47 protein-coding genes and 1 pseudogene (1 of these 48 running past the window's edge) are annotated in these 57,671 nt (G+C 72.0%); 22 read left to right on the top strand and 26 right to left on the bottom strand.

Going from position 1 to position 57,671, the window contains the following annotated elements; translation table 11 throughout:
- The 5 genes and pseudogenes from RM555_RS08560 to RM555_RS08580 form a co-directional block, all read left to right on the top strand.
- A pseudogene (locus tag RM555_RS08560) lies at positions 1 to 214 on the top strand (IS5/IS1182 family transposase); the annotation flags it as partial.
- A gap of 137 nt (positions 215 to 351) precedes the next feature.
- Positions 352 to 1,320 (top strand): GlxA family transcriptional regulator, encoded by a 969-nt coding sequence (locus tag RM555_RS08565; RefSeq protein WP_311411223.1) that lies wholly within the window; start codon positions 352 to 354, stop codon positions 1,318 to 1,320.
- A gap of 7 nt (positions 1,321 to 1,327) precedes the next feature.
- A complete protein-coding gene (locus RM555_RS08570; protein ID WP_311411224.1) occupies positions 1,328 to 2,092 on the top strand; it encodes an HD domain-containing protein in 765 nt (254 codons plus the stop codon).
- A 91-nt stretch (positions 2,093 to 2,183) separates the two neighbouring features.
- Positions 2,184 to 3,164, top strand: a complete 981-nt coding sequence (locus RM555_RS08575; RefSeq protein WP_311411225.1) for a DUF2804 domain-containing protein — start codon at positions 2,184 to 2,186, stop codon at positions 3,162 to 3,164.
- Between the two features lie 67 nt (positions 3,165 to 3,231).
- Positions 3,232 to 4,455, top strand: a complete 1,224-nt coding sequence (locus RM555_RS08580; protein ID WP_311411226.1) for a MalY/PatB family protein — start codon at positions 3,232 to 3,234, stop codon at positions 4,453 to 4,455.
- A gap of 100 nt (positions 4,456 to 4,555) precedes the next feature.
- On the opposite strand, the gene RM555_RS08585 is transcribed toward RM555_RS08580, so the two are convergent.
- Positions 4,556 to 5,698 carry a hypothetical protein gene (locus tag RM555_RS08585; protein ID WP_311411227.1) on the bottom strand — a complete coding sequence of 381 codons (1,143 nt, stop codon included), beginning with the start codon at positions 5,696 to 5,698 and terminating at the stop codon, positions 4,556 to 4,558.
- Between the two features lie 94 nt (positions 5,699 to 5,792).
- The gene (locus RM555_RS08590) at positions 5,793 to 6,815 is read right to left on the bottom strand and encodes a carboxypeptidase-like regulatory domain-containing protein (RefSeq protein WP_311411228.1); all 1,023 of its coding nucleotides are present in this window, start codon (positions 6,813 to 6,815) and stop codon (positions 5,793 to 5,795) included.
- A gap of 291 nt (positions 6,816 to 7,106) precedes the next feature.
- Here RM555_RS08590 and RM555_RS08595 point away from each other — a divergent pair, with 291 nt between their 5' ends.
- The 3 genes from RM555_RS08595 (at position 7,107) to RM555_RS08605 (ending at position 9,120) form a co-directional block, all read left to right on the top strand.
- Complete coding sequence (locus tag RM555_RS08595) at positions 7,107 to 8,426, top strand: M23 family metallopeptidase (protein ID WP_311411229.1); 1,320 nt, start codon at positions 7,107 to 7,109, stop codon at positions 8,424 to 8,426.
- Between the two features lie 62 nt (positions 8,427 to 8,488).
- Complete coding sequence (locus tag RM555_RS08600) at positions 8,489 to 8,707, top strand: hypothetical protein (RefSeq protein WP_132234107.1); 219 nt, start codon at positions 8,489 to 8,491, stop codon at positions 8,705 to 8,707.
- 215 nt (positions 8,708 to 8,922) lie between these two features.
- Positions 8,923 to 9,120 carry a hypothetical protein gene (locus RM555_RS08605; RefSeq protein ID WP_311411230.1) on the top strand — a complete coding sequence of 66 codons (198 nt, stop codon included), beginning with the start codon at positions 8,923 to 8,925 and terminating at the stop codon, positions 9,118 to 9,120.
- Between the two features lie 136 nt (positions 9,121 to 9,256).
- Here the strand turns inward: RM555_RS08605 and RM555_RS08610 are convergent, their stop codons facing one another.
- From RM555_RS08610 to RM555_RS08695, 18 genes are all read right to left on the bottom strand, one after another.
- Positions 9,257 to 10,159, bottom strand: a complete 903-nt coding sequence (locus tag RM555_RS08610; protein WP_311411231.1) for a hypothetical protein — start codon at positions 10,157 to 10,159, stop codon at positions 9,257 to 9,259.
- 139 nt (positions 10,160 to 10,298) lie between these two features.
- Positions 10,299 to 11,339 carry a trypsin-like serine peptidase gene (locus tag RM555_RS08615; protein ID WP_311411232.1) on the bottom strand — a complete coding sequence of 347 codons (1,041 nt, stop codon included), beginning with the start codon at positions 11,337 to 11,339 and terminating at the stop codon, positions 10,299 to 10,301.
- Positions 11,340 to 11,512: 173 nt separating this feature from the next.
- Positions 11,513 to 13,546, bottom strand: coding sequence for a hypothetical protein (locus RM555_RS08620; protein WP_311411233.1), 2,034 nt, complete (start codon positions 13,544 to 13,546; stop codon positions 11,513 to 11,515).
- A gap of 480 nt (positions 13,547 to 14,026) precedes the next feature.
- On the bottom strand, positions 14,027 to 14,707 hold the full coding sequence (locus RM555_RS08625; protein ID WP_151452684.1) for a CmcI family methyltransferase: 681 nt from the start codon (positions 14,705 to 14,707) through the stop codon (positions 14,027 to 14,029).
- 735 nt (positions 14,708 to 15,442) lie between these two features.
- Complete coding sequence (locus RM555_RS08630) at positions 15,443 to 16,516, bottom strand: 2-oxo acid dehydrogenase subunit E2 (RefSeq protein WP_311411234.1); 1,074 nt, start codon at positions 16,514 to 16,516, stop codon at positions 15,443 to 15,445.
- Complete coding sequence (locus RM555_RS08635; RefSeq protein WP_311411235.1) at positions 16,509 to 17,531, bottom strand: transketolase C-terminal domain-containing protein; 1,023 nt, start codon at positions 17,529 to 17,531, stop codon at positions 16,509 to 16,511. The genes RM555_RS08630 and RM555_RS08635 overlap by 8 nt, the downstream gene beginning before the upstream one ends.
- Positions 17,524 to 18,432: a thiamine pyrophosphate-dependent dehydrogenase E1 component subunit alpha gene (locus RM555_RS08640; RefSeq protein WP_311411236.1), complete on the bottom strand. Its 909-nt coding sequence runs from the start codon at positions 18,430 to 18,432 to the stop codon at positions 17,524 to 17,526. Before RM555_RS08640 ends, RM555_RS08635 begins: the two co-directional genes overlap by 8 nt.
- Complete coding sequence (locus RM555_RS08645; RefSeq protein WP_311411237.1) at positions 18,425 to 19,927, bottom strand: AMP-binding protein; 1,503 nt, start codon at positions 19,925 to 19,927, stop codon at positions 18,425 to 18,427. Before RM555_RS08645 ends, RM555_RS08640 begins: the two co-directional genes overlap by 8 nt.
- A complete protein-coding gene (locus tag RM555_RS08650) occupies positions 19,924 to 20,835 on the bottom strand; it encodes a diiron oxygenase (protein WP_311411238.1) in 912 nt (303 codons plus the stop codon). The genes RM555_RS08645 and RM555_RS08650 overlap by 4 nt, the downstream gene beginning before the upstream one ends.
- Positions 20,832 to 21,074, bottom strand: coding sequence for a phosphopantetheine-binding protein (locus tag RM555_RS08655; RefSeq protein ID WP_101409372.1), 243 nt, complete (start codon positions 21,072 to 21,074; stop codon positions 20,832 to 20,834). The genes RM555_RS08650 and RM555_RS08655 overlap by 4 nt, the downstream gene beginning before the upstream one ends.
- A gap of 1 nt (position 21,075) precedes the next feature.
- The gene (locus RM555_RS08660; protein WP_311411239.1) at positions 21,076 to 21,987 is read right to left on the bottom strand and encodes a transglutaminase domain-containing protein; all 912 of its coding nucleotides are present in this window, start codon (positions 21,985 to 21,987) and stop codon (positions 21,076 to 21,078) included.
- Positions 21,984 to 24,362 (bottom strand): peptidase domain-containing ABC transporter, encoded by a 2,379-nt coding sequence (locus tag RM555_RS08665; protein ID WP_311411240.1) that lies wholly within the window; start codon positions 24,360 to 24,362, stop codon positions 21,984 to 21,986. The genes RM555_RS08660 and RM555_RS08665 overlap by 4 nt, the downstream gene beginning before the upstream one ends.
- Complete coding sequence (locus RM555_RS08670; RefSeq protein ID WP_311411241.1) at positions 24,359 to 25,087, bottom strand: SDR family NAD(P)-dependent oxidoreductase; 729 nt, start codon at positions 25,085 to 25,087, stop codon at positions 24,359 to 24,361. Before RM555_RS08670 ends, RM555_RS08665 begins: the two co-directional genes overlap by 4 nt.
- On the bottom strand, positions 25,080 to 26,279 hold the full coding sequence (locus RM555_RS08675; RefSeq protein ID WP_311411242.1) for a class I adenylate-forming enzyme family protein: 1,200 nt from the start codon (positions 26,277 to 26,279) through the stop codon (positions 25,080 to 25,082). Before RM555_RS08675 ends, RM555_RS08670 begins: the two co-directional genes overlap by 8 nt.
- Before the next feature lie 3 nt (positions 26,280 to 26,282).
- A complete protein-coding gene (locus tag RM555_RS08680; protein WP_089000851.1) occupies positions 26,283 to 26,549 on the bottom strand; it encodes an acyl carrier protein in 267 nt (88 codons plus the stop codon).
- A 2-nt stretch (positions 26,550 to 26,551) separates the two neighbouring features.
- Positions 26,552 to 28,216: a condensation domain-containing protein gene (locus tag RM555_RS08685; protein ID WP_311411243.1), complete on the bottom strand. Its 1,665-nt coding sequence runs from the start codon at positions 28,214 to 28,216 to the stop codon at positions 26,552 to 26,554.
- A gap of 80 nt (positions 28,217 to 28,296) precedes the next feature.
- Entirely contained in the window at positions 28,297 to 29,811 is a 1,515-nt protein-coding gene (locus RM555_RS08690) for a class I adenylate-forming enzyme family protein (RefSeq protein WP_311411244.1), read from the bottom strand.
- 36 nt (positions 29,812 to 29,847) lie between these two features.
- On the bottom strand, positions 29,848 to 30,798 hold the full coding sequence (locus RM555_RS08695) for a ParB/RepB/Spo0J family partition protein (protein WP_311411245.1): 951 nt from the start codon (positions 30,796 to 30,798) through the stop codon (positions 29,848 to 29,850).
- A 921-nt stretch (positions 30,799 to 31,719) separates the two neighbouring features.
- Between RM555_RS08695 and RM555_RS08700 the strand changes: the two genes are divergently transcribed.
- From RM555_RS08700 to RM555_RS08715, 4 genes are read left to right on the top strand one after another with little or no spacing between them, the layout of a single operon-like run.
- A complete protein-coding gene (locus tag RM555_RS08700) occupies positions 31,720 to 32,502 on the top strand; it encodes a phosphotransferase (protein ID WP_311411246.1) in 783 nt (260 codons plus the stop codon).
- Positions 32,492 to 33,412: a phosphotransferase family protein gene (locus tag RM555_RS08705; RefSeq protein ID WP_311411247.1), complete on the top strand. Its 921-nt coding sequence runs from the start codon at positions 32,492 to 32,494 to the stop codon at positions 33,410 to 33,412. The genes RM555_RS08700 and RM555_RS08705 overlap by 11 nt, the downstream gene beginning before the upstream one ends.
- Entirely contained in the window at positions 33,409 to 34,614 is a 1,206-nt protein-coding gene (glf, locus tag RM555_RS08710) for a UDP-galactopyranose mutase (protein WP_311411248.1), read from the top strand. Before RM555_RS08705 ends, glf begins: the two co-directional genes overlap by 4 nt.
- 8 nt (positions 34,615 to 34,622) lie before the next feature.
- Positions 34,623 to 36,203: a hypothetical protein gene (locus RM555_RS08715; protein WP_311411249.1), complete on the top strand. Its 1,581-nt coding sequence runs from the start codon at positions 34,623 to 34,625 to the stop codon at positions 36,201 to 36,203.
- A 66-nt stretch (positions 36,204 to 36,269) separates the two neighbouring features.
- On the opposite strand, the gene RM555_RS08720 is transcribed toward RM555_RS08715, so the two are convergent.
- Positions 36,270 to 37,331 (bottom strand): nucleotidyltransferase family protein, encoded by a 1,062-nt coding sequence (locus tag RM555_RS08720; RefSeq protein ID WP_311411250.1) that lies wholly within the window; start codon positions 37,329 to 37,331, stop codon positions 36,270 to 36,272.
- A gap of 469 nt (positions 37,332 to 37,800) precedes the next feature.
- Between RM555_RS08720 and RM555_RS08725 the strand changes: the two genes are divergently transcribed.
- The 8 genes from RM555_RS08725 to RM555_RS08760 are packed head-to-tail and all read left to right on the top strand — an operon-like array spanning position 37,801 to position 47,086.
- Positions 37,801 to 38,808: an aldo/keto reductase gene (locus RM555_RS08725; RefSeq protein ID WP_311411251.1), complete on the top strand. Its 1,008-nt coding sequence runs from the start codon at positions 37,801 to 37,803 to the stop codon at positions 38,806 to 38,808.
- Positions 38,805 to 39,896 (top strand): NAD(P)-dependent oxidoreductase, encoded by a 1,092-nt coding sequence (locus RM555_RS08730; RefSeq protein WP_311411252.1) that lies wholly within the window; start codon positions 38,805 to 38,807, stop codon positions 39,894 to 39,896. Before RM555_RS08725 ends, RM555_RS08730 begins: the two co-directional genes overlap by 4 nt.
- Entirely contained in the window at positions 39,889 to 42,270 is a 2,382-nt protein-coding gene (locus RM555_RS08735) for a pyridoxal phosphate-dependent decarboxylase family protein (RefSeq protein ID WP_311411253.1), read from the top strand. Before RM555_RS08730 ends, RM555_RS08735 begins: the two co-directional genes overlap by 8 nt.
- Positions 42,267 to 43,349 carry a monodechloroaminopyrrolnitrin synthase PrnB family protein gene (locus RM555_RS08740; RefSeq protein WP_311411254.1) on the top strand — a complete coding sequence of 361 codons (1,083 nt, stop codon included), beginning with the start codon at positions 42,267 to 42,269 and terminating at the stop codon, positions 43,347 to 43,349. The genes RM555_RS08735 and RM555_RS08740 overlap by 4 nt, the downstream gene beginning before the upstream one ends.
- Positions 43,333 to 44,448 carry a GHMP family kinase ATP-binding protein gene (locus tag RM555_RS08745; protein WP_311411255.1) on the top strand — a complete coding sequence of 372 codons (1,116 nt, stop codon included), beginning with the start codon at positions 43,333 to 43,335 and terminating at the stop codon, positions 44,446 to 44,448. The genes RM555_RS08740 and RM555_RS08745 overlap by 17 nt, the downstream gene beginning before the upstream one ends.
- The gene (locus tag RM555_RS08750) at positions 44,432 to 45,064 is read left to right on the top strand and encodes a class I SAM-dependent methyltransferase (protein ID WP_311411256.1); all 633 of its coding nucleotides are present in this window, start codon (positions 44,432 to 44,434) and stop codon (positions 45,062 to 45,064) included. The genes RM555_RS08745 and RM555_RS08750 overlap by 17 nt, the downstream gene beginning before the upstream one ends.
- Entirely contained in the window at positions 45,061 to 46,266 is a 1,206-nt protein-coding gene (locus RM555_RS08755; protein ID WP_311411257.1) for a hypothetical protein, read from the top strand. The genes RM555_RS08750 and RM555_RS08755 overlap by 4 nt, the downstream gene beginning before the upstream one ends.
- Complete coding sequence (locus tag RM555_RS08760) at positions 46,259 to 47,086, top strand: HAD family hydrolase (protein WP_311411258.1); 828 nt, start codon at positions 46,259 to 46,261, stop codon at positions 47,084 to 47,086. The genes RM555_RS08755 and RM555_RS08760 overlap by 8 nt, the downstream gene beginning before the upstream one ends.
- Before the next feature lie 3 nt (positions 47,087 to 47,089).
- On the opposite strand, the gene RM555_RS08765 is transcribed toward RM555_RS08760, so the two are convergent.
- Entirely contained in the window at positions 47,090 to 47,557 is a 468-nt protein-coding gene (locus tag RM555_RS08765) for an NUDIX hydrolase (RefSeq protein ID WP_311411259.1), read from the bottom strand.
- A 316-nt stretch (positions 47,558 to 47,873) separates the two neighbouring features.
- On the opposite strand from RM555_RS08765, the gene RM555_RS08770 reads away from it, so the two are divergent.
- Complete coding sequence (locus RM555_RS08770; RefSeq protein WP_311411260.1) at positions 47,874 to 48,575, top strand: dienelactone hydrolase family protein; 702 nt, start codon at positions 47,874 to 47,876, stop codon at positions 48,573 to 48,575.
- A 130-nt stretch (positions 48,576 to 48,705) separates the two neighbouring features.
- On the opposite strand, the gene RM555_RS08775 is transcribed toward RM555_RS08770, so the two are convergent.
- Positions 48,706 to 54,495 carry a WD40 domain-containing protein gene (locus RM555_RS08775; RefSeq protein ID WP_311411261.1) on the bottom strand — a complete coding sequence of 1,930 codons (5,790 nt, stop codon included), beginning with the start codon at positions 54,493 to 54,495 and terminating at the stop codon, positions 48,706 to 48,708.
- Positions 54,496 to 54,591: 96 nt separating this feature from the next.
- Here RM555_RS08775 and RM555_RS08780 point away from each other — a divergent pair, with 96 nt between their 5' ends.
- Positions 54,592 to 55,824, top strand: coding sequence for an SLC13 family permease (locus tag RM555_RS08780; RefSeq protein WP_311411262.1), 1,233 nt, complete (start codon positions 54,592 to 54,594; stop codon positions 55,822 to 55,824).
- A gap of 6 nt (positions 55,825 to 55,830) precedes the next feature.
- Here the strand turns inward: RM555_RS08780 and RM555_RS08785 are convergent, their stop codons facing one another.
- The 3 genes in view from RM555_RS08785 to RM555_RS08795 are tightly spaced (at most 14 nt apart) and all read right to left on the bottom strand, a layout consistent with a single transcriptional unit that may run on beyond the window.
- Positions 55,831 to 56,733 carry an inositol monophosphatase family protein gene (locus RM555_RS08785; protein WP_311411263.1) on the bottom strand — a complete coding sequence of 301 codons (903 nt, stop codon included), beginning with the start codon at positions 56,731 to 56,733 and terminating at the stop codon, positions 55,831 to 55,833.
- Positions 56,734 to 56,747: 14 nt separating this feature from the next.
- Positions 56,748 to 57,401 carry a hypothetical protein gene (locus tag RM555_RS08790; protein ID WP_311411264.1) on the bottom strand — a complete coding sequence of 218 codons (654 nt, stop codon included), beginning with the start codon at positions 57,399 to 57,401 and terminating at the stop codon, positions 56,748 to 56,750.
- Positions 57,398 to 57,671, bottom strand: the 3' portion of a protein-coding gene (locus RM555_RS08795) for a hypothetical protein (RefSeq protein ID WP_311411265.1). The gene runs 728 nt beyond the window's last position; 274 of the gene's 1,002 nt are visible here — the last part of the coding sequence; its start codon lies beyond the right edge, outside the window — the gene reads right to left on this strand; it ends in the stop codon at positions 57,398 to 57,400. The genes RM555_RS08790 and RM555_RS08795 overlap by 4 nt, the downstream gene beginning before the upstream one ends.

Below are 57,671 nucleotides of genomic sequence, written 5' to 3' on the forward strand. Positions count from 1 at the left end.
CGAACGCGCCGACCAGCAAGCCAACCGCCGCCGACGAGGCAGCCGAGGCGGCCGGCCACCAGCGTTCGACAAGCAGCTCTACAAGCGGCGCAACGTCGTCGAACGCTGCTTCAACCGGCTCAAGCAGGGCCGCAGCGTCGCGACTCGTTACGACAAGACCGCCACGTCCTACCGGGCCACGGTCACCATCGCCGCGCTACTCCAATGGTTATGAACCTTTGAAGACACGGCCTAGGGTGCTGCCGCGTCGCGAGCCGCGGACGGCGCCCTGGCCGGGACGGCTCCGCCATGTCCGGATGTGCGGCCGGGCCGTCCTTGTGGCCCTCCACAGAGGATGACCAGACTGCTCGTGTGGAGGTCGCCCGGATCCGCGAGGTGGTCGTGGTGGTGCACGACGGCGTCGTGCTGCTCGACGTGGCGGGGCCCGTCCAGGTATTGCACGGCAGCGGCGGCTACCGGGTCCGGCTGGCCTCGGTGGACGGCCGCCCGGTACGCACGGACGTGGGCGTGCCCCTCGACGTCGAGTTGGCCCTGCACCAGGTGCGGCACCGGTTCGACACGCTGCTGGTGCCCGGCCTCTCCCTCGCCACGGCGCAGCCTCCGCCGGCGCTCGTCGCCGAACTCCCCCGCGTCAGCGGGCTCGCCCGCCGTACGGCGGCCATCTGCACCGGCGCGTTCCTGCTCGCGGCGGCGCGCCTGCTCGACGGCCGCCGGGCCACCACGCACTGGGCGGCCTGCGCCGACCTCGCGTCGCGGTTTCCCGCGGTCCGCGTCCGGCCCGACGCCCTCTACGTGCGGGACGGGCCGCTGTTCACCTCGGCCGGCGTGACCGCGGGCATCGACCTGACGTTGACGCTGGTCGAGGACGACCACGGGCCGGAGCGCGCCCGCACCACCGCCAAGTACCTCGTGGTCTTCCTGCACCGCCCCGGCGGTCAGTCCCAGTTCACCGTCCGTGGCAACACCACGGCCGCCCCCGGCAGCGCGCTGCGCGGGGTCCTGGACGCCGTCGCCGCCGACCCGGCCGCCCCGCACACGCTCGCCACGATGGCGGCGCACGCGTCGGTCAGCGAACGGCACCTCACCCGCCTGTTCCGCCGGACGGTCGGGACGACCCCCATCCGGTACGTCGAGCAGGTCCGGGTCGAGGCCGCGAAGACCCTGCTCGAAGCCACCCACGACGGGGTGGCGCGCATCGCCCGCGCCTGCGGCTTCGGCTCGGACGACAGCATGCGCCGCGCGTTCCTGCGCGGCACCGGCATCACCCCGGCCGAGTACCGCCAACGCTTCCGGTCCACGCACCCGACACCCGAAAGATGAGGTACCCGTGACGCCCTCCTTCTCGCGGCGAACCGCCCTCGGCACCGGCCTGGCCGCCGGCGCCGGCATGCTCGCCGGGCTGGCGCCCGCCGCCCCGGCCGCCGCCCACGCCGCGCCGGACGCCGACCTGTCCTTCCCGTCGACCCGGCTGGCCCGTGAGGCGGCCCGCCTGATCGACGAGGCGCAGGAGGCCTACCTGCGCAACCACAGCCTGCGTAGTTTCCTGTTCGCCCGCGAGGCCGCCGCGCAGGCCGGTCGGCGGCCCGGCCGCGACTACGACGAGGAGGTCGTGTTCCTGATCTGCGCCCTGCACGACATGGGCCTGACCGCACGCGCCAACTCCGACCAGCGGTTCGAGATGGACGGCGCCGACTTCGCCGCCCGGTTCCTCGAGGAGCGGGGTGTCACCGACCGTCGGGTCGACACCGTGTGGGACGCGATCGCCATGCACACCACGCGCAGCTTCCGCGACTCACCCGTCTTCCAGCGTCGCCGGCCGCCGGAGATCGGCATCGCCCAGACGGGAATCAGCATCGACCTCATGGGCATCAACAGCCCGGTGCCACCCGGGTACGCCGACCGCGTCCACCGACGTCATCCCCGCCTCGGCGGCGCCCGGGCCGTCACCGACGCGATCGTGGCGCAGGCACTCGCCAATCCCCGCAAGGCCCCGGCCGCCACCCTTCCCGGCGAGATCCTGCACCAGCGCCATCCCGAACTGCCCTACCTGACCTGGGACATGCTCCTGAACTCCAACGCCTGGGGCGACTGACCCGGCCCCGCACCAGGGCCATCCTCGGCGACATGACCTCCGCCGTGCCGATCCCGGCAGCGGAGGCGGCGGGCCGGTTACCCTCCCCCTCGTGACCCACGAGAACGAGATCACCGAGCCGGTCGACCTGTGCCTCGCGGGTGGGCGGCTCAATCCCGCCGCCGTGGGCTGGAGCCGGGGCCCGCTGCACCGGGCGAACCTGCGCGGCTGGGGCCGCAACAAGCGCTGGGAGTACTGGGGGGTCGTCACGCCGACCCACATCGTCGGCCTGGTCGCCTCGTCGCTGGACTACGCGGGGGTGCACAGCCTCTACGCGCTCGACCGCGCGACGAAGGCCGAGATCGACAGGAACGCGGTGGTCCCCTTCGCCCAGGACGCCCTCTTCCCGCCGGTCAGCGGGGCGGGCGCCGTGCGGGCGCGCGGCGGCGGGCTCTCGATCGACATCGACCAGGCGCCGTCGGGCACCACCATCCGCGCCACCGCTCCCGGTCTGGAGGTCGACCTCGTGGTGCCGCTGCCGGCGGGTCACGAGTCGCTCGGCGTGGTGGTGCCCTGGAGCACCCGCCGGTTCCAGTACACCGTCAAGGACCTCGGCCGCCCGGTGCGCGGCACCCTGCGGGTCGACGGGGTGGCCCATCCGATCGCCGAGGCGGACTCCTTCGCCGTGCTCGACCACGGTCGCGGCAAATGGCCGTACGCGATCCGCTGGAACTGGGCCGCCGGCAGCGGCCCGGGTCGGGCGATCCAGCTCGGCGGTCGGTGGACCGACGGCACCGGCTCGACCGAGAACGGCCTCTTCCTCGACGGGCGGCTGCACAAGATCGGCGACGAGCTGCGCTGGGAGTACGACCGCACCGACTGGTTGCGGCCGTGGCGGATCAGCGGTGCGCGGGTGGGCGTGGAGTTCCACCCCTTTCACGAGAGGATCGCCAGGACGAACCTCGGTGTGCTCGCCAACGAGACGCACCAGTGCTTCGGGCACTTCACGGGCTGGGCGGCGGCCGACGACGGCGAGCGCGTCGACCTGGACGGACTGGTCGGCTGGGCCGAGGAGGCACGCAACCGCTGGTAGCGGTGCCGGGGCCGGACGTGGGCGCCGGGCGGGACCGGGGGCGGCACCTGGCCCTATGGTGGGCGGTATGGCAAGCCCTGGCCCCTCCGCCGACGGCTCGGCGGCCCGGAATCCGCTCACCCTGCTCACGCTGGACGCACTCCGGCAGCGCACCAGCATGAAGTGGCGCATGTTCCCGCCCGACGTGCTCCCGCTCTGGGTCGCGGAGATGGACGTCCCCCTCGCTGCCCCCGTGGCCGACGCGCTCCGCCGCGCGGTCGACCTCGGCGACACCGGCTACCCGCACGGGACGGCGTACGCGGAGGCGATCGGCGACTTCGCCGCACGGCGTTGGGGCTGGCGGGACTTCCGCGTCGCGCACACCTCGGTCGTGCCCGACGTGATGATGGGCGCCGTCGAGGTGCTCCGGCTCGTCACCGATCCCGGCGACGCGGTCGTGGTCTGCTCCCCCGTCTATCCGCCCTTCTACGCCTTCGTCACCCACGCCGACCGGCGGGTGGTCGAGGCCCCGCTCGGGCCCGACCGGCGCATGGATCCCGCCGCCCTCGACGAGGCCTTCCGCCGCGCGCGGGCCCACGGCCGCCGGCCGGCGTTCCTGCTGTGCAATCCGCACAACCCGACCGGGGTCGTCCACCGGCGCGACGAGCTCGAGGCCGTCGCGGCGCTGGCCGACCGGCACGGCGTGCGGGTGGTCTCCGACGAGATCCACGCTCCCCTGGTGCTGCCGGGGGCGCAGTTCACCCCGTACCTCACGGTGGCCGGCGCCGAGAACGCGTTCGCCCTGGTCTCCGCCTCGAAGGCGTGGAACCTGGCCGGTCTCAAGGCGGCGCTCGCGGTCGCCGGACCGCAGGCCGCAGCCGACCTCCGCCGCATGCCGGAAGAGGTCAGCCACGGGCCGAGCCACCTCGGTGTCGTGGCGCACACCGTCGCGTTCCGCGAGGGCGGGCCGTGGCTCGACCTCCTCCTCGACGGTCTCGACGCCAACCGCGCGCTGCTCGCGACGCTGCTGGCGAAGCACCTCCCGTCCGTGCCGTACCACCGGCCCGAGGGCACCTACCTCGCCTGGCTGGACTGCACGGGGCTGGGCGTCGACACGGAGCAGCCGGCCGACGACGCCGGCGTGGTCAGCGACGTCGCCGGGCCGGCGAAGATGTTCCTCGACCACGCGCGGGTCGCCCTCAGCTCCGGGCACGTCTTCGGCACCGGCGGGGCGGGCTTCGTACGGCTCAACTTCGCCACCTCACCGGCGATCCTCACCGAGGCCGTCACCCGCATGGGCGACGCGGTCTGAGGACGCCCGCCGCCGGCGCGGGCCTGGGCGACATCACGTCCGGCGCGGCGTTCGCGGTGTTCGCGCACGGGTCGTGGGCTGGCCCGACGACCCGAGGCGTTCAGTCACCGTCAGCGCCGCCGTTGCGCTCGGCGTCGGTCGGCTGGTCGAACAGCCGCTGGTAGCGCTGTACCGCGAGCAGGACCGCCAACTGACCGAGCGCGCTGACGGCGGCGGCGAACTGGTCGAGGTAGAACACCAGCAGGTTCACCACGCTCAGTGAGGTGACCAGGCCGGCCCGGGCGAGCTCCACGGCGCGGCGCGCCACCCCGCGGAGCAGCAGCCCGGCGGCCACGACGAGCGCGGTGCCCACGCAGGCGTCCAGCAGCGCCCGGACGAGCAGGAGCAGCACCCCGCGGCGGTCCTGGATGTCGACGCGGGCGAACTCGTTGGCGGTGGCGAGCACACCCTCGGTGGTGCCGTCGCGCAGGTCGACAGCGACGGCGACGATCGTGATGAGGTCGCTGAGCGTGGCGAAGCCGAGCAGCCCCAGCGCCAGGACCAGCACGACGCGCAGCCGACCCCGGGTCAACGACCGCGCCACCCACGCCCGCACGGCGACCGCGATGCGGGCGATCCGTCCCGATCGGTGCTCGTACGGCGGCAGTACACCGGGCCCCGTCAGCTCCAGCAGCGCCGCGGCCAGCGGCTGCAACCGGTCGTCGTCCGGACTCGCGGCGGCGGCGCCGAGTCGTCGCCGCAACTGCGCCCGGTCCCGTTCGCCGAGTCTCCCGTCGACGGCCTCGCCGAGCAGTTCCAGCGCGGCGTGCAGTTGCGCCCGGGTGCCCTCCACCCGCGTGCTGCGGGCGCGCACGTAGAGCCACACGCCGATGAGGAAGGCCGCGTAGGCGATGGGCGCGGCGGCCGGGAAGAAGTAGTCGTAGTCGGCGGTGATGAACTTGCCGACCTCGTCGATGAAGAGGCCGGTGCCGATCCCGGCCAGCAGCGCCGCCCCGAGCAGCGCGGCCCGGTTGACGACGAGCAACGGGACGAGCGCGGCGACGAACAACGACAGGCCACCCCACAGGGCGTGCGAGATGTGCAACGTGCCGCCGCCGACCTGCGGATAGCCGGTCAGCGCCAGGAATGCGCGGGTGCCGAGGACCGCGCCGCCGAAACCGATCAGCATCAGCAGCATGTAGTGCTCCGCGTCCAGTCGCGCCACCAGGCGGCGAGAGGAGCGACGGTGGGACGGGAAGCTCATGTGGACAGCAAACACCTGACGGCAGGGTGCCGGTGGCGCCTCCGCCAAACGCGGGCACGGCCTCGATCCGTCGACCGGCAGGCGGTGCCGAGCGTCAACCGCCGGTGCCGGCGGTCAGGTCGAAGTCGGCGACGACCGGCACCCGCCCCACCCACACGAGGTTGCCGTCGGTCAACCTGTCGCCGGCCGGATACCAGCGGCCGGGCCCGTAGGAGCAGTCGCACCGCAGCTTGACCAGTTGCCCGGGGAGCATCGGAAGTCCGTACGACGTGCCGACGTCCACCGCGCCGACGACGTCCCCGGTGAGAGCGTCGAAGGCGACGACCGTGCTGTAGGCCGCCAACTCGTCGGTGCGGATCGACCCGCCCACGGAGATCGGAGACCGGAGGGCGTGGTGAAGCGTGGCGGTGCCGCCGGGGCGCACCCGGACCGTTCGGGCCAGCAGGACGTTGCCGACACCACCGGACCACTGGGTCGCGATCCCCGTGCCGGAGAACCGCAGGGCCCAGTCGTACGGCCCGAGCCCGGTGATGCTGTAGCGGCCGGTGTCGTCGGTGATCGGCGTGTCGGGGCTGTACTTCGGGTGCGGCACGAACGGCACCACCGCGACGTGGACACCCGGAACCGGACGCCCGCTCGCCGCGTCGGTGATCACGCCCGAGATCCGGCCGGGCGGGTCGAGCCGGACCGGTGGGGCGGCGGTCGTGGCACCGGCGCCGACAGTGACCACCCACGCCCGGTGGCGCTCCCCGGTGCCGCCCTGCCCGCCGACCCATTGGCGCCCGTACCGTGCTGCCTCGTAGGGCTGGGCGAAGAGCCGGTAGCGTCCCGGCTCCACCCCGGTCACCTCGATCCCGCCCCGGTCGTCGGTGCAGCCACCGACACTGCCGAGCTGGCTCTCGCCGATGGACACCCGGGCGAGTCGTTCGCGGTCCAGCGGTACGAGGCGCACGCAGGCACGGGCCGGCGCACCGGTGCCGGCGTCCTGGACCGACGTCGTCACGCTGCCGGTGGCCGCCGCGGCGCTGGCGGGAGCGGGAGCGACGGGCAGCAGGAGGAGCGCGGCGGCCACGCCGACGGCCGCCCGGATGCGTCGCCTGAGCTGAGGATCGGTCATCGAGGGCTCCGGTGGGCTGCGGTGACGGCCGGCACCCGCCACCGTAACGGCCACGCGTGGGCCGGGCTGTCGGGTCGCTGACCGCCACGCTGTCAACCCGCGGGACGACACTGACTATGATCGATCGGCCGACGGCTCCGAGTCGCGCGGTCCACGAGGATTTGCCCGGCTCGACCGGGACCTGCCGATCGTCCGGTGCGGGGAGCGACCCGGCCGGCCAGCACCGTCACCCCGCGCCATCGGACCGCCGCGGCCGTGGAGGCGGGCACCCGTGATCACAGAAGGAGTTCCATGAACCAGCATGACGGATCCGGTTGCTGCGGGGGCGGCGACGAGGGCGCACCCGGCATCAGCCGCCGTGGCGTGCTGCGCGCCGCGGCGTGGGGCGCGGGCGCCATGACCGTGGGCGGGGTGCTGATTCCCGGAACCGCGCACGCCGCACCCACGATCTACAACCCGTTCACCGCGTACCCGGTCACCGACACCTGGGAGGGCCACCTCCGCCGGGGCTCGCTCGGCGGCATCGACTACGGCATGGGCGTGGGCACGGCACTGCCCGCCTGCGGCGCCGGCACCATCCAGAACATCCCCTACAACGGTACGGGTGGGCACACCGTCACGATCCACCACGGCGACGGCTACCGCAGCCAGTACATGCACCTGTCGCAGTTCTCGCTCGCCGACGGCGCCAGCGTCGGCGCCGGCACGGTGGTGGGCCGCTCCGGCGGTGCCGCCGGCGCACCCGGCTCGGGCAGTTCGACCGGCCCGCACCTGCACTGGCACATGATCGACCCGTCGGGCACGAGGATCAGCCCGCTGGTCTACATCGCGCAGAATCCCGGCCAGCAGTCGCGTCAGGTGTTCGAGGCGCCCAGCTTCAACGGCTGGCAGGCCCTACCGATCTCCGGCAGCGCGGGCGCGGTCACCGGCTCGGCGGTGGCCACGATCGGGGTGAGCACCACGAAGATCGTCTACACCCTCAACGGCGGCCGGATCTTCGAAGCGGCCAGCAACGCCGGCTGGCGCAACCTGTGGACCGGCGTCTCCGGCGCACAGGGCACCGCCCTGGCCGCGTTGAGCTGGAAGGGGGTGAAGCTCGTCTACAGCGTGGTCGGTGGTGCGGTGCACGAGGCGAGCAGCGGCAACGGCTGGCGCAACATCAGCACCGGCATCACCGGCGTGAGTTCATCCTCGATCGCGGCGATCGAGATCGACGGGATCAAGTACGTCTACAGCATCGTCGGCGGCTTGGTGCACGAGGCGAGCAGCGCGAACGGCTGGCGCAACATCAGCACCGGCATTCCGGGCTCGGCGGTGGCGGCGATCGCGGCGGGCACCACGAAGATCGTCTACACCCTCAACGGCGGCCGGATCTTCGAGGCGGCCAGCAACGCCGGCTGGCGCAACCTGTGGACCGGCGTCTCCGGCGCGCAGGGCACGGCCCTGGCCGCGCTGCACTACAACGGGACGAAGCTGGTCTACAGCGTCACCGGCGGCTACGTGCACGAGACGGCCAGCAACACCGGCTGGCGCAATCTGAACAGCGGGGTCCGCGGCTCCACGGCGGCCGTGCTGGCGGTGGGGAACAACAAGTACATCTACGCCGCCTGAGCCACCGGCGGGGGCCTCCCGGACGGGAGGTCCCCCGCCGACCGCTGTGATCCAATGCAACCATGGTTCGACAGCGGGTCCTAGCCGTCCTTCTGTTCTTGATCGCGCTTGGGGCGCTGGCCGCCTCGCACACGTTCCCGTTCCTTGACGACCTCCCCGAGCTGGCCGAGTCGGCGATCGCGTTCCTGGGCGCGGCGTGCCTCCTGACCGGGGTGTGGCTGTGGTTGCGGAAGCCACCGAACCGGTCGTCGCATTCGGCCGGCGACGGCGGCAGACACTGACGGACCCGGGCGGGCAGGGATCACCAGGGCCGGCCACGCGACGAGAAGCCGCCCGAAGGCAGTGATCTTGCCATTTCGATGCTCCTACGGTGGTCGAGGGCAAGGGCAGGGAGGGCGGATCCGCAGGGCTGCCTCGCCTACGCAGCCACCCGGAACGCCCGGTCCCGCTTCGGAAGTCCTTCGGCGCAGCGGCGAGCGGGGGTAGCGTCGCCGGTGTGAGGGTGTTGCTGCGGCACGGCCCTGGCGACGGGCAGGTGGTCGACGGCCGAGGCGAGACAGTGGTGTGGGGTGCCTGCCTGTACGAGCGGACCGGCGACCGCGAGGAGCGCCACGGTCACACCCTGATCGTGTTCCGGCACCGGCCGGACTGCTGCGAGCCGTACGGGCGGGGCGGCGAGGACCGCTGCGAATGAGGCCTTCGACGATCCGGTGTTCGCGCCGGTGTTCCTCGTGCTGCCACGTGGCGGCCCGGACACGACGGTGTCCTGGAGTCGGGTACGGGCGACGGCCGCGAGGCGCGCGGGGCGGTTGACGGCGGTTCCGCCGGCCTCAGCGGCGGGCGCCGCCGGGCCGACCCCGGCCGGCTCCGGAGGCCCGGTGGCCGATGCGCGGAGCCCGCACCACCGCGGCGTTGCCCGCCCCCGGGCGGAAGTCCCGCGCCGCGGCGGCGACCATCTCGTCGGAATCGCCGCCGAGCGCCTGCCGGATGTGCGGCGGCACCACCTCCGACGTCGCCAACGCCATCCGCACCTGCACCGAGCGGTCGTCGACCAAGCGTCGCAGGTCCGCGTCGTCCAGCTCGACCGCGAGCACGAGCGCGACGCGGACGTCCACCACGGGATCCTGGGCGAGTGCGCTGCGCTGGGCGGCGGTGGTCCGCGGATTGCGGGCGAGCCCCTTGCGTACGCGCGCGGTGCGGTCGGCCATCAGGGCCGTGATCACCTCGGGGTCGTGGGTGTGGGTGGCGAGCCGTTCCCGCACCTCGGGCGACACGTCGTCGACCAGCCGCGCGGCCAGCTCGGGCTCCAGTTCGCGCGTCTCCGCCAGGAGGCCGCGAAGCTCCTTGTCGGGAGCCTCCGCCATCACCCGGCGAACCGACTCGTTGCAGGCCGGGTTACCGGCGACCGCCCAGCGGACCCACCGGTCGGCGTCCTTGACGAGTACGAGGAGGTTGCCGATCGAGGTCGAGGGGTTCCTCGCCACGGCCTCCCGGACGTCGCGATCACGGTCCCGGGTCAGCGGGCGCAGTGCCTGCGCGGGCGCGTCGGTACGGGTCGCGACGGCCTTACGGACCACGGCCGACGGGTCGGACGCCAGGTCGATGAGGGTCATCTGTGGCGTGGTGGGGTCCTGCGCGACGGCGAGCCGCGCGTCGACGCTGCCACCCGCCGCGCCGGCGGCACCCGACCCACTGTGACGGTCGGGTCCGCCGACGTCCTGCTGTTTCCCCATGGGCGCCATCATGTCACGGGCCGTCATCGGCACCTCGAGCCCCGCCCATGGCTTTCACGGTGCTTGCGGCGCCGCCTCTACGGATGCCATGGGCAGGTCGACACCGACGCGCTGGCGCGGCCGGCCCGGCCCACGCCGGTCAGTTCTTGGCCTTCGCGTGGTCGAAGAGGTCGGCGACGTCCTCGTCGAAGTACGGGCCGTACATGTTGCCGGAGAACTTGTACGAGGCCACCGAGTTCACGTACCCGAAGCCCTGCGAGTTGTTCCAGGCCCGCAGGAACGGCCCGCCGCTGGTGCCCTCGTTCAGCGGGCAGTCCAGGAGCTTGACCCGCTGCGTTCCCGCGGCCTGCGTCGTGCTCTGGCAGTAGTGCTGCCACCTGCCGTCGAAGGGCGCGGCGCCGGGATAGCCGAGCAGGGTGGCGGCGACGCTGCGGGGGTAGTTGAAGCTGATGCCCTCCCCGCCGGTGACATCCACCAGACGTTTGCCGTTGCGCGGCCACACGGTGACGAACCCGTAGTCCCACCACAGGATGTCGTGGTTGACCCAGCCCTTGGTGGAGGTCATGCTCCGGGCGCTCCACAGCCCCCAGGCGGACGGGCCGTCGGCGTAGTTCGGGGCGAAGACCCAGTTGGTGTACCAGTTGTCGGAGCCGTCGCCGGGGTGCAGGCAGTGCCCGGCGGTGGAGACCAGGTTCGCCTTGGTTGTGTTGATCGCGCTGGCGGAGCAGAAGTGGTCCTCGTTGTGGACGTCGGTGAAGAAGACCCGCCCGACCCCCGGTGAGGGATTGACGGACTGGGTTCCCGCCCCGGCGGAGGCGTTGCGGGCCGAGACCGACGCACCGGGGACCGCCGTGCCGGTGCCGCGCGGACCGATCGGCTCCGCGCCCGAGCGCGGTTCGCCGATCCGACCCGGCCGGTCCGCGGCCTCCCCGGCCAACTCCTCCCCGCCCACCAACGGTTCCAGCGGCGTCGCGGCCCGCATCCGCTCCGGCGTCCAGTACGCGTCGGCCAGGGCCTGCGCGGTCGCCGCGTCCCGGATCGGCCGGCCGTGGAACGTCGCCTCCGCCCCGGCGGGGATCCCGTTCGGCGTGGTCGCGCTCGCCTGTGCCGGCGTGCCGGCCAGCGTGAGCCCGCAGAGCATGGCGGTGGCCGCCGAGATGATGCCGTAACGCCTTCGCACCCGTGCCTCCTTAGGAGCCGGCCCGGGTGGTCATCCGCCACGGGTCCGGCACCGGTGACGCTAGGGCGCTGACCCGCCGCCGGGCAGCGGTCTGTCAGCATCGATCCACAGACATGTATCTGCTTGCGGCCGGTCGACTCGGGATGGCATGGGCTCGCCCGGAAGGGTCACCGTCACGCGCAGGGCTTCCCCCCGCAGACGTCGATCACCTTGCCGGTGAGCAGGAACACCGCCTTCTGTCGCTGGGCCGCGGCCTGGGCGCGCGGGAACTCGTGCGAGTCCTCGCCGTACTCCGGCCCGGCCGGGGCGAGGTTCGTCGGCGGTGGCGCGTACGCCGCGCCGCTGTTCCAGACCACCATCGCCGAGCCGGTGTACGGGTACCTGCGGATCGGCGCGATGCCCCAGTACGGCCGCACGTCCGGTGACCAGCCGTCGGCCAGCGCGGGGGTGTGCAGGCGGGCGCCGATGGTGCGCGCCTGGACCTCCGCCGCGGCGGGGGAAACCTGCTGGTCGCCGAAGGCCACGTGCATCAGCACCCGGTGCGCCGGGGTGCCCGGCAGCGGGCGGTCGGTCATGTGCTGGGCGTACCCGTTGGCCTCGGAGCGGTCCCACAACATCTGCAGCAGCGCGAGGATCAGCTGCTGGTCGACCTTGTCCGGGTAGTAGCCGTCCATGATCGTCTGGAACGGGGTGAAGGCCACGCTGCGTTGCAGCAGCGTGGAGTAGTTCATCGCCGGCACGCCGAGCACCGACCGGGTCCAGTCCTGGGCGATGGCGGTGAGCGCGCCACCGTTGATGCCGCCCTGGCTGTTGCCGTCGTAGTGCAGCCCGCCGGCCACGTCAATCAGCGGCCGTGCGGTGGCGTCCCGGAACGCCGGGTGGGCGGCGAACCCGCCCGGGTGGATCATCGCCCGGCCCAGGAAGAGGAAGTTGAGGTAGCTCTGCTGCAACCGGTCGGCCACCGCGGGGAAGCCGCTGAGGTCGGTGAAGGCGCCGGCCACGTAGGGGACGTCGGCGGCGGCCATGCCGATCCAACTGGTCGCGCAGAAGGTGAAGTCGTACGTGTGCGACATCGTCTTGACGTTGCCGGCGTTGATCTCGGTCGGCTTGCCGAGCAGGCCGTGGCCGTAGAGCGAGAGGTGTGCCGGCTTCGCGGCGGAGGCACTGCGCGGGATGTTGCAGACGAAGTCGGCCGCCACCGTCGCGCCGGACGGTGTGGGCAGGGCGTTCGGCGTCGGTGGCGTTCCGCCGCCGCCGGCCGGCCCGTAGTGCAGCCGGGAGCCGGGCCCGCCGTCGCCGGTCAGATACGACGGTACGCCGATGGTGCCGGTCACCTGCCGGGCGATCAGCGGCTCCTGCTCCGGCGGGTAGTCGGTCACCTGGGTCACGGTGAACGACGGTGCGGCCCGGCGGAGGGCGGCGAACGCGCCGTCGCGGATCGCCAGCATCCGGCCGGTCAGACCGTGCCGGCTGGCCACGGTGAAGTCCCAGGCCAGGTGGAGGCTGTGCCGCTTGACGCCGGCCCTGGTCAGGTCGGCGAGGATCCGCTTCATCTGCGGGACGCGACGGTCCCGATGGTCGAGGCCGGCGCCGGTCACGTACGCCGTGAACGCCTTCGGCGCCGGGATCAGCGCCCCGTTGCCGTCGCGCATGCCGCGCAGGCCGACGACGTACCGGGTGCCCTCGGTCAGCGCCACCGCCGGTCGGATGATCAGCACCTGCCGCTCCGGCTGGCCGGCCGCGTGCGCGTCCAGCTCGGCCCAGTACGGCGTGCGCCTACCGGTGCGGGCGTCGAGCAGCACGATCGGCGCGTCCGGCGCCAACGAGCGGCCGATGTCGGTGACCGGCGCGATCCCGGTCGCCGCCGCGTCGAGGCCGGGCACCCGCACCAGGATCGGCGAGCCGGGACTGAACCCGTCCTGCCGGTTCCATTCCGTCGGGTCGATCGGGGTGCCCTGCACGTTGGCGGGCATCGCGGAGGCCGGGAACCGCACCCGCTTGCCGGTCGGGCTGCTGCGGTCCGGCACGGTGAAGTAGTCGTTCGGGAACGGCAGCAGGCAGGCCGTCGGGTCGATCGGGTCGCAGCCCTGGTGCCCGGCCGGTGCGGGAAGCGCGGGCGGCGCCGCGGCGGCAGCCGCGCCGAGCAGGACCGCGCCTGCGGTCACCAGCACGGACACGGCGAGACGGAGCCGTCTGGGTGTGGTCACGCGCATCTCCTTCGGCACCGGACCGTGGTCCGAGGCAGGGGCCGACGATGGTGGGTGGAGCGTGGTGTACTTCCTACGCTCGTGAATGGATCTCGGCAAGAGGGCGCTGCTCGCGTGACACCCGGTCCCCCGCACCGCGTCCTTCCCCGACGGCCGCGCCCCGTCAGCCCTGACGCGGAGCCTGGACACCGTCGCCCGCCGCCTCGGCAACGGCACCGACTCGCAGCCGGAGGGCCGTCGGCAGCGCGCTCATGCCGCGCTCGCCATGCTGGTGGCCCGTCGACGAGGAATTGCCGACCGTCGTCGGCACCGCCGTTCGCGCGGCCAACCAGAACAGCCCTTGGTTACTGATGTCCTTCTCTGGAGAAGGAGACCATCGACCAAGGGCTGTTTCCGTGCCCGGTCGCGATCCCCGCGGGGCCCCGGGAGGCAAGAATCAAGTTGGTGGCTGGCGAGATGACGACTGCGCGTCGGGCATCCTCACACTCGCCGCAGATAGCCGCCAGGGAACCAGGTGAACATCAGTTCCTCCTTCGACCTGTCGACTTCGAAGCGCTGATCGGGCAGGAATTCCTCGAGCGCCTCCCAGGGCCCGTCGCCCGGTTCCCACGGCCCCGCCTGGACCGGGTGCCCGCTGAGGTTGGTGTCCTGCACGATCAGGTAGCAGCCCGGCGTCACCAGGTCGGCGTACGCCGCGAGTTCCGCGAGGACGTGCTGCTTGCTGTGGTCGCTGTCGAGGATCACCATGACCCGCTCGACGGCCTGCGCCTTTTCCCGCATCTGGGCGACGACGGCAGGGTCGACGGACGACCCGGTCATGGTGTCGACCCGGTCGAAGTACGGCGAGTCGACCGCCATTCCTTCGCCGTCGATCCAGCCGCTCGGTCCGGCGAGATGTTCGGGCTTGACATCGACCGTGGCGACCCGGCCGTTACCGACGAGTCCGAGCATGGTCGCGTAATAGAGTGCGGACCCACCGTGTCGGGTGCCGGTCTCGATGATCAGATCGGGTCGCGTCTCGTGAATGATCTCCTGGATCATCCACATGTCCATCGGATTCTGGTGACACGCCACGCCGAGCCATGTCCGGCGACGCCACACCTTGCTCTTGTAAAAGGCCCGCTGGAACGTGTCCACGGCCCCAGAAACATCAGCATCCATGGGGGGAAACTATCACGACAATTGCTGCTCGGTGATCATGCCTCCGACCCAAAAAATCGCCGGTACGGGGTGACCCCTTTTCTCGAACAAAACGCCCAGGAGACACGCCTGGGAAAGGGTCGGGCGCTGCGGCTCGTTCCATAACCGTAACCATCGGTCACGGCCGGAACCGGACCGTGACCGTCTGATCCCCGCCGATGCCGGCAGGTGCGACACGGGACCCTCCGCCCACGTCACCGACAAGGCGGACGGAGGCGCCTGAGCGAGGTGCCCAAGCGCCTCCTGCCGCCTTACTGGCAGGCCATCGGGCCGCCGACGACATCGTCCAGCTCGTCGTCGGCCATCTCACGGATGTCGACAGCCTCGAAAGTCACCTCGATCATGTTGGTTCACCCCCTCCCCGCTTCATCGGTCACACTGCACCCGACCAGATGGTCGGACGAATCACATGCAACGGGCCGCGCCCACCACATCGTCCAGCTCCTCGTCGGCCATCTCACGGATGTCGACAGCCTCGAAAGTCACCTCGGTCATGTTGGTTCACCCCTTTCCGCTCATCGGTCCTTGTCCACCCGACGGGTTCGATCCGCAAGCCGTGGCGGCGGACTCAAGTCCACAGGTTCCACACGGATCGACAGCCCTTCCATAGCGGGCTGGGGGCCATAGGATACCTCCGTCATGTCCACGGGTGAGGTCGCGTTGGTCGCGTTCAACTGACAACTGTCAAGGGGGCTATCAACCTGCCTCCAGATCGGCCTTGACCGCGCGCAGGAACGCCACCGCCGACCGACCGTTGACAAAACGATGGTCGTATGCCAAACCCAGATGGAAATAGTCACTGGTGGTGACCGAACCATCATTCTGAAGCACCAACTCGCGCTGCATCGAGGCGAGAGAGACCGCGCATGTGTGTTCCGGGAAGATGAGCGGCTGCGCATGCACGACGTCCGCGTCCGTATGTATCGTGAGCGCGATGTTCGACCCGGCCAGATCAGCCTCGGCGAATTCCCCGCGCACGGCAGCGCGACGGAACCGCAACAGGTCGGCGGCGATGTCCCGCAGCGGCCGGGTGTCGGCGTCGGCGACGACCGGCAGGTAGAGGCCCCTCCCGACGTCGATGGTGACACCGACGTGCGCTCCCGGCCGAACCGTCGCCGCCTGATCGCTCTCCGCTCGCGCGAAGCACAGCGGGAACTCCGCCCGCTGCGCCGCGATCGCCTCGACCACCAGCTCCGGGATGCCGACGAATCCGATGGTCGCCGCCTCGGCACGCAGGCGTTGTTTCAGTCGATCGGCGACCACCTTGACGACCGCGTACGCGGCGGGGATCTCGCGGTGCGAGGTGGACACCGTACGGGCGACCCGTCGCTGGGCCGCGGACACGGTCACCCGCTCGACCGTGGTCGGCGGCGCCTGCCCGGCGACCAGCTGTTCGATGTCCGACCGCGCGATGACCGGCTTGCCGATCGACCGTACGGCCGCCTCCGCCACACCGTGTTCGGCCATCAGCCGCCGGGCCGGCTCGGTGATGGTGATCGAATCCGGATCGGCGGTCCGCTGTGCCGGCGGCGGGCGGTCGTCCCCGCCGACGGTCGCCACCACCTCCCCGGGGCGGCAGGTCGACGGTGCGGACGTCCGCTGCCACAGGATGCCGGCGTCGTCCGCGACGAGTTCGTGCGCCGCCTTGGACGTCTCCACCAGAGCTACCGCGGTGCCCGCCTCGACCGGCGCCCCGTCGCCGACCAGCCACTCGATCAGCGTGTACTCCTCGTCGGTCGCGTTGAGCCGCGGCAGCCGGATGTCACCCACCGGCGACCGCCGTCACCACGGCGCGGACGTCGTCCGCCTGGACCAGCACCGCACGCTCGAGGTGGGGTGCGGCGGGGATGGTGCTCGACGGCGCGTGGAGCAGCCGGACGGGCTGGGACAGCAGGTCCCACATCTGCTGGTGGATGGTGTGAGCCACCTCGGCACCCCACGTCCCGCCGGCCGTCCCGTCCTCGACGACCACCACCCGTCCGGCCCCGGCGACCAGAGCAGCCAGCGGCGCGGGGTCGAACGGATAGAGCCGCGACGGCACCACCGCACGCACCGCGATCTCGTCACTCAGATAGGCACCCCGCATCCCGCCGAGCACCCTGTCGGTGAGGCCGCCCGGTGCGATGACCACGACGTCGGCCCGGTCGACCCCGCGCACGCCCAGCACGGCGAAGTCGCAGGCGCCACCGATCCGCTCGCAGTGGAACAGCTCGTCCCCGGCCGCCGCGCCGAACCGTCGACGGCCGTAGAGCACCTTGTCCTCGAAGTACATCGCGGGAGCCCCCGAGTCGAGGATCCGGGCCAGTGTGGCGTGCGCGTCGTGCACCGGGCTCAGCTCGTGCACGGCGAGGTTGGGGACGCCCACGAAGTGCTTCTGCAGGCTCTGGCTGTGGGTGGGCCCGTACCCGCGGTTTCCCCCCGTCGGGCACCGGATCACCAGCGGCATCCGCACCGGTTCGCCGTACATCGTGACGGCCTTGCTGGCGAGGTTGACGATCTGGTCGAAGCACAGCGTGGCGAAGTCGGAGAACATCACCTCGACCACCGCCTCCCGGCCCCGCAGGGCCAGGCCGACCGCGAAGCCCACGATCGCCTGCTCGCTGATCGGAGTGCTGAGGACCCGCTCGGGATACCCGGTGGACAGCCCGCGGGTGACGCCGAAGGCGCCGCCGTAGGGGTCGGCCATGTCCTCGCCGATCAGATGGAGATCCGGCCTCTCCGCGAGCAGGGCCGCCAGGGCACGGTTGAGGCCCTCCCCGACCCGCTCGGTCCCCGGCTCAACCATGACCGGCACCGATCAGCGGTCGGGCGAGGACCGACTCGACCACGGCGCGGATCTTCCCGGTCGCCGCCGCGTCCAGGCGGTCGACCTGCTCCGGGAACGCCGCACGGTAGTGCGGGTACCAGTCACGCCCGGCGTGGGCCTCGAGCTCCGCCGGCGTGCGGGTGTCGTCGCCCTTGCTGTGCGGGCCGAGCCGCACCGTGTCGAACTCGACCACCAACGGAGACCCGTCGTGACGTACGGCGGTGAACGGCGGCGCCAGGCTGGCCCGGATGGCGTCGACGTCGATGCCGGTCACCCTGACGTGGCGGATGCCGAAGGCGGCACAGCGGTCGGCGACGCTACCGGCCATCTGTGCCGAGGTCGGGGTGGACTGGGCGATCCCGTTGTGTTCGACGACGACGACCATCGGCACCCGCCACAGCGCGGCGAGGTTGAGCGCCTCGTACACCACCCCCTCGCCCCAGGTGCCGTCCCCGACGTACGCCACGGAGATCGAGGTCGTTCCGGTGCGCCGCATGTCGAAGGCGGTGCCCACCGCGACCGGCACCAGTTGCCCCTGGATGCCGGTGGACATGAAGCCCGGGCGGCGGATGTGCTGCGACCCGCCCATCCCGCCGCACAACGCGCCCTCACGGCCGGCGAGCTCGGCGAGCAGGCCCGCCGGATCGTCGTACCGCGCCAGGTAGTGGCCGTGTCCCCGGTGGTTGCTGAACACCTCGTCGTCGTGGCGTAGCAGGGACTCGACCACGACCGGGACGTGCTCCTGGCCGAGGCAGGTGTGGCTGGTGCCCGGGATCAGTCCCCGGCCGAGCAGGTCGAGGACCGCGTACTCGAAGCGACGGATGGACAGCATCGCCCCGAGGGTGGAGTCGGCCAGCGGGTGCAGCCGGCTCTCACGCATGGGTGACCTGTCCGCCGGCCACCAGGTCCCGGGCCCGTGCGGCGAGCACCCCACGGTCGATCTTGCCGTTCGCGGTGTGCGGGAACGCGTCGATGTCGCGGCACAGCAGCGGCACCATGTATCCCGGCAGGATCGAGGACATCGGGCGACGGATGTCCACGCCCGGGGTGCCGACGTAGAACACGGCCAGCTCCGTCCGCCCGGCCGCCTCGAACGCCACCGCGACGGCCCGTTCCACCCCCGGCAACTGCCCGACGTGCCACTCCAGCTCGTCCAGCTCGACCCGGTAGCCGCGGACCTTCACCTGCCGGTCGACCCGACCGAGATAGACGAGTTCACCGCCGGCGCACTCCCGGACCCGGTCGCCGGTGCGGTACCAGCGCACCGAGTCGCCGTCGTGGAAGCGACCCTCGTCGTCGGCCGGGTCGAGATACCCGGGGAACATCTGCTGCCCGGTCACGCACAGCTCGCCTTCGGTGCCATCCACGCCGTCCTCGACGATGCGGTACCTGAGATGCGGGTACGGCGCGCCGATGGGGACGACGCCGTGCACGGCGAGGTCGGCGGAGTCCTCGGACAACCGGTGCGCGGAGCAGGCGATGGTCAGCTCGGTCGGGCCGTACAGGTTCTCCACCACCGATCCGGCCGCCGCCCGCTGCCAGTCCTCGGCATCCGTCATGCGCAGCGCCTCACCGCAGAAGAGGCTCCACCGCAGCGTCGGCATCGAGCCGGGAGTCAGCCCGCCCCGGCGCCGCACCAGAGCGATGGCGCTGGGCACGGAGAACCAGAACGTCACCCGCTCGGCGGCCAGGAACTCCGGCAGCGCGGTGAACACCTGCGGCGGTGTGGACACCACGGTGGCACCCGCGCCCCAGGCCACGAAGAGGTCGAACATCGCCAGGTCGAAGGTCTGGTCGAAGGTCTGCGAGCACACGTCGCCCGGGCCGAGGTCGTAACGGTCGAGGTTGTACCGCAGGAAGCTGTCCATGTTGGCGTGCGTGATCGCCGCGCCCTTGGGCCGGCCGGTGGAGCCCGAGGTGAACAGCACGTACGCCACGTCGTCGTAGCCGGCCCGGGGCAGGGCGTCCAGCGGCGTCGCGGCCTGCGCCGCCACGGTGAGGCCGGGCAGGGCCGCCGTGAGGTGCGCAAGCGCCGCCGCCCCCGAGCGGTCGACGATCAGCGTGTCGACGCCGGCCTGCGCCGCCATCCGGCAGGTGCGCGCGGCGGGGAAGCCCGGGCTGAGCGGCACCGCCGTCGCGCCGGCGTAGAGCGTGGCGAGGAGCCCGGCATACGACTCGATGCTGCGCACCGCGAGGATGCCGACGGTTCGCGCCCCGCACGCGACCAGCCCGCCGGCCCAGCGCCGGGCCACCTGGTCCAGCTCCGTGTACGTCCACTCCTGGCGACCGATCCGCAGCGCGACCCGGTCCGGCGCCGTCGCCAGGCCGGCGATGAACCACTCGTGCAGCAGACGTTGTGGCAGCTGACCGGTCACCAGGCCACCGTGTCTTCCGTGAAGAGCCCCAACCGGTCGAAGAAGCGGGTGGTCTTGTGCATCACGGTCCGATGGAACTCCTGACGGTACGGGTCGCCGAGCACCTCGGCGCGGATCCGCCGGGCCTCGGGAAGGGCGGCGTCCGCGTACACCTCGGGGTGGTAGAACGCCCGCAGGCACGAGCTGACGTAGCGGGCCAGGTACGTCCCGGCTCCCGCCAGCTCCTCCGGCGTCGCGCTCTGCTTCGCCTCCTCGTACAGCGCCCGCATCATCTGCCGACCGAACGCGATGTGTCGCGACTCGTCCTGGTGGTGGACGGCGTTGATCTGCTGCGCGATCTGCGGCAGCCGGCCGTCGGTCGCCATCTTCGCGTTGTAGTAGTCGCACAGCTCCTCCGCGATGAGGATGCGACCGAAGATGACGAGGTCACGGATGGCGGGGCCACCGTCGATCGCGGAGCCGGCGACGCGTTTGGTCTTGTAGACCTTCCCCCCGTACCGCTGGCAGAACTGGGCGAAGAACCACATGTGTTCGTTCTCTTCGTGGATGAAGTCGTGGAAGAACTCCGACAGGCCCGGGTACCGCGTGTCGTAGATCCGCCCGGCCACCTCGCCGATCAGCTCGCGGATGAGATGGACGTTGAGACTGAAGAAGTTCACCGCCTCGGCCTGGGTCAGGCGCACCCGTTCGGCATCCGACAGTCGGTCCCACACCGCGGTGCCGTGACACGTCGTCAACTCCGGGCTCATCCAGAACTGGTCCGTCGGCAGTTCCGCCGGCCAGTCGAAGATGTCGAAGACGTGGTAGCGCTGGTCCCGCGCCTGGTCGCTCAACCTGGCGGCGACCGTGGTGAGCCGCTCCCACGACTGGTGCATGTCCGCGTGTCTCTCCTCGACGGGGCCGGTCACATCAGGCTCCTGACCGCGTTCCAGATGGTGCCCGGAGTCGCGAAGACCTCCGGCTGCAACAGCTCGGGTGGGATCTCGATGTCGAACTCGGTCTCCAGGTTGACGATCAACTCGACCACTTCCAGCGAGTCGACACCGAGCTCGGTCAGGCTCTGGTCAGGCTCCAGGGGCGAGTCGGCACTGAGCAGCCGACTGCGCTCCCGAATGAGCGGTTCAAAGGCGGGTGGCCAATCCACCATGTCACCCTCCCGTGTCGCGGTAGGTTGGGAATCTCGCGAAAACCGGCTGACCGGCGTGCGTCACCAGGTCGCGCCAGCTGGGTCCGACGCGGCCGAGAATGGCACCGAGCGAGCGGTCGCGGTGCCACTCCGGCCCGGCCATGCCCCACTGCCCCAGGGCGTCCAGGAGCACCGGGTCGACCGGGACCCAGACCCCGTCGACCTGGAACTCCGCCCACGAGTGCGATGCGGAGATCGGTGGGGTCAGGGACCTGCCGAAGGAGAACCGGGCGGTCAGTCCCCGCCTGCGGGCCTCCTCGACCAGCAGGTGGGCGACGCCGACACAGTCGCCGATCCCGGTGTCACGGACGAAGACGCTGTCGGCGCGCAACGTCTCCGGCAGCCAGAGGAACCGGATGTGCCGGGTCTCCGCCAGCAGGTCGAGCACCGCGGTCGGCAGTTCCGGCCAGGTCCGCGGCGGGTCGAACGTCACCGAGTGCAGCACGCCGCCCCGGTCCGGTGCCGACGTCGTCTCGTGCCAGGCGTCGTCCGGCACCGCGAGGCGCCACCGGCACGGCTCGTCGTGCCCCGGCTCTGGGCACTGCGCCACATAGTCCATCCGGTAGCGGGCGTGGGCGGTGGGGCGCCCCAGCTCGCGGATCCACCAGGACAGGACCTTGCGCCCGCGCGAGCGCGGGTCCAGGTGCACCGAGACGTTGCGCAGGTCGGTGGCGTCGAACAGGAGGCCGTCCGCGCCGGCCGCCGAGGGCAGACCGGCGGCGACGAGGACGTCGAGGCCCGGCCCGTCGATCTGGTACTCGGCGGCGGCCGTGGCAGCGTCCATCTCGAAGCGCCGATGCGAGTGCGGCACCTGCAGGATCAGCGGCAGCAGGGCGTCGAGCGCCTGCCGGTCGAGCCAACGCTCGGCTGTCACGAGGCACCCCCCACGAGGCGCCGGTACAGACCGTCCTCGGCCATCAGGTCCTCGTGGCGGCCACGCTGGACGAGCCTGCCGTCGCTCATGACGAGGATCTGGTCGGCGGCCTCGGGATGGGAGAGCCGGTGGGCGACGACCACCAGGGAGCGCCCGGTCCGGCGCAGGTTGGCCATGATGCGGTCCTCCGTGAGCCGGTCGAGGGCGCTGGTCGCCTCGTCGAGGATCAGCAGCTCGGAGTTCCGCAGCAGGGCCCGCGCCAGGGAGATGCGTTGGATCTGTCCACCGGACAGGCCCGCCCCGGAGCTGCCGAGCAGCGTCTCGTACCGCATCGGCATCGCGTCGATGTCGTCGTGGACCTCGGCCAGCCGGGCCGCGGCGATGACGTCCTCCAGGGAGCACTCCGGCCGGCCGAGCGCGATGTTCTCCCGGATGGTCCCGCCGAACAGCCGGGCGTCCTGCCGGACGTACGCCATCGACCGCCGCGCGGCCGGCCGGTCCAGCTGGTCCGTCGGCGTGCCGTCGAGGGACACCGTGCCGGCGCTGGGCAGGTAGAGCCCCGCCAACAGCATGGCGAGCGTCGACTTGCCGGAGCCGGACTCACCGAGGATGAGAGTGAACTGCCCGGGCTCGATCTGTGCGTTGACGTCCACGAGCGCCGGCGTCCGCGCGCCCGGATAGGCGAACCGCACGTCGTCGAGCGTGATGGCGCCGGTGACGCGGGACGGCGCCACCGCGTCCGGGCCGGCCTCCGGTCGCGCGTCCAGGATGTCGGCGAGCCGGGTCAACGTGGCCCTCAGGCCGGCGACCTCCAGCCCGGTCTGCACCAGACTCGCCAGCGGTACGAACATTCCCATGGCCAGGGCGGAGAAACCCACCACCCGGGACAGCGAGATCTCGCCGCGACCGAGCAGGACCAGACCGGCGGCGAGCACGGCGAGCGGAGCGAGGAACTGGATCGCGGTGCTGGCGGCCTCGCACACGCCGAGGAACCGCCGGCTGCGGGTCCTGGCGTTCACCTCGGCGACGAACGTGTGGCTCCAGGTCTCCGCCGCGGCGCCCTCCAGCCCGGAGGCCTTCAGCGTCGGCACGCTGTCCAGCAACTGGAACAGCTCGGTGTGGCTCTTCGCCTGCGCCTCCAACAACGCCGCGGTCAGGTATTCCTGCTTGCGCCAGCTGAACGCGAGCAGGGCGAGCTGGGCGACGGCGAGGGTGAGCACCAGCGCACCGAGGCGCCGGTCCGCGACGACGATGAGCCCGCCGTACACGAGCACCAGCACCCCGTCGAGCACGGCCGACAGCGCGGATCCCGTCAGGATCTGACGGACCGCGTTGCTGGTGCGGACCCGCATGGAGAGGTCACCGGTGTGGCGCTGGGCGAAGTAGTCGAACGGCAGGGCGACGAGGTGGTGGACCGCTCCGAGGGTCACCGACTTGTCGGCGAGGGTCTGCACGGACAGCAGGGCCAGCCGACGGACGGTCTGCATCCAGAAGTACATCCCGAACAGCACGACCGCCGCCCCGAACAGCAGCCAGGCGCTCACCGGTTCGCCGGGCTGGCTCGCCCGGTGCACGACGTAGGTGGAGGCGGCCGGCACCGCCAGGCCGCACAGGGTCAGCGCGACCGAGGTCAGCGCGAGGGGAACCCAGGCGGCCGTACGCGGGAAGAACTTCGACAGGTACGGCAGGCGGCTGGCGCCGAGGTTCCGGGCGTCGGCCCCGCGCCGCGACGTCGTGGCGCCGACCGGTGGATGGAACTCCAGCGCCACACCGGTGAACGCCTTGCCGGCCTCGGCCAGGCTGACCTTACGCCGGCCGAAGGCCGGATCGACGATGTACAGGTGGGTGTCGGTCACCCGCTCCAACACGACGAAGTGGATGAAGTTCCAGAAGAGGATGGTCGCCGGGGGGAGGTTGCGCAGCCCTTCAATGGAGACCCGGACCCCGCGCGCGACCAGGCCGCGCCGCCGTGCGGCACCGAGCATCGCGCGGGCCGCGACCCCGTCCCGGCCCGTGTTGGTCTCGGTGCGCAGCTCGTCGAGGGGGACCGGTTGACCGAAGTAGGCGAGGACCATCGCCAGCGCGGCGGCCCCACACTCGCTCATCTGCGACTGGAGCACGACCGGAACCCGGGTGCGCGAGACCCGCAGCGCGGCCCGCACGTTGCGCCACCGCAGGCCGCGCAACGCGGCCAGGCCGGGTAGCGCCCGCCAGCCGAGCTCCACCGCGTCGCCGGCATCCCGGTTGACGCCGTGGTGACGCAACGCCTCGCGCCGGAAGCGCTGTCGTCGGTCGGTGAACTCCGTCGGTAGGCTCGTCGCCTCCGGCGGCCGGGGGGCCTGTTCCGCCTGCCCGGTCTTGTCCAGCGTGCTCATCCGCCGCTGCCCGAGTCGACCCGGAGCACCTGCGCGGTGATGGCCTCCGCGGCGGGCGAGAGCAGGAACTCCACCGACCGCGCCACGTCGGCGACGGTGGCGGCCCGGTTGAGCATGTTCCGTCGGTTGATCGCGGCGCGGAGGCCGTCCTCGATCGATGCGGTCATGGCGGTGTCGATGAAGCCCGGTGCGACGCAGTTGACCGTGATGCCCCGGCTGCCGACCTCGGCGGCGAGCACCCTCGAGAACCCTTCCAGAGCGCACTTGGTCGCGGTGTACGCGCCGAGCCCGCGGAAGGTCCGGTGGGCCGCTATCGAGGTGATGTTGACGATGCGCCCGCCACGGCGGTACATCGCCTTGACCGCCGCCTGGGACAGGGACATCGGGACCTCGACGTTGAGCTGCCACATCCGGGTCATGTCCGACCGCGCGGCGGCCACGTGCAGAGCCGCGCTCGCCACCCCCGCGTTGTTGACCAGACCGTGGAGATCGGCGCACTCCCGCAGCCGGTTGGCCACCGCGAGCCGATCGTCGCCGCTGGTGAGGTCGGCGGCGACGAACGACAGCGGGTCACCGACGGACTCCCGCAGGGCCGCGAACTCGCTGGGGGCGGTCCGTGCCACGGCGACCACCCGGTAACCGACGGTCAACAGCTGCCGGGTGACAGCCAGCCCGATGCCCCGGGTACCGCCGGTGACGAAGACCGTCCCGAGCGCCTCACTCACCGCGGGCCGCCTTTCCGGACGGTGCCATCGGCAGCTGGTCGACGACGGTGACGCGACGCGGCTGTTCCGCCGGGGCCAGTACGCGGCGGGCATGGGCCTTGACCCGCTGCACGACCAGGTCACGGTCGGCGCCCGGCGGCGTGACGACGTCGGCGCCGACGACGGCGCCCAGCACGCTGCTGCGCACCGGGTAGACGCGGACCGCGACGACGTCCGGGAGTTCCCGCAGCAGCCGGGCCACGTGGCCGGGCACGACCTTCACGCCACCCACGTTGATGACCTCGCCGCGTCGCCCGAGGATGTGCAGGCGCCCACCGTGGATCGCCACCTCGTCCCCGGTCGGCAGGTACGGTGCGCCGGGCGCCGGGGACAGGAGCAGCTCGCCGTCACGTACCGCCAGCGCCTTCCCGGTGGGCCCGTACCCGTCGAGGACGGAGAGCGGCAGGCCCGGCAGCCCGTCGGAGACGGTGGCGATCCGGCCCAGCTCGGTGCTGGCGTAGAACTGCAGGACGCGTTGCGGCGCGAACGCCGACTCGATCAGGCGTAGCAGCTGGGCGTCCACCGGCTCGCCGCCCATCGAGACGGTGTGCACCCGCGGTCGGGCCTCGTCGGTCCCCCGGTGCAGCGCCGCCATCCGCCAGAACGACGGGGTGCCGGCGACGACGTCGTAGCGCGCGCCCGTCCCGGCCGCCAGATCGGTGGGCGTGAGGAAGTCGATGCCGGCCGCCCTGCCCAACGCCTGGCTCACGGCCTCCACCCCGGCGTAGGTGAAGGGTGCGTAGCCGATCCCCCACCTCTCGTCACGGTGCGCGGTGTCCCAGTCGGCGCCGCGGGTCAGCTCCGGCCAGGGCCAGTAGGTCGGGGTCGGGGTACCCGTGGTGCCCGACGAGAAGATCCACAGCCCGCCCTGCCCTGCGCCGGTGGGCCGGCCGTCTTCCCCGGTGGGCCGGATCCGCCCGCTGGCGACGTTCAGCACGGCCTGCGGGCGCAGCTCCGCCAGCGCCGACGCGGTGACGGTCGGACCCACCACGGCCACGGACGCGTCGAGCGGGCGGAGCGCACGCAGTGCGACCACGAGGTCCGGCCCGGAGGCCACCTCGACCGCGAGGTGGCGCAGGCCGGTCGCCGCGACCGCCTCTCGCAGCCGGACGATCCGCTGCGCCAGCGGATCGGCATGGGTAGTCACGGGCATGGCTCAGCCTGCTGCCGGCTGCAGCGCCCGGCAGAGGTCCGCGAGCGTCTCCATCCGGTCGACGGCGACGACGTCCAGCAGTACGCCCAGCTCCTGCTCGAACTCGACGATGAGTTCCGCGACGACGAGGCTGTCGATCTCCAGCTCGGCCAGCTGCATCGCGCCGGTGTAGCGCGGCGCGTCGCCGACCGGCGGCACGGTGAGCACCCGCTTCGCCACCGCGTCAAGGGTTTCCTCGTCGATCACCGTGTCGACGTGGACACTCTCCACGCTCAACCAACTCCATCCATGAATAGCTCCTCGGACCGTTCGTCGGCGGCGGTGTCGGACACCACCGCGATGCGCACCGGGACCGCCAGGAACGGCCGGCCGGCGACGTGCGAACGGACGTGGCTGGCGAGATCGTCCGCCGTGACTGCGGCGTCGGCGGTCGTCACCTCGGCGGCGAGCCGCGATCCGCCGTCCTCGGCGACCTCCACCGAGACCCTGGCGGAGGCGACCGCGGGATGCGAGTCGAGGACCGAGGCCACCTCGGCCAGGTCGACGACCAGCACGACCGCACCGTCGGGTGCGCGAAGTGGCGTGAGCCCGGGGCCGCTCTCCGTCGCCGGCGCGGCGCTGGCCGGGTCTTCTCCGGCCAGCAGTGCGCGGAAGGCGGCGACGAACCTGGTGAAGGTGGCCTGCGACATGGTCTCGCCGTCGACGGTCAGCCGGACGCCCAGCCCGTTGGGCCGCTCGTTCGCGGCGATCCGCAGGCCGTCGGCGGTCCTGACCCACGTCGGGGTGTACGCGCCGCGCTCGATGGCGACCGCGCCGCCGTCGGCGTCGTCGCGGTCGGCGGTGTCCTCCAGGTACGTCATCGACAGGGTGTCGTGGACCGGTCGGCCCAGGCGTCGGACCGCTGTCGCCCACATGTCGTCCAACGCCTGCCGCGTGACGGTGCGGCGCGAGGTCGCCGACAACAGCTCCCGCCGCACCTGCACCAGCAGGTCGTCGGGCCGGTCCGGCCGGTCCAGCACGACCGGCACGACGACGTCGAACATGCCGACGACGCCCTGGTCGGCGTGACGCCGACCGTTCAGCTTCATCGAGACGACGAGGCGGTCCTGCGGCGTCAGCTGGAACACGGCGGCCGCGAACAACGTGAGGAGCCACTGGACGGTGCTGAAGCCGGCGGCCTGCCAGCGCTCGCGCACGTCCTTCCACTCGTCCTCGACCAGGGTCAGCAGCTCGGTGTGGGCGACGGTCGCGGACGACCCGCCGAGCCCCGGAAGGAACTGGCACCGGGGCGGCAGCCACGGGCCACGCTGTCGCCAGTACGCGGACACCGCCTGGGCGCGCGCCGAGTCGGCGGCGGCGGCCTGGCCGGTCACCGCGGCGAGGTAGTCGGCGTCCACCGGGTCGGTGTCGGTCCCGCCGCCGAAGTAGGCGCCCCACAGGTCGCGTACGACGATCATCCGGGCGGTGGCGTCGACGGCGTAGTCGGAGAACACTCCGAGCACGGCGTGCAGAGTGGGAGTGAACCGCAGCAACCGCAGCACGAACGGGTACTCGACCGCGAGGTCGAAGGGGCGCCGGAGGTCCGCCGCCAGGACGGAACGTACGTACCGGGCGAACTGCTCGGTGTCGTTCGCCGTGACCTGGGTCATCGCCACGAGCCGGCGCTCGTCGGGCATCGGCCGGACCCACTGGACAGGTTCACCGTCGAGCGTCGTGACACCGATCCGCAGCGCCGCGTGCCGGGCGACCGTCGAGCGCACCGCGCCGACGAACGCGGCGACGTCCAGCGGTCCGGTGACCTGGTAGGACATCCAGACCGCCGCGCCCTGCTCCGCCGTCCCCGACAGGGCGCGGTGGTGCGCGAGCTGGCCCGGCAGCAGGGGATGGACAGCGGTGTCGAGATCGACCGCCTCAGGGCGGGTGGGTCGCGACGACATACGGTCCTCATCCCAGCAGCAGTGGTCACCTACCGGAGGCCAGATTCAAGATCGGCAGATTAGCAACTCCCCGGACACCGTCAAGGAATCCGCACTTGAACGGGGGTCGGCGGTGAGTGCGAACGCGCGATCGCCCGGATCTGTTGACGGTCCACCTTCCCGTGCGGGGTGAGCGGCAGCGCGTGGACCGCGACGCAACGCTCCGGCGTCTTGGCCGGTTCGAGGCGGCGCGCCAGCTCCGCCAGCACGTCGTTCTCCGGCAGGACGGTGGCCACCACGACGGTGAGCGGGTTCGCCTCGTCCGGCGCGAGGGCGGCAGCCCCGTCGACGCCGTCGATGTCCATGGCCGCCGCTTCGATCTCGGCGGTGCTCGACCGCACGCCCCGGTGCTTGAAGACGTCGTCGCCACGACCGTGCAGATACAGGTGGCCGTCGACGTCCAGGTGGCCGCGATCGCCTGTGTGCAGCCGCCGGCCAGCCGCGGTCGCCCGGAAGGTGGTGGCGCTCAGCTGCCGGTCGCGCCAGTATCCGGCCATGACGTTCGCGCCCTCGACGACGACCTCGCCGACCTCGCCGGCGGGTAGCGGCCGGCCCTGGCGGTCGACGACGCGTACGACGGTGCCGGGGATCGCGCGCCCGACCGACCCTGGGCGTTCCAGGTCGCCGTCCGGCTCCTGGATCGTGGCCCGCTTGCATTCGGTCAGCCCGTACATCTGCACCACGGCCGCGCCCGGGAACGCGTCGCGCAGCCCGGCTGCGAGCCGTGGCGACATCCGGGCGCCGGTGTTCGTGAACATCCGGACCGACTGCGGCACCGGGAGCGCCGTCCTGGCCGCCAGCCGGAGCAGCGCGGTGGCGATCTCCGGCACGACGGGCACGACGGTGGCCCCCGCGCGGGTCATCCGTTCGAGGAGGGCGATCCCCTCGCCTGCCTCGAGCGCCTCCCACCGCGAGCCCGCAGCCGTGGCGAGCAGGAGCTGGTAGAGCCCGTAGTCGAACGAGGGCGGCACGCAGGAGAGCACGACGTCGTCCGGCCGGTAGCCGAGGACCTGTCCGATCGCCCGGGTCGCGAAGAGGACGCTGTCGTGCGGACAGACCACCCCCTTGGGCCGCGCGCTGCTGCCCGACGTGTACATCAGGAGGGCGGGCGCCTCCGGGCCACCGTCGGCACGGCTGGCATCGGGCTGGCCCGCGTCCCCGACCGGCGCGTCGCGCGTCTCCAGGATCTCCCCGAACTGTGCCGACGACCAGGTACGGGCGGACACCTCGACCGCTGCGGGGTCGATCCCCACCACGAGGGCCGGTTCGATGTCGGCGAGGACCGCCCGAAGCTGGAACGGACGCATCGTGGCCGACAACGGCGCCAGCGTCAGGTCCGCGTACGACGCCGCGAACAGGATCGCGGCGAAGCCGGCGCCGCCGGACCGCACGGCGATCCGGTCCCCCGGCAGCAGGCCCAGTGCGCGGAACCGACCGGCCAGGTTGACGCTTCGCTGCCGGAGTTCCTGGTAGCTCCACCGGTGACTCCGGTCGACGACCGCGGTGCGCTGGGGATGCCGACGCGCGGCGGTGTCCAGCAGGGTGTGGATCCGCATGTCAGGACCGGGCTGAGCTGCCCCTGGCGGTGGGGCTCAACGCCCGACCGTCCGGTGCCGTCTGCGCTCCTCGGGCAGCATCTGGCTGAATTGGTACCAGCCCCCCGCGCAGGCCTGGGCGACAGCCCGTAGCGACTCGTGGCAGTGCGCGGGAACGCTGCCAGCGGTGTTCGACGACTGCGAGATGAAGGCGAGCGTCCCGGTGAGCAGCCGGAGCAGGGCCTTGCCGTGGTCCGTGTAGCGCAGCGCGGGATCCTGGCGGAGCCGCTCCAGCTGTAGTCGGATGTTGGCGGCGAGCTCCTGATCCGTCACCGGCAGCCCGTCGGGGGACGAGACGGCTGCCAACTCGGCGAGCGGCGGCGCCGGGGCCTTCTGCCCAGCCGGGACGCAGGCGCCGCCTCCGAGCGCCTTGCGGCGGACGTCGAAAGCCGTCCCGACCGAGATACCTGACCGGCGCGCCACCTCGCGCAGGCTGGCATCAGGCTCGCGGCGCACGATCGCCTCGGCCAACCGCCGGCCTTCTTCCGTCGAGACCGGGTGCCGACGCCCGTCCCGGCCGATCCGGACGTCCTGGTGGTGGCCCGTGTCCAGGGAACGCCGCCGCAGGCCGGCGACGGTCTTGGCGGCGACGCCGCACACCGCCGCTATCCGGCGGTCGGACCACTGGGGGTGCGAGGCGAGGATCCGCTTGGCAGCGGCCAGCCGATCCCGGGCGCTCAGGGGCAGGCAGTCCTCGAGGTTCAACTGCACCGCGGCCACGAAGGCGTCCGCGTCGGAGCCGTCGAAGTACACGACCGGCACGTGGCGGTCACCGCGCACACGCGCGGCCCGTAGCCGGTGCATGCCGTCCACCACCCGCAGCGAGGACCGCTGGACGACGATCGGTGGCAGCTCGACGGTCAGCTCGACGAGCGTCGAGACGTGTCTCGCGCTGATCCCGTCCAGTCTCGGGGAGAAGCCGACCCGCAACGAGCGCACATCGGCCACGTCGACCTCCGGAGCCGCTGCCTCCCCCGCCTGGGCGGGCTGCGCGGTGGAGTCGCTATCCGGTCGTCTCTTCATTCGTCCCTCGCGCCAAGTCGCCACAGTGAGAATGGTTGAGCTGACGCTGATCGCCCGTGCTCCTGCGACAACGCACAGTCGCACTTTGCTGACGATTCAGCCGCCGCCACCATTGCCCGTCCGTCACGAAATACCCGTGGCGGCCATGCTACAACCGCAGGCAGACGCCTTCCAGACGCCGACGACAGCAATTCGAACGGTAACGGAGAACGTACCGACAGTTCGGCCTCGAGCAGGACCGGGACACCTCGGCAGCATCAGCGCGTAAACGCCCTACGGACGGTCGGTAATTGTCCGGCGCAGAAACCGCCGCAGTCCATCTCGAATTGCGACCGAGCAACACGGAGGGTGGCGACCCTCTGACGCAAATGGGCTACGAGCATGCTTGTGGATCACCATCACGGTCGGTACTATGCAGGCCCCGAGACCGTTGGCCAGTGTCCGGTCGAAGGCGGGCGCGACGTTCGAGAAATGCCGTCCGTCCTTGCTCGACAAAACACTTCAGAGACACCAGCAAACCAATTAGTACGGGCGGGGCAATGCCACAGAAATTGAAGCTGCCGGCCACTGCCGCCGCGCACCGCCACCCCGCCCGGTCGCCGGCCGGGTCGTCAGGACGTGGGGCACCGGCCGCCGGAGGAGGCGTCCTGCCAGGACACCGGCTCCGGGGGCGGACTCCTGCCGGCCCCGCGATACGGGCTGCGTGGTGAGCCGTACGACGCGGGCACGGACGCGCCTGAGCCCGCCCGACGGTCGATCCGGTGACCGCGGCGCGGAGACGGGCACCCGCGCCGGGTCCGCGACGACGGTTCGCCCGACACCGGGCACCAGACCGGAGCGGCGGTCGTGACCGAGCGGGAGACCAACCGGGTGCTGGTGGTGCGCCCCCTCGCCGTGCTCAAGCTCTACACCGCCCCCTGGCGCCGCGACACCGAGGTGACGGCACTCGAGTCGCTGCGCGGACGCGCGCCGGTACCCGCGGTCCTCGGCAGCGCGACGTTCGGCCGGCACAGCGCGGCCCTCATCCGGTACGTGCGGGGCAGCGCACCGAACCCCGCCAGCGCCCTCGACGTGCGGGCATCGGTCGCCGCGTTGCGGGCCGCGCACACGATCACCGGACCCGCCTTCGGTCGGCTGCACGCGCCCGACCAACCGAGCTGGGCCGGGTTCCTGGCGGGCCGGCTCGACTCGTACGCCGAGACACTGGCGACATTGGGTCTCACGACGCAGGCGCGGCAGTGCCGGAGCCTGCACCACGCGCTCGACGTGCTCGGAGACACGCGCCCCCACCTGCTGCACAGCGACCCGAACCCCGGCAACGTCATCCTGACCGGACACGGCCCGGTTCTGCTCGACTGGGAGCTGGCGACCTTCGGCGACCCCGAACTGGACCTGGTCAGGCTGGCCTGGGAGTGGCGCCTGCCGCCGGCGCGGTGGCCGGAATGGGTCGGTCTCGACCCACGGTCACCCACCGTCGACCTCTACCTGCGGCTGCACCTGTTCAGCCGCCTGATGAGCGCGAGCAGCAGGCCGGGGGCCGCCTCGGCGGCGCTGGCGCACCGCTGTCTGACCGAGCTGACCGACCTGTACGACGGCGTCCACTCCCCCGGAGGCTCCGATGCAAGCTGACGCGGCCATCGACATCCTGACCTCGGTGGTGCCGCAGGCGGCCACGCTGGGGGCGACACCGGTCACGAAGGGCATCTTCAGCACCGGATGGCGGGTACACACCACCGACGGCGACTACCTGGTCAAGATCAACGAAGACTCCCGGGCGGCGGGCGACTTCCTGGGAGCCCGCAGGGCCACCGAGACCGCGCTGGCACACGGCGTGCCGGTGCCGCGCCTGCTGGGTTCGGGATCGGACGGCGACGGGCACGCCTTCCTCGTCCAGGAGTGGATCGACGGCACGGACGCCGAGGACCACTTCGCCGCCCGGGACGGGCGGGAGCGTCGGCGGGTACTCGAACGGCTGGGGGCGGTGCTGGCCCGGCTGCACGACATCCCCTACACCACGCAGGGGCCGACCAGCATCCACGACACGGTCGCGGTCAAGATCCGCCGCTACGCCGCCCGGGCAGCCAGGTTGGAGATATTCACCCCCAGCGATCTTGATCGGCTCGTCGCCAAACTGCTGGAACTGGTCACCGAGGTGCTGCCGCCGATGTCTCCGCGGCTGACCCACCTCGATGTGCACCTACCCAACGTGCTGGTCGACAGAGCCGGCGACGTATGGCTGCTGGACATGGACTTCGCCCGGCCCGGTGACCCGGTGGAGGACTTCGTGAAGCTCGACTGGTGGTGCTTCGCGGACGACACCGAACGGACGGCGTTCCACACCGCCTATGCGGCGCACCGGACCCACCCGACCCCGCCACGTGACGTCGAAGCCGGGCTGCACCTGCACAAAATCATCACGGCTCTTTCCTACGTCGCCCTCTTCGCCGAGAAGGAGCCGCAGGAAGTGGCCGAATGGAAGCAGCGCCTCAGCGACGAGCGCCGGTCGGCGGCCCGGCTACTCGGAGAGGCAGTGACATGACATTCGAAGGCTACGACCTGGTGGTCGTCGGATCCGGCCTGTTCGGATTGACGATTGCCGAGCGGACCGCCACCGAGTTGGACAAGCGGGTCCTGGTCCTGGAACGGCGCGACCATCACGGTGGCAACGCCTACTCGGAGGTCGACCCGGACACCGGAATCGAGGTGCACAGATATGGCCCGCACATCTTCCACACCTCGAACGAGCGAATCTGGGCCTACGTCAACCGTTTCACCGCGTTTACCGGATACCGGCACAAGGCTTTCACCCTCTATCAGGGACAGGTGTATCCCCTGCCGGTCAACCTCGCGACGATCTGCCAATTCTTCGGCCGCTACCTGACCCCGGACGAGGCGCGGGCACTGATTGCCGAACAGGCCGCCGAGATCGGCCAACTACCCCCTGATCCGAGCCACGAGGAAAAAGGCATCTCACTGGTGGGACGGCCCCTCTACGACGCGTTCTTCCGGGGCTACACGGCCAAGCAGTGGCAGACGGATCCGAAGGAACTTCCCGGGTCGGTCATCGCCCGGCTGCCGGTCCGGTTCGACTTCAACAACCGGTACTTCAACGACACGTACGAAGGTCTCCCGGTCGACGGGTACACCGCCTGGCTGTCGCGGATGGCGGCCGACCCGCGCATCGACCTGCGCCTGAACACGGACTTCTTCGAGCTGGCCGACGCCATTCCGGACGGGACGCCGGTCGTCTACACCGGGCCGCTGGACCGCTACTTCCGCTACCGAGGGGGTCGGCTCGGCTGGCGCACGCTCGACTTCGAGCGGGAGGTGGCGCCGGTCCGCGACTACCAGGGGACCACGACGATCAACTACGCCGAGGAGTCGGTGCCGTTCACCCGAAACGTCGAGTACCGCCACATGCACCCGGAACGGTCGTACCGCAGCGACCGTACGGTGCTGGTCCGGGAGTACTCGCGCTCCGCGGGCGACCAGGACGAGCCGTACTACCCGATCAACACGGCCGGCGACCGGGACGCGCTGCGGACGTACCGGATGCTGGCGCGGCAGGAGACCGCCGAGCGCAACGTGCTCTTCGGCGGACGGCTCGGCACCTACCAGTACCTGGACATGCACATGGCGATCGGTTCCGCGCTGGCGATGTTCGAGAACCGGATCGTGCCCTACTTCCGCGATCGGCGCCCGCTCGGGTCCACCGGTCCGACCACCGACGACAAAGAGTAGGCACCATCTTGCAGACGCTCACCGTGCTGGGCCGCGTCGTGGCGATCCTGTTCGCCGCGCACGCGGTCTGGGTACTCGTTTGGATCATCGTGGCGGCCCGGGCGGTCCGCGACCGCCCTGCGGCGCCGGCCGCGGCCCCCGCGGACCTTCCCGTCATCGTGGTCATGCTGCCGGCCCTGCGCGAGCAGCGACTGGTACGCGAGACGCTGGAATCGTTCGCCACCGCGCGATATCCCGGAACCTTGATATCGGTCGCCATCACGAGCGAACGCGAGACGGCCGAACGTGCCGCCCAGGAGGCGGCCCTGCCCGCCGTGGTCACCGAACTACACGGTCTGGCCAGGCGTGGCAGCCGGGAGCGGGCCCTGGAGAAGGTGCTCGCGCCGTCGGTGATCGCCGCGACCCTCGACGAGCTGGAGCGGACGGCACCGGACGAGTGGCCCGGCGTGCTGCGGCGCGCCTTCGACGCGACGCCCACCACCGAGGAGCTGTGCCGGCAGATCACCGCCGAGTTGAACGGCAGGCCCGGTACGCACCGCTCGTGTCACGTCCACTTCCCCCACACCGACGGGCGCAAGGGTTCCCAGCTCAACTACGCGGTGGAGCTGCTGCCCGAGCTGTTGCCGGGCGTCGACCCGGACAGCGTCTACCTGGCCGTCTACGACTTCGACGCGGTGGCCCACGGGGAGACCTTCGTGGCGGTGGGAGACCTGGTACGTGCGGCGGTCGCCGCGGGCCGCCGCCCGCCGGCGCTGCTGCACCAGGTGCAGCTGCCGCTGCGGTTCCGGGCCCCCTTCGCCCCCGGTGCCGACGGCGCCCTGATGCGCGGACAGGTGCTGTACTGGCTGCGGCGTGGCCTGGGCGTCGAGGTCGGGCGGATCCTCCAGAACGACCTGTTGCGCCGCAGCCCGCGCCTGGTGCGCCTGCTCGCCGCGCCGTTCCGCCCGATGATCTACGCGATCGGCTCGGGGACGTTCGTCCATCTCGGCGCGTGGCGCGAGCTCGGCCCGTTCCCGGAGATGCAGGAGCCGGTCGGGCACCGTGCCTCGCTGCTCGGCGTCGAGCAGGCGTTGGTCCCGAGCTTCAACCTGACCGAGCCCTACTACCAGACCAGGTCGATGATGAACGGGTGGGCCAACGTCTGCTACGGCAGCCTGGGGGTCGCCCGGGAACTGGACCACGTACGCCCCTATCCGTCGCCGGTCAGCCGGCCGGGCAAATGGCTGCTGGTGGCGAAGGAGCTGTTCGACATCGCCATCTGGTTCGCCGGAGTGCTGCTCATCCCCGCCGGGCTGGTGATCACGGCGCTGGGGGGCGGCTGGTGGACTGTGCTCGCCGTCGGCGCCGGTGTGGTGGCGTATCCCGTCACGGCCGTCCTGCTGTTGGCGCTGCTGCCGCGACTGGGCGGGATCGACCGCCAGGACCGCTCCGTCAGTTGGTTGACCGGGAGGCGTCCGCGGTTGACGCTCGTGGCGACGTTCGTCGCCGCGCCCTTCGTCAGCGCCACCGGCCCGTGGCTGATGTTCCTGCGCATGCTCCGCTCCTGGCGGGTGGGCACGCCGGTGCTGTCCGGGAAGACCGAACGGTAGGCCTCTCCTCGCGTCGCTCGCGAGGCAGGAGGCGCCTGGGCGATGCCGCCCAGGCGCCTCCTACCGTCACACGAGTGACTTCGAGGCGGGCAGGTCGCGGTCGGCGTCCGGGTCGAAGAACCGGGTGAGGAAGTCCTGCTGCCAGGCGCGCGGCTCCGGCAGGTCCCACTGGCCGTACTCGCTGAGCAGGCGCTCCGGCTCCGGGCACCGTTGCCGCAGCGCGGCCAGGGCGTCCGCGGGGACGGCGTCCGGGTAGAGCATCCGCAGGTGCGCGAGCCCGTAGAAGACGGGCCCGGCCACCGCGTACTCGTCCACCCGCTCGAGCAACAGGTCCCACGAGAGGTCTCCGCCGGCACGGCGTACGACCTCGGCGATGTCGACGTACTTGAGCAACTGCCGGTGCTTGCCGCGGTTCATGAACCGCAGGGTCGTCGACGTCTTGTAGATGTGGGCGGCGAGGTCGATGACCGCGTCCTCGGGGGACGGCACGAGGAACGAGGCGTCGCCGTACCGGTGGCGGCCGGCGTGCGCCAGGACGGCACCTACCGGAACGTCGTAGCCCTTGCCGGGCAGCGCCAACGAGACGTTGATGTCGATGCTGACGATCGGCCGGTGGAACTCGCCGAACTTGTTCATCTTGGGCAGGTCACTGCCGTACAGCCGCCAGAAGGCCCGCTCCCGCTTGCTCAGCGGGACGATGTCGACGCGCGTCGGGTTGCCTTCCACATAACCCAGTCCCTCGAGCACCTTGACCAGGGTGGTGGCCTCCTCCCTGGTGACGAGGACGTCCAGGTCACCCATCGGTCGCGTCCCGGGCTCCTGGTAGACCGCGAAGGCCAGATGCCCGCCCTTGCGCATGAGCACCGTGATGCCCTGGTCCGCCGCGGCGTCGCTGATCGCCCGGACCTCACCCAGCATGAGCTCGTTGGCGCGTTGGGTGTCCCGGTAGGCGGAGTACAGGAGCAGCACGACGGGAGAATCGATGCCCGCGACCCTCTCGGTGGTCAACAGGCGCCAGAGATGCCAGCCCACGAGGGGGGCGACGCGGTGTCTGGCGGCCTGCACGGCAAAGTGCCCCCAGTCCAGGCGCGGCGCGTCCTGACTGATGATCGTGCGGACACGAGCCATCTGCGTATCCGTCACATGCTGCCTGCTGAGCAGGAGCAACAACTCCGATTCGGCTGACAACTCGGCCATTCGGCCTCCTTCTCGACGGTGCCCCGGCATTGCACGGCGCTGACTCGACATCCGTCCGCAGTGGCCACGAGATCACTCTGAGTGAAGCTCACCCCTGGGCGGGCGGCAAAGCTTAACGGTCTCCGGGAAGCGTTTCACCTGCCTGTCGGCTGGACGCGTCCACGGGCGTCGCCGTGGACGGGACGCGTTCCGCCGCTGGGTGGGGCGCTGGCGTGGGGGCCGGGCCGGCAGGGAGGTTGACCAGCGCTCAACTGCTGCCCGGCGATCGTTCAGCTGATTAGTGGACTCTCGCTCCGATCTTGATCACTATAACCGTCAGCGGCACAATGGCCGCTGGGTTCGGTGGAGACAGCAGGGGGCGTGGATGGAGTTCCATCAACTGGGCCGCAGCGGCTTGCGTGTGTCCACGGTTACTCTGGGTACCTTCAACTTCGGCGGTCCGACCGACGAGGCCGCGGCAGAGGAGATCATCCACACGGCCCTCGACGCCGGCGTCAACCTCGTCGACACCGCCAACGCCTACCAGGACGGCCGCAGCGAACAGATCCTCGGCAAGGCCATCCGTCACCGCCGCGACGACGTCCTGATCGCCACCAAGTGCTACAACGAGGTCGGCCCGGGACCCAACGACTGGGGCAACTCCGCGTACGCCGTCAAGCGCGAGTGCGAGCGGTCCCTGCGTCGCCTGGGCGTCGACCACATCGACATCTTCCACCTGCACCGGCACGACCTACGGACGCCCGTCGAGGAGACCCTCGGCGCCCTGGCGGACCTCGTGCGGGAGGGGAAGATCCGCTACATCGGCACGTCCACGATGCCGAGCCCGGAGGAGATGGCCGAGCAGCCCGGCCTCGGCGTGGTGCCGACCTGGCGTCTGGTCGAGATGGCCGTGCTGGCACGCGGCTCGCTCGGCACGCCCGGCCCGATCGCCGAGCAGTCGCCGTACAACCTGCTCGAACGCGAGGTGGAGCGGGACATTCTCCCCATCTGCCGCGAGTACGGCGTCGGCTTCGTCGCCTACAGCCCGCTGGCGATGGGTTACCTCAGCGAACGGTTCCTCGGGGAGCCGCCCGCCGACGCCCGCTTCACCGAATGGTGGTCACCGCGCGGCACGGTCTGGGAGCCGGTGCAGCGTGCCCTGGCCGCGCTGCTGGACCTCGCCGCCGAGCACGGGCAGTCGCTGCCCGAGTTCGCCCACTCGTGGCTGTCCGGCAGCAGTGACGTGACCAGCACCATCATCGGTCCCCGGACCCTCGACCAACTCACGCTCGCACTCAGGGCGACAGAGACCGCCGTCGACGCACAGGCCCGTCAGGCGGTCGACGCGATCGTCGCCCCCGGCAGCAGCCTGTGGTTCCGGACCATCGAGCAGGGCCATCGCGGCACACGTGACAGCGAGGAATCTTGAGCCAGGGCATGAACGACCTCACCTCCCGCCGACCCGTCGTGCTGCTGACCGACGACGGTCTGCTCTCGGAATTCTGGGCGTTCCTGCGCGAGCGGCTGGAAGAACGCCTGTCCCCGACCTGCGACATCCGCTACCTCGACGTACGCGAAAGCGACCTCGCCGCCGTCGACTGGGCCGACATCGACGCCGTCGCCCTGTTCGGGGGCGACCTCACCCACGACATGATCGCCGCCGCGACCCGGCTGAAGGTGGTGGCCAGCGAAACCGACACCTGCGGGATCGAGGCCATGGACGCGTTGTGGGACGCGGGCATCCCGTTCGTCGAGGGGACACCCGGCTGGGGCCAGTCGGTCGCCGAGTGCGGGCTGAGCCTGATCCTGTGCGGGCTGCGTCGCATCCCGCAGTGGCACCACGAGGTCATCACCGGCTTCCGTCCCTGGGACTACCCGTACGTGCAGTTCTGCGACGACCCGCGCTTCGCCAACGGCACCGTGGCGGGCAAGACCGTCGGCATCATCGGGGTCGGCGAGATCGGCGGCCGCATCGCCAGCTGGTGCGCCACGCTCGGCGCGACCGTGCTGGCGTACGACCCGTTCCGCTCCCCGGAGCGCTTCGCCGAGGTCTCGGCGGAGTCGGTGGACCTCGACCGGCTGGTGCGGGACTCCGAGATCCTCGTCGTCGCGGCACCGGACACCCCCAGCGTCACCGGCGTGGTCGACCGCGACCACGTCTTCGCCCTACGGAAGGGCGCACTCGTCGTGACCATCACCCGAGCCGCCGCGATCGATGCCGCGGCACTGCGGGAGCGGGTCCTCGCCGACGAACTGGCCTGGGCCGCCGACGTGTACGACGTCGAACCGCTGCCGGAGGGCGATCCTCTGATCGGCAGGCACAACGTGGTCCACCTGCCGCACATCGCGGGGCGCACCAGGGACGCCAACATCGCGGTCGCCGACATCGTCGCCGACGACATCCTGCGCGTGCTGGCGGGAGAACAGCCACGGCACCCGCTGACACCCCAGCGACTGCAGGTCCGGCTCGGCCGAACGCCGGCCGCCCGGCACGGCAAGGACGGTACCGGTGGGTGACCTGGAGAACGGCTGGACGATCAGCGACACGTTCCCGGCCGCCGGGCTGAGCCCGAGCGAGCTGACCGCCGGCCTCGACAGCGCGTACGCGGAGACGACCGGTTGGGACGACCCCACGGTGACCCGGCTCGGCTTCGCCATGTCGGCCCCGCACGAGGTGGCCCTCTCCGCCTGGACCCGGTTCCTGGCTCTCAACAGCAACAACGTCGGAGTGCACACCCCCTTCGGCGCCGGGCGCGCCGGCACCCGGCGGCTCGAACGCGAAGCTCTGCTGGGCCTCGCCGGACTGCTGCACGCCGATTCGGCCGACGGCTACATCACCTCGGGCGCGACCGAGGCGGTGCTCCAGGGACTGCGGATCGGACGCAATGCCGTCCGGGCCGACGCGTCGTCGCGGGTCACCCTCATCACCAGCGAGTTCGCCCACCACTCCGTCACCAAGGCCGCCGAGGTCCTCGGCCTCGACCTGCGCACGATCGCACCCGGCCCGAGCTGGGTCATCGAGCCGGAGCAGCTGGCGCAGGCCGTCGAGGCGGCGGTCGCCGGCGGCGCGACCGGCATCATCGTGGCGCTGACGGCCGGCTACTACAACAGCGGCCTGTGCGACCCGGTCGATCAGCTGGCCGCGCTGCTGCGGCGCCGCGCGGTGCAGCTCACGGATCAGGTGCGGTTCTTCTGCTACGTCGACGCGGCCCACGGCGGCTTCATCTTCCCGTTCAGCGATCCCGCGCTGGCCTTCGACTTCCGCAACGTCGGCGTGCACGCGATGGCCCTGGACCCGCACAAGTCGGGGCTGCTGCCGTACTCGTGCGGGGTGCTGCTCGTGCGCAAGGGCCTGCTGGGGCACGTCACCGAGGCGAGCCCCGTCACCGGGATCGTCGACTCGACCCTGACCGGGTCCCGCCCCGGCGCCGCGGCCGCCGCCCTGTGGGCCACGATCTTCGGCCTCGGCCACTCCGGTTTCACCGCGGCGATCCAGGAGTGCCTGCGTCGCCGGGACCTGATCGCCGACGCGATCCGTGCCGCCGACCCGGAGGCGGAGATCCGGCCGGCACCCGCCTCGCCCGTCGTCGTGGCCGGGTTCTCCACACCGGACGGGCTGCTGCCGAAGGAATTCACCGAGCGCTACCGGCTCCTCGCGGTCAGCGCGCCCGCGCCGCAGGGCGGACGCCGCAGCTACCACCACTTCTACGCCGGACACAGCCTCACCGACGAGCAGATCGCCCGATTCGCCACCGGCTTGTCCGAGGCGGTCGCGCAGGCCAGGGCCGCACGTGCCAGGCCCGGGCGCGGGAAGACCGACGCCGGTGTGCCGGAGCAGCTGCGGGACATCGCCGCCGACACCGACTGCTTCCGGCACTACATCGTGCACCCGCCGGGCCGCCGCGATCCGGACGAGCCAGGGTATTCCTTCCACACCTTCCTGCACCGCTCCGCCACCGGCGAACCCCTCCAGGTGCGTGAATGGGGCGAGACCGCGACGGGTCGCCAGGCGCACGTCTACGCCCCGGATCTCGCCGACCCGTTCGGCAACGAGCTGTTCGGCGTACGGACCGCCGACTACTACGTCGAAGTGCTCGACCGGTCGCAGCAGAAGCTGTCCCTGGTCGGGGGCGTGCACTTCTGCGTCGGCGCCGGTGACCCCGGCGAGCGGGTGCTGATGAACCTGGAGAGCACGGGCGAGTTCCGGTCGCTGGAGTACAAGTTCGGCGAGGGCGAGTTCACCGACGAGATCCAGTGTTTCCGGGACCGCGTCGTGGTGAAGCTCGGCAAGAGCGCGCGTGGCTTCCGGCGCCGCGCCCACAGCGACGAGTACTCGTTCTCCATCGACACGTCGTTCGAGTGCACCGTCGAACTCGCCGACGACGACCGCCCGGCCCGGTTGGACATGCTCCGGGTCAGCGGCGATCCGCTGCTGCCCCGGCGGACACACCTGCTACGGCAGGAGTACCAGCGGTTCCCGAACCGCTTCTTCGACATCGAGTGCACGGTCGTGGTCGGCGCCCGGTCGAAGGACGCCTGGCGGTTGTCCGACCTGGTCGCCGCGTCGGCGGCGGACGCGCTGGTCGCCCGGTCGGGCCTGGTCGGCCGCTGTGTACCCGACGTGTCCGGGAGCGCCGGCGAGCTTGTCGTGACCACCGCGTCGCTGCCTGCCGGACGGCGTACCCGGATGGCGGTCGACACCGGCGTGGGCCAGCGCATGGCCCGCCTCCTGCCCGTCTTCGACGTCTCCGAACCGGAACGGCTGCGGGTCGACGATGTCGTCGCCGTCGCCGATCACGGCGCCGACCTGATCCGGGCGCACGCGGCGGTACGGAGCACGGACGGCGGAACCGGCACGGTCCTGGCCACCGCGGTCGGGGTCGCGGCATGACCACTTCCTTCATCGGCGCCGACCAGAACGCCGACGACCTCGCCGTGGCCGCGATGGACCCGCTGCGCGCCGACGACGTCCTCGCCGAACTGCCCGCCGCCAACGAGCGCGCCGACACGGCGTGGATGGTCGACGCGCTGGCCGACCTCAGCGCCGGCTTCGATACGGCTGACGTCCACACGGCCCGAGCCGCCCTGCGCGACCTGGGCTTCCTCGCCGCCTCACTCGTCCGGCACGATCCGGACGCCGACCTGCACGGCATCGAGCCGACACTCCTGCGCCTGGCCGCCGTCGCCGACGAGGTCCCCCGCGACACCGTGTACAGCTACACCACGCGCAACCCGGTCGGCCCCCGCCGCCGCGGCTTCCTGCTCAGCGACGAAGAGCACGTGTTCATCGACTCGGTCGTCGCCGCGACCCAGGCGCTGAACCTGGCCGTCGACGGCCTGGCCGCCTGCCGCGACCGCGCCGACCTCGACGAGGACGTGCTCCTCGCCGCACTCGGCCAGGTGCACGACGGGGTCGAGGTCCTGCGCAAGAACCTGCGTACGGTCCAGCGGACGATCACCCCCGACTACTTCTCGCACCGGCTCCGGCCCTACTTCCCGTCGATGGACATCGGCGGACGGTCCTACATGGGTCCCGGCGGCGCCCAGATGCCACTGCTCGTCCTCGACGTGCTTCTGCTCGCGCCGAGCGAACCGGGCCAGCTCGGCGCGTGGCACGACGACTATCTCGTGGAGAACGTGCTCTACCTGCCGCCCACCCACCGGGCGGTGTGCGACGACACGCTCCTGGCGTACCGCAGCGGCAACTCGCCGCTGCTGCGCTGCCTGCTCGAGTCGCCCCGGGTGCGCGCGGAGTACGCCGCGCTGCTCAAGCGCATCCTGCGCTTCCGCTACCCCCACCGCCAGGTGGCCCGGGCCAACATGGCGATCCGGGCCGAAGGCTCGCTGGGCAGCGGCGGCTACACCGTCGAGGCCCTCGACCACCTCATCGAGATCACCACGTCCAAGGCCGCGGTGACGCTGCCGTTGCCCCGACAGCGGAGAGGAAACGCCGATGACCGCGACCGGTAGTGTGGCGGGCTTCGCCCCCGTACGGGTGGGTTCGGTGCGCGGCGCAGTCCCGTCCGTGCCACCCGTCGCCGGAATCGAGGGCCGGGTGCGCCTGCGCTACCCGAACCGGCTCAACGCGATGGCACTGGACCCGAGCAAGGTGCTGCCCGGCGCCGGCTCCTACCCCGCCGGTGAGCTGGTCTTCGTCACCGACCTCTTCACGAGCGTCGAGGTCCAGGGCACGGCGTCCGGCGACGGCGTCGAGATCACCGCCGACAGTGCCCGGCCGGTCCTGGGGCGCCACGCCGCGCTGCTGATGCGCCAGGTCCTGGGCCTCACCGGCGGAATGCGGATCACGATCCGCTCGCACCCGCTGCCTCCGCACGTCGGTCTCGGCAGCAGCAGCGCCGTCCTCTCGGCCGTGGCGGCGGCGATCAACGAACTGTGCGGTCGGCCGCTGGACCACCGGACGCTGATGCGGCTGCTGGTCGACAACCACGGCGAGGAGATCGACGGCAACGACGACGAGATCATGCCGGTCCAGTGCATCGGCGGCTCGGCCGCCGCCGGTCTGGTACCCGGCGCGATCCAGGTGGTCTGCGGGAACGCCGTCGCGCTGCTGGCCGCCCCCGCGCCGGCCGGGCACACGATCGTGCTCGCCGTACCACCGGACCTGCGCAGCTGGGACGCCTCGGAGAGTCTTCGCGCCGAGGCGGAGAACTTCGACGGGTTCCTGGAGACCGGCCGCCGGTACGCGCCGCAGATCGCCTACCGGTTGCTGCACGAGTGCTGGCCCGACCTGGTCACCGGCACTCCGCGCACCCTCGGGCAGCTCGTCTTCGACTACCGGTTCGAGATGGGCAGCATCCGCAACTGCGCCTTCTCGCACCCCCGCCTGCTGGAGTACGCGGCGCAGGTGCGGCAGCTGTTCGAGTCGGGACAGGCCGCCGTGCTCAGCCTGTCCTCGGTCGGGCCGCTCTTCTTCGCGCTCACCGAGCAGCCCGACGCCGTCGCGGCCGGCTTCGAAGCCGCGGGCCTCACCACGTTCCGCGCGATGCCGTGGGACCAGGGCTACCTGATCGACGAGTGCACGGTGAAGCGCCATGCGCGCGACGGGTGACTACTGGAACCGGCCGGACGTGGTGACGGCGTTCGCCACGGCGTCGCCGCCGGGATACCTGGCCGACATCGTGCCGCAGGGCGACCCCGGCGCGGTGGCGCTCGACGTCGGCTGCGGTGGTGGGCGGAACCTGCCGCTGCTGGCCGAACGGGGCTACCGGGTCGTCGGACTCGACCTGCATGCCGAGATGGTGCTGCGCGCACAGGGCGTCGCCCCCGGTGCCGCCTTCTGCCAGGCGGACGTCGCTGCGCTGCCGGTGGCCACCGCGCGGGCCGCGGTCGTGGTGTGTCACGGGGTCCTGCACAATCTGCCCCGGCCGGAACAGGTCTCCGCGGCCATCGGCGAGCTGGGCCGGGCCGTCGCCACCGCCGGCGTGGTGTCGCTGAACCTGTTCAGCGCGGCGCATCTGGACCACCGGCTCACCCCGCTCGCCGACGACCGCCACCGGCTCCCCAACGGACAGGTGATGACGCTGATGCCGCCGGAGCGGATCGCCGCACTCTGCCGTACCGCCGGGTTCCAGTTCGTCGACGGCCCGTTCGAATACCTCCACGATGCCGACCCCGGCCAGCGCTCAGTCTGGCGGGCCGTCCTGCGACCGACGGGGACCCGATGATCCAGAGCGAAGCAACCCTCCTCGACACCGATCCGGCCGAGCTGGCCGATCCGCACGCGCTGGCGGCACGGCTCGGCGTACGCGCCGGGACCGTCCGGCTGGGCCAGACCAGGATCGCGGTGAGCAGCGCCGACCCGCGAGCCATCACGTACCTGCACGACCTGTTCACCCCGGCGAACGACATCTGGGAGCACCTGCCCGACGACTTCTCGCCCTGTTCGCTGGCCGCCGTGAACCTCGCCGTCTCCGACACGTGCTTCGCACGGCTGGTCGAGCACTACGCGGCGCAGGCGGTCCGGCGGCGAGCCGTACATCTGCACGTGGCCGCGCCCGGGATCCGCTACGAGCTGGCCGACGGGACCTGCGCCGTGGTCTCGGAGCCCGACGAGATCGACGGCACCAACCTCGTCGTGCAGTCCCCGCGCGGCCTGGTGTTCGTCACGACCGCGCGCCCCTACGCCCACCTGGCGCTGGCCCGGCACCTGCGCGAGTTCGGCTACCGGCGCGGCGAGAGCGACGGTTGGGCCGGGCTGCACGCGTCCTGCGCGGCCACCCCCGAGGGCAACGTGGTGGTGGTCGGCCGCTCCGGTGCCGGCAAGTCCACCACCGCCCTGGCGCTGGCCGCTGCCTCCGGCTGCGCCTTCGTCGCCAACGACCGGGTCATGGTCCGCGCGGACGGAGAGCAGGTGACGGCCTGCGGCATGCCGGTGCCGATCCGCATCAACGGCGGCACCATGCACGCGCTGGGCCTGAAGGACGCGACCAGCTGGCAGCTGGCCCGCCGGCAGCCGGACTTCGTCACCAGCGACTGGCAGAGCTTCCGCGGAGACTCCAAGCTGAACCTGCTGCCCGTCGAGTGGCGTGCGCGCACCGGCACCCCCCTGGTCCCCTCGGTGCGGCTGGCCGCCATCGTGCTGCCCCGCGTGACGAAGGACTCCGCGGTGCTCAGCGTGCGTCGGGTCGATCCGGACCAGGCGCGCGAGGTGCTCACCGAGCAGCTGATGACTCCGGACGACGACGTGTTCGTCGAGGACTGGCTGCACGCCCGCACCCGCGACCGCGACGAGATCGGCACCATGGCGGGGCGGACGTTCGAGGCACTCATCCGGTTGCCGATCCTGGTCGCCGAGCTCGGCACCCGCAACACGCTGGTGAATCTGTCCAGCGCCATCCGCGAGGCGCTCGGAACGCTGCGTGCCTGACTTCGCCTTCGCCGCGTTCGACCTGGACGGCACGCTGGTCGACGAGCGCGGTGTGCCGCTGCCCGGCACGATCGAGGGGCTCGCCCGGCTGCGCGACCGCGGTCTGACGCTCCTGCTGGTGACGGGACGGTCGACGGTGCTGTTCGAGGCGCTCGGTCTACCCGAGCGCCTCCTCGAACTGTTCGGGCCGCGCCTGCTGCTCGACAACGGCAACGTCGAGTACGACCGTTCCGCCGCCCGGGCGACATACCGCCGCGCGCTGCCCCGCGAGGTGCTGCCGACGCTGCTCGCCGCGGGTTTCACCGAGCTGGTCGCGGAGCTGGACCACCGCTATGTCGCGACGTCCCGGCGGGCGTCCACGTGGTTCGCGATGGCCCACCGGCTGCCCCGATCGTCCATCGAGGTCGACCCGCAGCTCGGCGGGAGGGCGCAGGTCGGCTCGGTGCTGGTGCTGGACCGTGTGCCGCTGCCCGAGGGGCTGTTGGGCGGTGCCGTCGAGGCGATCCCGTTCGCCGGCACCGCGGCGAAGCTGCTGCGGCCTGCGGGGACCTGCAAGACCGCCGCGGTGACGGCGTTGCTGGCCGCGCAGGCCGGTGAGGCCGACCTGAAGCGGGTCATCGCGTTCGGCGACGGGCGCAACGACCGGTGCCTGCTGGCCAGTGCGGCGGTCGGGGTCGCGGTGGCCGACAGCCACGCCGACGCCGCCGCTCGCGCGACGATGCGGCTGTCGGGCCCGATCGGAGACTTCCTGGCCGCCTTCCACCCGGACACGCTCGTCCGGCGTGACCGGCCCGACGTCGTGGAGGATTGCGCGCACTGACGGTCACCAGCGCCCGAGCAGGACCTCCTGGTCGTCCCGGTTGCGCCAGATCCAGGTGGTGCCGGCCGGCACCTCACCGGTCAGGTAGCCGAGGATCGGCTCCCGCTGGTTGTCGCTTTCGAGCTGCCCGATCAGCTTGAGGGCCTCCGGCAGCGGGAAGAACGCCGCCTCGGCGATCTCGTCGTCCTCCGGCAGGGTCTCGCCCTCCCAGTCGTTGATCTCGAACGCGATCGCCAGTGCCGACGGGTACCGCTCGGAGTCGATGTGCATCACGAACGCGGTGGCGACCGGGTCGCCGACCACCAGGCCGGTCTCCTCCTGCATCTCCCGCCGCAGCGCCTCGTGGAAGACCTCGCCGTCCTGGACGCCGCCGCCGGGGAGCGACCAGAGCATCTCGCCGTTCGCGCCGAGGCTCTCCCGCACCAGCAGGATCTCGTCGCCTCGCCGGACGATGCCGATGACGAGCTGCACGCGAGAAACAGGCGCCCGCGTCGGCGCTTCAGATTCAACAGAGGTCATAAGCAGAGAATCCTACTGGTCCGCCCGGCGGTGACACTCCCCGGGCGTGCCCGTCGCCGGTGCCGCGTCGGGCGATGACCGGGGGTGATGCCGCATCGGGGAAGCACTCCACCGCGGCTCGGCGACAGCTCGTGTACGGTCGACCCTGCCGTGCATGGTTGCCGACCGAGGAGGTGAGTCCGATCAACGCTGTGACAGGTCGGGACTCCCTGCCCCGCATGGTCTAGGGAGCGCCCGCACAAGGCACCCCGAAAGGCCCGCGTTCCCGATGCACATTCACGAAGAGTTCTTCACCGTCGGCGGCGTTCCCGCTGTCAGGTGGACCCCGGACGACGACACCACCGCCCCCCGCCCGCTGATCCTCCTCGGCCACGGCGGCGGCCAGCACAAGACCGCCCCCGGCATCCTGCACCGTGCCCACCGCTTCGTGACCAGCGGATTCACGGCCGTCTGCGTGGACGTTCCGAACCACGGCGACCGGCCGACCGACGACCGTTACCAGCACATCGCCACCGAGATCCAGGCCCGCGTCGACTCCGGCGACGAACTGGCCCCGCTGCTCGCCGAATTCCAGGCCCTGGTCGCCGAGCAGACCGTCCCGGAGTGGCAGGCCGTCCTGGACCACCTCGGGTCGGAAGCCGTCGGCTACTGGGGAGTGTCGCTGGGATGCGGGCTCGGCGTGCCGTTCGTGGCCGCTGAGCCCCGGGTCCGCGCGGCGGTGCTGGGCCTGGGTGGCGCCGCGGCCCCGGCTTCCGCCGCAGCCGCCGCACAGATCACCGTGCCGGTCGAGTTCCTGCTCCAGTGGGACGACGAGCGGGTGCCCCGCGAGCAGAGCCTGGCCCTGTTCGACGCGTTCGGCTCGGCCGAGAAGACCTTGCACGCCAACCCGGGCCGCCACGGCGACCGGCTCCCGGAACATGAACTGGACAGCGCGGTCCGGTTCTTCACCCGGCACCTCATGCCACGCTGACCGGCATCGCAGCCGCCGACGTCCCGCTCGATCGACACTGCGGCAGCAGCCGGTCGAACGGGGCCTGGTGGATGACGTCGACCTGCGCCGACTGGCCGACGACGACCGCCACGCCGACGGGTCCGACCGGTCAGAACGGGGCGTCCACCGGGAGTCGACGCACCTGCGTCAGGTAGGGGTCCAGCTCGCCCACCTCGAACCGGCAGGTGCCGATGACGTGCCAGAACTGACCGCCCGGATCACCGTCCAGCTTGTAGCGCCCGTCCGGGCTGACCGCAGCCCAGCCGTCCGGCAGGCCGATCAGGGTGGCGCGCAGCTGAGCGTGCTCCGGGTCCACGACGTCCCAGAGCCGGACGGTGCCGTCGTCACCGGCGCTGGCGAGCATGCTGCTGTCCGGGCTGAACGCCACCGACCAGACCCGCCGGGTGTGCGCGGCCAGGGTGCAGTGCAGCCGACCGGTGCCCGGATCCCACAGCCGGATGATCAGGTCGTCCCCGGCGGTGGCGAGCAGCGCGCCGTTCGGGCTGAACGCGCAGGACCAGAGCCGGCCGCTGTGCTCGGTGAGCACCGCGCGCCGTTCGCCGGTGAGCGCGTCCCACACCACGGCGGTGCCGTCGTTGCTCGCGCTGGCGAGCAGCGTCCCCTCGCTGTTGAAACACACCGCGTACACGCGGTCGGTGTGCAGCTCCAACGTGTGGCGACAGGTCGCGGTGGCCGCGTCCCAGAGTCGGACGAGGTGGTCGTCGCAGCCGGTGGCGATGGCCTCGCCGTCCGGGCTGAACGCCACCGCCCGGACCCGGCCCCGGTGCGGGGTGAGGGTGGCGAAGTGCCGGCCGGTACGCCGGTACCACAGTCGGACCGTGTCATCGTCGTTGGCGGTGGCCAGCGCATCGCCGTCCGGGCTGAACGCGGCCGCCCAGACATGGTCGGTCTCCACGTTCAGCTCGCGTTCGTCGACCCCGGTGTCGGTGTTCCACAGGTGCACGCCGCCGTCCCCGCTCGGTGCGGCGACCAGCGGCTCACCCGGACAGAACACGGCGGAGAGCAGCCGGTCGGCCGGGCTGGCGAACTGCCGGACCAGCCGCCCGGTGCGCGGCTCCCACAGCCGCACCACACCGTCGTTGCCGCAGGCGGCCAGCACCTCGCCGTCGTCGCGGAAGGACAGCGAGGTGACCCGCCGCCCGTGTCCACGCAGGGTGTGCTGAAGCTGCCCGGTCCGCGCGTCCCAGAGGCGGGTGGTGCCGTCGTTGCTGCTGGTCGCCACCTGGGCCTGGTCCGGCCGCCACACCACCGGCCAGACCGAGCCGCGGTGCCGACTCAGCTCGTGCCGGAGCTGGCCGTCGGCGGTGGTCCAGAGCTGGATCGCGCCGTCGCTGGCGGCCGTGGCGAGCATGGTGCCGTCGGCGTTGAACCGGACGCTGTAGATCGCGCCACGCTGCCGGTCCAGCACCCGGACCGAGCGGCCGGTCTCCACCTCCCACAGCCGCAGCGCGCCATGCGTGTCGCCGGTTGCCATCAGCCCGCCGTCGGGGTGCACGTCGAGGGCGTAGACGTCGGCCTCGTGGCCGCGCGGCTGACGCAGCAGCTCCCCGTCGGCGGCCCGGCGGATCCACACCCGGCCGTGCTGTCCGACGGCGACCAGCGACCGACCGTCCGGGGTGTGCACCACCCGGTAGACCACCTCCGGCTCCCGCACCTCGAAGGCGAGGTCGCCCGAGGCGACGTCCCAGCCACGGACCGCGCCGGAACTGTCCACGACCACGACCCGCCGCCCGTCCGGGCTGAACGAGGTGCCCCAGATGGGCGCGGCGTGCCCGGGCCACTCCTGGAGCAGCCGGGCGGTCCGGGTGTCGTAGAGCCGGACCACACCGGCCGCGTCGCCCACCACCAGCCGGCCCCGCGCGCCGTCGGTGAGCAGCGGCCACACCCAGCCGGCGAAGACGTCCTCGATCACGTGCCGCACGTCGCCGTGGTCCGCGTCCCACAGTCGTACGCTGAGGTCGGCCGAGCCGGTGACCAGGTGGTGCGAGGCGGCGTCGTATCGGACCGCGTACACCCGGCCCCGGTGGCCCTGCAGGGTCCGCACCGGAAGGCCGGTGGTGGTGTCGCAGATCAGCACCCCTCCGTCGTCGCTGCCCACGGCGAGCACCGTGCCGTCCGGGCTGTACGCCGCCGGCAACGGCAGCCGGCCCACCTCGAAGCCGTACGAGACGCCCACGGCGGACGGGGCCAGGCCCGGTGTCACCGGACGGCCCGGGGCGACCACGGCGCCGCGCAGCTCCGGCGCGCGCAGCAGCGCCGGGTGGGCACTCACGTCGATCAGCGCGGCCCGGTGCCAACTGCTGCCGGCCACCCGCACGTCGCGCAGGTCGGCCCGGAACAGTCGGGCTCCGGCCAGATCGGCCCCGCTCAGGTCGGCCCCGGTGAGGCGAGCCTGGTCCAGGCGGGCGCCGCGCAACCGGGCGTGGGTCAGCCGGGCCCCGGTCAGGTTGGTGGCGACCAGGCGGGTGTCGGTCAGGTCCGCGCCGGTCAGGTCCGCCTCGGCCAGCTCCCGGTGGGACAGGTCCTCACCGCGCAGCACCGCGCCACGGAGGTCGGCCCGGTCCGGCAGCCGCAGCCGGGCGCTGAGCCGCAACGCGTTGGCCCGAACCGTCTCGCCGGCCGCCTCGTCGCCGAGCACCCGCGACGTCCAGGCGGTGCAGCGGGCCGGGTCGGCGAGGTCGCCGAGGAACTCCACGGCCAGCGTCGACAGCGGACGCGCCGCCAGGGCCGTCGGCTCCTCGCCCTCATTGAGCTGGGCGGCGGTCCCCGCGGCGACCAGCCACTCCATCACGGAGGTGTGGATGAAGCCGAACAGGCCGTCGTCGGTGCGGACCAGCAGACTGCCCGCACCCACCGCGTGCGTCGCCTGCGATCCGGAGAGCTGGGACTCCGCCAGCCCGGCCAACTGCCCGGCGGTCTCGGCCAGCTCGGTCAGGCGCAGGTACGACTCCCCGCTCTCCCAGAGCTGGAAGGCCAACCGGCTCACCGCGCGCCACAGCTCGGGACGGCGCAGGCTGACCGGCACACCCGGCACGCCCTGGGTACGCCGCTCCTCGAAGTCCAGCCAGGCTTCCAGGATCTCCCGGTAGAGCGCGGCAGCGCTGAACGTGCCGCCCGCACCGGCAACCGCGGTCAGCCGTCCCTCGTCGAGGTTGGCGATGAAGCCGAGCATGCGCGGGTTACGAGAGAGACCGAGCAGGTCCCGCACCCCGCCGAGCAGGTTCATCCGCTCCCGGGCCGCCTGCTCGTCGCCGCCGTAGCGGTGCCGCAGGAAGGTCTCGATCTGCCCGGGGGTGAAGTCCTCGACGGCCAGTACCCGCCGGTGCGGCAGCATGCCCACCCGCTCACCGAGGGCGGTGAGCACCTGCGAGTTGGTCTTGAAGTGCTGGGTGCGACTGCTAACGATGATCTTGGCGTTCCCCTCGGCCGCCTGGAGCAGCGTCTCCAGGTGGTCCGCCGCCCGGTCGTAGGTGACCCGGGCCACCAACTCGTCGAAGCCGTCGAAGAGCAGGACGATCCGCCCCTGCCGGAGCATGTAGCGGAACGCCTTCAGGTCGATCACCTGCTCGCCGTGGTTGGCCAGGTGCGCCGCGACCAGCCCGTCGACCGAGTGCGCCTTGTCCAGCGCACGCAGCTCCACCAGGATCGGGATCAGGTCGGGGGCGGCCGTCGGCAGCCGGCGGGCCACCTCGCGCAACGCGAACGTCTTGCCCCGGCCGAAGTCGCCGAGCACCAGCACGAACCGGCCGTCCGGCGCGGCGGCGAACTCGAGCAGCTGGTCCACCACGTCCTCGCGGACCTGCTGGTCGGCGCCGACCAGGTGGCGGTAGCGCTGCGGCACGTACTGGCCGGGCGGGTAGAGCCGGTCGGCCTGCAACCGGGCGGTCTGCGTGGCCACATACTCACGCAGATCGAGCAGCCCCTGGAACTCGGTCAGGTGCAGCACCCGTACGCCGCGCCGCTGGGCCTCCTCGGCCAGTCCGCGCGGGACCCGGTCGCCGTCGTAGACCAACTCGGACGCGATGTCCGGGTCGGTGGCGTGCACCCGCCGGGCGAAGTGGTCGAGGTCCGTGGCGGTCGGGGTGCCGACGTACGCCCCGACGCGCTGCTGCCGGACCACCCCGTCGGCGCGGTAGGTGACGAACAGGTGCGGCGGCTCGACCGTCACCCGACGCACCAGCACCCGGTCGTGGCGCGCCTCGCAGACCTCGGCCAGCCGGTCGAGCAGCCGGTCCAGCGGCGCCACCGGAAGCGCGGCCGGCGTGCCGGCCGACACGTCCCCGACGGCTCTCTCGGCGGAGGTGGGCTGCCGCGGGTCGGGAATCTGGGCCGGCCCGACCGCACCGAACGTCGCCTCCGCGCGCGGCCAGCGCACGGCCGTCGACTCGCCCACCTCGCGCCGGTCGTCGCGGCCGAGCACCCAGCGGGTCATCCCGTCGGCGGCGAGCCGGAGCACCTGCGCCCGGCCGTCGCGGGACGCGGTGGCCAGCGGCACCACCGGGTCGACCTGGGCGCCGGTCGGCACGGCGTCGGAGAGCAGGAGGTCGAGCATGGGCCCGAGCAGGCGGTTGAACGATCCCCGGTCGCGCAGCGTCACCCCGTCCGGGACCGCGATCTCATCGGCGTACGGGGTGCGCGGGCCGGGAACGTGCGCCATCGCGCCCAGCCGCAGCCAGCCGGACTGCTGGTAGTGACGCAGCCGCTGGGCGAACCAGGTGGACTGGGCCTCGCCGAGGAAGCCGTAGCGGTCCTCCTCGCGGTGGGTGACGGCGACGGTGGAGTTCAACCCGGCCACCACCACCCGCAGGTCCGGCACCGGGAACAGCGTCCACGGTTGCTCGCTGTCGAAGAGCCGGTCCTCCAGACCCTGGTAGAGGTCGTCGAAGAGCCGCGCGTAGTGCCGCCACTTCGGCCAGTACGGCGGCTGCGGGTCGACGTCGTCCGCCTCGCAGGTGGCGAAGTACGCGCGGCTCGCGGCCATGGTCACGTCGCGCGGGCCGGGCACCACGACCAGGCGGTGCGGCTCCAACCCGAGCAGCACCCGCAGCCCGGTGAGGAAGCTCAGCGCGTCGGAGAACTCGCGAGGGCTGCCGGACTCCGTCAGGTTGCCCGCCACCACCAGCAGGTCGGGTCGGGGGACCTCGTCGTTCATCAGCAGGGTCAGATCACCCATCAGGTGTTCCTGGAGCTCTCCGGGGGTGACCGGGGCGCCCGGCTCGATCATGCCCCGACCGAACCGCGGCCCGGTCACCTGGAGCACGGTCAGCGCCGTCCGCGCGGTCGGCACCGTCGCCGGGGCGGTGGGGAACGGTGGCGGGTTGATCGGCGTACGGCGGGCCCGGCGCGGCGCGGGCGGGCCGGCGACGGGGGCGGAGAGCACCCCGGCCGGGTCGGCCGGATGGTGCGGGAAGGCGGGTTGCCGGACGGGCTTCGCGCGGCCGTCGAGCGCCTCCCGGATCCGGTCCAGCACCCGGGAACGCGCCTGCACGGGGTCGGTGACCCCGACCAGGTCGACGTACGTGATGGTGGCGAGCAGGCCGTCGATCGGGCAGTCCTCCACCCGGACGGTGACCAGTTTGTTGCCGGTGCCGTCCGGATCGGCACGCAGCGCCGCCTGCCACTCGAGCTTGCCGTACGTCGAGTGCAGGTAGCGTTCGGACAGGACGGCCACCACGACCGCGGCCTCCCGGACCCCCCGGTCCATGAAGTCGATGAAGTTGGTGCCGGCCACGAAATCCCACGCCTGGAGCATCGTGCGGTAGCCGGCGGCCTCGAACTCCCACGCCAACCACGTCGCCCAGCGCTCGTCGGCGGGCGAGTAGCTGACGAAGAAGTCGATGGGGCGGTCGGACCGGGTCGGTTGCGCGCCTACAGCCACCCCGCCATTATGACCACTCAGGGTCAACCCGTCGCCACCATGCGCGGTCGGGTCGGTCGCGTCCCGGCGCGCGACGGTGTGCGAGGATCGTGCCTTGTGGACACCACCGGCCAGTCGCCGTCGGCCGCCCCGGACCGATCCTCCTGGGGTCGGCTGCACGTACTGGACTGGATCGCGATCGGCCTGTTCGCAGGCGGCGTCCTCTGCGTCCTGACCGGCCTCCTCCCCCGCGCGGACGCCGAGGCCACCGTACGCCGGATCCTGCCGATCCTGATCTTCCTCGGCGCCGTGGTGGTGCTGGCCGAGCTGACCGCGGTGGCCGGGGTCTTCGACGCGCTCGCCGCCCGGATGGCGATCACCGCGCGAGGCGACTTCCGCGCGCTGTTCTGGCTCTGCGTCGGGTTCGCCTCCGTGACCACGATCGCGCTGAACCTGGACACCACCGCTGTCCTGCTCACCCCGGTGATGATCGCTCTGGCCCGCAAGCTCGGTGTGCCGCCGGTCCCGCTGGCGATGACCACGGTCTGGCTGGCCAACACGGCGAGCCTGCTGCTGCCCGTGTCCAACCTGACCAACATCCTGGCCAGCGACCGGATCGGGCTGGCCCCGCTGCCGTGGGCGGCCCGGATGTGGTGGCCGCAACTGGTCGCCATCGCGATCACCATGCTGCTGCTCTGGTGGTGGTACTGGCGGCCGGCGCGGACCGGCGCCGACCCGTTCGTGCCACCGCCGCCGCACGTGCCGTCCGACCCCGTGCTCTACCGCACCGCGCTCGTGGCCTGCCTGCTGTTCGTCGCCGGGGTCCTCGCCGAGGTCGAGATCGGAATCGCCGCCGGGGTCGCCGCCGCGATCCTGGTCGCCGGATTCGTGGTCCGCGCCCGGGGCAGCCTGAGACTCCACCTGGTCCCCTGGCGGCTGCTGGTCTTCGTCACCGGCCTGTTCCTGGTGGTGCAGACCATCGGTCGGCACGGACTGGACACCGTCATGGGTGCGCTGATCGGCGACGACCCCGGGGCCGAGGGCGCGCTGCGGGCCGGCGCCGTCGGCGCCCTCTTCGCCAACGTGGTCAACAACCTGCCCGCGTACGTGGCCGGGGAGGCGGTCATCGCCGTGCACCACCACACCCAACTGCTGGCCCTGCTGGTGGGCACCAACGTCGGCCCGCTCGCCACCCCGTGGGCGTCGCTGGCCACGCTGATCTGGTATGAGCGTTGCCGGGCCGCCGGGGTCGCGGTCCCGCTGGGGCGGTTCGTGGCCACCAGCGCCGTCCTCGCCGCACTGGCCACCACCGCCAGCGTCGCCGCCCTGCTGGTCACCCCGCCGGGCTGACCGGCCTCACCAGCCGACAGTGGTCAGGCTGATCGGCGTGAGATGGCGGACCTTCGGCTCGATCCACTGTGCCGCGGTCACCAGCTTGACCAGCCGGTCGATCGTCTCCGGCGGGCCGGCGACGAAGCTGCGCCGGTCGGCGGGGCGCCCGTAGCGGTCGTCGAACCAGCCGCCGTCGAGGGCCCGGACCACCATGCCGGCCTCGGCGGCCAGCAGCATCCCGGCCGGCAGGTCGACCGCCTCCGGACGGTAGCCGACGATGCCGTCGATGTCGCCCCGGGCCAGCATCACCCAGGACAGCAGCGGCGCCCACAGTTGCAGCACCCGCCGGGCGGTGGAGTCGAGCACCACCTTGAGGGCCCGGGCGGTGCTGTCGTCCCGGCGTACCTCGTATCCCTGGGTCCAGGCCAGCACCGGCGCCGGCGGCACCGGCCGGTGCCGCGTACGCAGCGGCTGCGCCGCCGGACCGTCGACGTGCACGAAGGCGCCCTGACCACGAACGGCCGACCAGGTGCGGCCGGCGACCGGGTCGTGCACCACCCCGAGCACCGGCGAGCCCCGGTCGCAGAGTGCGATCCCGACCACGTACGTGGGCAGCCCGATCGCCACGTTGTTGGTGCCGTCGAGCGGGTCCACCAGCCACGCCCAGGAGTCGTTGGCCGCGTACTCCCCGCCCTCCTCGGCGATCACGCCGTGCTCCGGCCAGCGGGCCCGGATCCGGCCGACGATCAGCCGCTCGGCGGCCAGGTCCAGGTCGGTGACCAGGTCACCGGACGCGCTCTTGGCCCGAGCGCGCAGCTCGCCCCGGGTGCCCCGGCGCACCAGCCGCCCGGCGGCCTGGGCGGCCTCCACCGCGAACCGGTGTGCGTCCCGCAGGTCCGGCCCGGGTCTGCCCGGCTCCACGTCCATGGTTCCTCCACCCCTCAGCCCCGTGCCACCAGTCGAGCGATCTGCCGCGCCATCCGAGCGGTCTCCGCCGCGCCGCAGCGGTCCCGGCGTATCCGGTGGCGGTGTCCGCCCACGGCGCCGAGGCTCAGGTCGCAGAAGCCGGGCGCGGCCCGGCCGAGCACCACGGTCACCGCCGGCTGCCCCGGGTCCACCTCCGAGGTGTGGAAGCCGCCGGCGCGCAGCGCGTACGAGCTGCCCGCGCCGTACGTCTCCACGGTGACGGTCGCCGCCGTCACCAGCCGGTCGGTGGCCGCCAACTCGTCGACGTCGCCCCGGCTGTGCACCTCGTACACCCGCCAGGCGGGGTCGGCGGGCGCCTCGGTCACCTCGATGAGCTCGTTGCGGACCCGGCCGTGCAGCACGTGGCTGAGCAGGTCCCAGCTGTGCGAGTGCACGGTGGACGTGGTCGGTGGGACGGTCGGCGGCTCGGCCGGCCAGGCGTGCACGCAGATCCCGTCGGCGCCGGTACGGCTCACCGGCAGGCAGGTGAACCCGAGCGGGTGCCGTACGGCCAGCAACGGCCGCTGCCCCTCGGCGACGTCGTCGAGGACGCCCACCACCCAGTCGCGGAGCAGCTCCGGCCGGGTGCCCCGGTCGATCTCACGTTCGAGGTCGGCGTAACTCATCATGCGTACGGGTTCCTCGCCTGGATGGCCCGGCTCACGATGTCGGCGACCTCGCGGTCGCCGAAGGACCGGGGCAGTGGCAGCCCGAGCGCGGTGAACAGGCGGCGAACCTGCTCCACGGAGGGCTCGTCGTCGAGCCTGACCTGCCCGGCAGCCTCGATCGGCACCCGCCGGCTCTGTTCACGGCTGTACTGCAACTCGATGTTGTAGCGGTTGTAGTAGAGCTCCCCACGGTCGATCCTCAGTGCCGGGGTCTGCGGATTCTCCTGGGTC

The sequence above is a fragment of the Micromonospora reichwaldensis genome, assembly GCF_031845925.1.
Classification (GTDB): Bacteria; Actinomycetota; Actinomycetes; order Mycobacteriales; family Micromonosporaceae; genus Micromonospora; species Micromonospora reichwaldensis.

Coding starts and splice junctions, on each gene's coding strand:
- RM555_RS08580 (WP_311411226.1), top strand. CDS start 3,232: ATGGCAAGCCCTGGCCCCTCCGCCGACGGCTCGGCGGCCCGGAATCCG.
- RM555_RS08585 (WP_311411227.1), bottom strand. CDS start 5,698: ATGAGCTTCCCGTCCCACCGTCGCTCCTCTCGCCGCCTGGTGGCGCGA.
- RM555_RS08590 (WP_311411228.1), bottom strand. CDS start 6,815: ATGACCGATCCTCAGCTCAGGCGACGCATCCGGGCGGCCGTCGGCGTG.
- RM555_RS08595 (WP_311411229.1), top strand. CDS start 7,107: ATGAACCAGCATGACGGATCCGGTTGCTGCGGGGGCGGCGACGAGGGC.
- RM555_RS08600 (WP_132234107.1), top strand. CDS start 8,489: ATGGTTCGACAGCGGGTCCTAGCCGTCCTTCTGTTCTTGATCGCGCTT.
- RM555_RS08610 (WP_311411231.1), bottom strand. CDS start 10,159: ATGGGGAAACAGCAGGACGTCGGCGGACCCGACCGTCACAGTGGGTCG.
- RM555_RS08625 (WP_151452684.1), bottom strand. CDS start 14,707: ATGGATGCTGATGTTTCTGGGGCCGTGGACACGTTCCAGCGGGCCTTT.
- RM555_RS08635 (WP_311411235.1), bottom strand. CDS start 17,531: ATGGTTGAGCCGGGGACCGAGCGGGTCGGGGAGGGCCTCAACCGTGCC.
- RM555_RS08640 (WP_311411236.1), bottom strand. CDS start 18,432: ATGCGTGAGAGCCGGCTGCACCCGCTGGCCGACTCCACCCTCGGGGCG.
- RM555_RS08655 (WP_101409372.1), bottom strand. CDS start 21,074: ATGGTGGATTGGCCACCCGCCTTTGAACCGCTCATTCGGGAGCGCAGT.
- RM555_RS08665 (WP_311411240.1), bottom strand. CDS start 24,362: ATGAGCACGCTGGACAAGACCGGGCAGGCGGAACAGGCCCCCCGGCCG.
- RM555_RS08675 (WP_311411242.1), bottom strand. CDS start 26,279: ATGCCCGTGACTACCCATGCCGATCCGCTGGCGCAGCGGATCGTCCGG.
- RM555_RS08685 (WP_311411243.1), bottom strand. CDS start 28,216: ATGTCGTCGCGACCCACCCGCCCTGAGGCGGTCGATCTCGACACCGCT.
- RM555_RS08690 (WP_311411244.1), bottom strand. CDS start 29,811: ATGCGGATCCACACCCTGCTGGACACCGCCGCGCGTCGGCATCCCCAG.
- RM555_RS08705 (WP_311411247.1), top strand. CDS start 32,492: ATGCAAGCTGACGCGGCCATCGACATCCTGACCTCGGTGGTGCCGCAG.
- glf (WP_311411248.1), top strand. CDS start 33,409: ATGACATTCGAAGGCTACGACCTGGTGGTCGTCGGATCCGGCCTGTTC.
- RM555_RS08720 (WP_311411250.1), bottom strand. CDS start 37,331: ATGGCTCGTGTCCGCACGATCATCAGTCAGGACGCGCCGCGCCTGGAC.
- RM555_RS08740 (WP_311411254.1), top strand. CDS start 42,267: ATGACCACTTCCTTCATCGGCGCCGACCAGAACGCCGACGACCTCGCC.
- RM555_RS08745 (WP_311411255.1), top strand. CDS start 43,333: ATGACCGCGACCGGTAGTGTGGCGGGCTTCGCCCCCGTACGGGTGGGT.
- RM555_RS08750 (WP_311411256.1), top strand. CDS start 44,432: ATGCGCGCGACGGGTGACTACTGGAACCGGCCGGACGTGGTGACGGCG.
- RM555_RS08755 (WP_311411257.1), top strand. CDS start 45,061: ATGATCCAGAGCGAAGCAACCCTCCTCGACACCGATCCGGCCGAGCTG.
- RM555_RS08770 (WP_311411260.1), top strand. CDS start 47,874: ATGCACATTCACGAAGAGTTCTTCACCGTCGGCGGCGTTCCCGCTGTC.
- RM555_RS08785 (WP_311411263.1), bottom strand. CDS start 56,733: ATGGACGTGGAGCCGGGCAGACCCGGGCCGGACCTGCGGGACGCACAC.
- RM555_RS08790 (WP_311411264.1), bottom strand. CDS start 57,401: ATGATGAGTTACGCCGACCTCGAACGTGAGATCGACCGGGGCACCCGG.